The 45,700-nt window shown below is 74.1% G+C and carries 38 protein-coding genes (1 of these 38 cut by a window edge); 12 read left to right on the forward strand and 26 right to left on the reverse strand.

All coding sequences use genetic code 11. The features are described 5' to 3' along the window. A protein-coding gene (paaA, locus tag ACFQRF_RS06625) for a 1,2-phenylacetyl-CoA epoxidase subunit PaaA (RefSeq protein ID WP_379869690.1) crosses the window boundary here: on the reverse strand, positions 1 to 202 show its beginning. It extends 779 nt beyond the left edge of the window; the window shows 202 of its 981 coding nt (coding positions 1-202); its start codon is at positions 200 to 202; its stop codon lies beyond the left edge, outside the window. Positions 203 to 460: 258 nt separating this feature from the next. Here paaA and ACFQRF_RS06630 point away from each other — a divergent pair, with 258 nt between their 5' ends. Beyond that, positions 461 to 760: a DUF4333 domain-containing protein gene (locus tag ACFQRF_RS06630; RefSeq protein ID WP_379869784.1), complete on the forward strand. Its 300-nt coding sequence runs from the start codon at positions 461 to 463 to the stop codon at positions 758 to 760. Positions 761 to 805: 45 nt separating this feature from the next. On the opposite strand, the gene ACFQRF_RS06635 is transcribed toward ACFQRF_RS06630, so the two are convergent. Continuing rightward, positions 806 to 1,909: a LacI family DNA-binding transcriptional regulator gene (locus ACFQRF_RS06635; RefSeq protein ID WP_379869692.1), complete on the reverse strand. Its 1,104-nt coding sequence runs from the start codon at positions 1,907 to 1,909 to the stop codon at positions 806 to 808. Between the two features lie 355 nt (positions 1,910 to 2,264). On the opposite strand from ACFQRF_RS06635, the gene ACFQRF_RS06640 reads away from it, so the two are divergent. Further along, the gene (locus ACFQRF_RS06640) at positions 2,265 to 2,957 is read left to right on the forward strand and encodes an aspartate/glutamate racemase family protein (RefSeq protein ID WP_379869694.1); all 693 of its coding nucleotides are present in this window, start codon (positions 2,265 to 2,267) and stop codon (positions 2,955 to 2,957) included. Positions 2,958 to 3,000: 43 nt separating this feature from the next. On the opposite strand, the gene ACFQRF_RS06645 is transcribed toward ACFQRF_RS06640, so the two are convergent. The 15 genes from ACFQRF_RS06645 to ACFQRF_RS06715 all read right to left on the reverse strand — a co-directional run bounded on the left by ACFQRF_RS06645 (position 3,001) and on the right by ACFQRF_RS06715 (position 20,776). Continuing rightward, positions 3,001 to 3,462, reverse strand: a complete 462-nt coding sequence (locus ACFQRF_RS06645) for a PPOX class F420-dependent oxidoreductase (protein WP_379869695.1) — start codon at positions 3,460 to 3,462, stop codon at positions 3,001 to 3,003. 106 nt (positions 3,463 to 3,568) lie between these two features. Further along, entirely contained in the window at positions 3,569 to 4,564 is a 996-nt protein-coding gene (locus tag ACFQRF_RS06650) for a TIGR03571 family LLM class oxidoreductase (RefSeq protein ID WP_379869697.1), read from the reverse strand. Between the two features lie 48 nt (positions 4,565 to 4,612). After that, positions 4,613 to 5,605, reverse strand: coding sequence for an LLM class flavin-dependent oxidoreductase (locus tag ACFQRF_RS06655; RefSeq protein ID WP_379869699.1), 993 nt, complete (start codon positions 5,603 to 5,605; stop codon positions 4,613 to 4,615). Between the two features lie 100 nt (positions 5,606 to 5,705). Next, complete coding sequence (locus ACFQRF_RS06660) at positions 5,706 to 8,228, reverse strand: glycoside hydrolase family 2 protein (protein WP_379869701.1); 2,523 nt, start codon at positions 8,226 to 8,228, stop codon at positions 5,706 to 5,708. Positions 8,229 to 8,332: 104 nt separating this feature from the next. After that, on the reverse strand, positions 8,333 to 9,274 hold the full coding sequence (locus tag ACFQRF_RS06665; protein ID WP_379869703.1) for an ABC transporter ATP-binding protein: 942 nt from the start codon (positions 9,272 to 9,274) through the stop codon (positions 8,333 to 8,335). A gap of 4 nt (positions 9,275 to 9,278) precedes the next feature. Continuing rightward, positions 9,279 to 10,229, reverse strand: a complete 951-nt coding sequence (locus tag ACFQRF_RS06670; RefSeq protein ID WP_379869705.1) for an ABC transporter ATP-binding protein — start codon at positions 10,227 to 10,229, stop codon at positions 9,279 to 9,281. Between the two features lie 4 nt (positions 10,230 to 10,233). Further along, a complete protein-coding gene (locus ACFQRF_RS06675; protein WP_379869707.1) occupies positions 10,234 to 11,163 on the reverse strand; it encodes an ABC transporter permease in 930 nt (309 codons plus the stop codon). Next, entirely contained in the window at positions 11,160 to 12,155 is a 996-nt protein-coding gene (locus ACFQRF_RS06680; RefSeq protein WP_379869709.1) for an ABC transporter permease, read from the reverse strand. The genes ACFQRF_RS06675 and ACFQRF_RS06680 overlap by 4 nt, the downstream gene beginning before the upstream one ends. 116 nt (positions 12,156 to 12,271) lie before the next feature. Continuing rightward, complete coding sequence (locus ACFQRF_RS06685; protein ID WP_379869710.1) at positions 12,272 to 13,972, reverse strand: ABC transporter substrate-binding protein; 1,701 nt, start codon at positions 13,970 to 13,972, stop codon at positions 12,272 to 12,274. A gap of 487 nt (positions 13,973 to 14,459) precedes the next feature. Then, complete coding sequence (locus ACFQRF_RS06690; RefSeq protein ID WP_379869712.1) at positions 14,460 to 15,479, reverse strand: LacI family DNA-binding transcriptional regulator; 1,020 nt, start codon at positions 15,477 to 15,479, stop codon at positions 14,460 to 14,462. A gap of 121 nt (positions 15,480 to 15,600) precedes the next feature. Next, on the reverse strand, positions 15,601 to 16,002 hold the full coding sequence (locus tag ACFQRF_RS06695) for a universal stress protein (RefSeq protein ID WP_379869714.1): 402 nt from the start codon (positions 16,000 to 16,002) through the stop codon (positions 15,601 to 15,603). A gap of 33 nt (positions 16,003 to 16,035) precedes the next feature. Continuing rightward, the gene (locus ACFQRF_RS06700; protein WP_379869715.1) at positions 16,036 to 17,421 is read right to left on the reverse strand and encodes a CitMHS family transporter; all 1,386 of its coding nucleotides are present in this window, start codon (positions 17,419 to 17,421) and stop codon (positions 16,036 to 16,038) included. A gap of 477 nt (positions 17,422 to 17,898) precedes the next feature. After that, complete coding sequence (locus tag ACFQRF_RS06705) at positions 17,899 to 18,396, reverse strand: hypothetical protein (protein WP_379869717.1); 498 nt, start codon at positions 18,394 to 18,396, stop codon at positions 17,899 to 17,901. Between the two features lie 83 nt (positions 18,397 to 18,479). Then, positions 18,480 to 19,478, reverse strand: coding sequence for a 4-hydroxythreonine-4-phosphate dehydrogenase PdxA (gene pdxA / locus ACFQRF_RS06710; protein ID WP_379869718.1), 999 nt, complete (start codon positions 19,476 to 19,478; stop codon positions 18,480 to 18,482). After that, positions 19,475 to 20,776 (reverse strand): four-carbon acid sugar kinase family protein, encoded by a 1,302-nt coding sequence (locus tag ACFQRF_RS06715; protein ID WP_379869720.1) that lies wholly within the window; start codon positions 20,774 to 20,776, stop codon positions 19,475 to 19,477. The genes pdxA and ACFQRF_RS06715 overlap by 4 nt, the downstream gene beginning before the upstream one ends. A 172-nt stretch (positions 20,777 to 20,948) precedes the next feature. Between ACFQRF_RS06715 and ACFQRF_RS06720 the strand changes: the two genes are divergently transcribed. The 5 genes from ACFQRF_RS06720 (at position 20,949) to ACFQRF_RS06740 (ending at position 27,136) form a co-directional block, all read left to right on the forward strand. Continuing rightward, positions 20,949 to 21,953: an aldo/keto reductase gene (locus ACFQRF_RS06720; RefSeq protein WP_379869722.1), complete on the forward strand. Its 1,005-nt coding sequence runs from the start codon at positions 20,949 to 20,951 to the stop codon at positions 21,951 to 21,953. Positions 21,954 to 22,107: 154 nt separating this feature from the next. Continuing rightward, complete coding sequence (locus tag ACFQRF_RS06725; protein ID WP_379869723.1) at positions 22,108 to 22,887, forward strand: HpcH/HpaI aldolase family protein; 780 nt, start codon at positions 22,108 to 22,110, stop codon at positions 22,885 to 22,887. 264 nt (positions 22,888 to 23,151) lie between these two features. Then, positions 23,152 to 24,558, forward strand: a complete 1,407-nt coding sequence (locus ACFQRF_RS06730; protein WP_379869725.1) for an Nramp family divalent metal transporter — start codon at positions 23,152 to 23,154, stop codon at positions 24,556 to 24,558. A 60-nt stretch (positions 24,559 to 24,618) separates the two neighbouring features. Further along, on the forward strand, positions 24,619 to 25,575 hold the full coding sequence (locus ACFQRF_RS06735) for a phosphoglycerate dehydrogenase (protein WP_379869727.1): 957 nt from the start codon (positions 24,619 to 24,621) through the stop codon (positions 25,573 to 25,575). Positions 25,576 to 25,750: 175 nt separating this feature from the next. Then, positions 25,751 to 27,136 carry an APC family permease gene (locus ACFQRF_RS06740; RefSeq protein WP_379869729.1) on the forward strand — a complete coding sequence of 462 codons (1,386 nt, stop codon included), beginning with the start codon at positions 25,751 to 25,753 and terminating at the stop codon, positions 27,134 to 27,136. Here the strand turns inward: ACFQRF_RS06740 and ACFQRF_RS06745 are convergent. Beyond that, a complete protein-coding gene (locus ACFQRF_RS06745; RefSeq protein ID WP_379869731.1) occupies positions 27,133 to 28,491 on the reverse strand; it encodes a dihydrolipoyl dehydrogenase family protein in 1,359 nt (452 codons plus the stop codon). The genes ACFQRF_RS06740 and ACFQRF_RS06745 overlap by 4 nt on opposite strands. A gap of 187 nt (positions 28,492 to 28,678) precedes the next feature. Here ACFQRF_RS06745 and lhgO point away from each other — a divergent pair, with 187 nt between their 5' ends. Together lhgO and ACFQRF_RS06755 are read left to right on the forward strand one after the other, a co-directional pair. Then, positions 28,679 to 29,872 carry an L-2-hydroxyglutarate oxidase gene (gene lhgO / locus ACFQRF_RS06750; RefSeq protein ID WP_379869732.1) on the forward strand — a complete coding sequence of 398 codons (1,194 nt, stop codon included), beginning with the start codon at positions 28,679 to 28,681 and terminating at the stop codon, positions 29,870 to 29,872. Between the two features lie 131 nt (positions 29,873 to 30,003). Further along, entirely contained in the window at positions 30,004 to 31,278 is a 1,275-nt protein-coding gene (locus ACFQRF_RS06755; protein WP_379869734.1) for an endonuclease/exonuclease/phosphatase family protein, read from the forward strand. A gap of 49 nt (positions 31,279 to 31,327) precedes the next feature. Here ACFQRF_RS06755 and ACFQRF_RS06760 read toward each other — a convergent pair whose 3' ends face one another. Further along, complete coding sequence (locus ACFQRF_RS06760; protein ID WP_379869736.1) at positions 31,328 to 31,537, reverse strand: Acb2/Tad1 domain-containing protein; 210 nt, start codon at positions 31,535 to 31,537, stop codon at positions 31,328 to 31,330. Between the two features lie 101 nt (positions 31,538 to 31,638). Next, on the reverse strand, positions 31,639 to 32,595 hold the full coding sequence (locus ACFQRF_RS06765; protein WP_379869738.1) for a DUF2157 domain-containing protein: 957 nt from the start codon (positions 32,593 to 32,595) through the stop codon (positions 31,639 to 31,641). A 494-nt stretch (positions 32,596 to 33,089) separates the two neighbouring features. On the opposite strand from ACFQRF_RS06765, the gene ACFQRF_RS06770 reads away from it, so the two are divergent. Both ACFQRF_RS06770 and ACFQRF_RS06775 read left to right on the forward strand, forming a co-directional pair. After that, a complete protein-coding gene (locus ACFQRF_RS06770) occupies positions 33,090 to 34,607 on the forward strand; it encodes an ABC transporter substrate-binding protein (RefSeq protein ID WP_379869739.1) in 1,518 nt (505 codons plus the stop codon). A gap of 2 nt (positions 34,608 to 34,609) precedes the next feature. Beyond that, complete coding sequence (locus ACFQRF_RS06775) at positions 34,610 to 36,442, forward strand: ABC transporter permease subunit (RefSeq protein WP_379869741.1); 1,833 nt, start codon at positions 34,610 to 34,612, stop codon at positions 36,440 to 36,442. 52 nt (positions 36,443 to 36,494) lie between these two features. Here the strand turns inward: ACFQRF_RS06775 and ACFQRF_RS06780 are convergent, their stop codons facing one another. Together ACFQRF_RS06780 and ACFQRF_RS06785 are read right to left on the reverse strand one after the other, a co-directional pair. Next, complete coding sequence (locus ACFQRF_RS06780; RefSeq protein ID WP_379869743.1) at positions 36,495 to 36,650, reverse strand: hypothetical protein; 156 nt, start codon at positions 36,648 to 36,650, stop codon at positions 36,495 to 36,497. A gap of 47 nt (positions 36,651 to 36,697) precedes the next feature. Further along, complete coding sequence (locus tag ACFQRF_RS06785; RefSeq protein WP_379869745.1) at positions 36,698 to 37,780, reverse strand: helix-turn-helix domain-containing protein; 1,083 nt, start codon at positions 37,778 to 37,780, stop codon at positions 36,698 to 36,700. Between the two features lie 495 nt (positions 37,781 to 38,275). On the opposite strand from ACFQRF_RS06785, the gene ACFQRF_RS06790 reads away from it, so the two are divergent. Further along, positions 38,276 to 39,967, forward strand: a complete 1,692-nt coding sequence (locus tag ACFQRF_RS06790; protein WP_379869747.1) for an L-lactate permease — start codon at positions 38,276 to 38,278, stop codon at positions 39,965 to 39,967. Here ACFQRF_RS06790 and ACFQRF_RS06795 read toward each other — a convergent pair. From ACFQRF_RS06795 to ACFQRF_RS06810, 4 genes are all read right to left on the reverse strand, one after another. Continuing rightward, a complete protein-coding gene (locus ACFQRF_RS06795) occupies positions 39,945 to 40,616 on the reverse strand; it encodes a TetR family transcriptional regulator (RefSeq protein ID WP_379869748.1) in 672 nt (223 codons plus the stop codon). The genes ACFQRF_RS06790 and ACFQRF_RS06795 overlap by 23 nt on opposite strands. Before the next feature lie 60 nt (positions 40,617 to 40,676). Further along, the gene (locus tag ACFQRF_RS06800; protein WP_379869750.1) at positions 40,677 to 43,163 is read right to left on the reverse strand and encodes a glycoside hydrolase family 3 C-terminal domain-containing protein; all 2,487 of its coding nucleotides are present in this window, start codon (positions 43,161 to 43,163) and stop codon (positions 40,677 to 40,679) included. A 2-nt stretch (positions 43,164 to 43,165) separates the two neighbouring features. Beyond that, positions 43,166 to 44,452: an MFS transporter gene (locus ACFQRF_RS06805; RefSeq protein WP_379869752.1), complete on the reverse strand. Its 1,287-nt coding sequence runs from the start codon at positions 44,450 to 44,452 to the stop codon at positions 43,166 to 43,168. A 172-nt stretch (positions 44,453 to 44,624) separates the two neighbouring features. Continuing rightward, a partial coding sequence (locus ACFQRF_RS06810; protein WP_379869754.1) for an ATP-binding cassette domain-containing protein occupies positions 44,625 to 45,700 on the reverse strand: 1,076 nt, incomplete at its 5' end.

Below are 45,700 nucleotides of genomic sequence, written 5' to 3' on the forward strand. Positions count from 1 at the left end.
CCCGGGTCAGCCAGTCGCCCTCGGGTTGCATCCCGATGATCTCGGAGTGCGCGTGCTGGGCGATCTGCCGGACCAGCGTCGCCCGGTAGCCGTCGGGCATCCAGTCGCGGGGCTCGATGCGCTGCTCCGCGGAGATCCGCCGATCGAAGTGCCGCTGCAGGCCCGGGTCCGCGGCGGCGTTCCCGTCCGCTGTGGTGGTCATCCCGCCCCACCTTCCTTACCGAACATTCGGTCAGTAATTAGTGTGGCGCACATCCCCCGCCGGCACAAGCCGGGCGCCGGTAGACTCCCCCGACCACCCCGGCCGGACCCGCCTTCCGTGCGCCATTCCGCCGGGGTTTCCGGGAACCGGACGCGCGTCCGTGGGCTCTCAGTCTCCGGGCGATCGCTCCAGGCAAGCTTCAGGAACGGAGGACGTCAGGTGCGGGCACGACGACTCACAGGGGCGGTGCCCCGGGCGGTGGCGGCCGGGCTGGGAGCGGCGGCTCTGCTCTCCGCGGCGGGGTGCTCCTTCAGCATCGGTGGATCCAGCGTGGGATCGGACGACGTGGCCAACGAGGTCGCCCGGCAACTGGAGACGGAGGTCGGCCGGATGCCGGACGACGTCACCTGCCCGGAGAACCTGCCGGCCGAGGTGGGCGCCTCGGTCCGCTGTGAACTCACCGCCGACGGCCAGACCTACGGCGTCACGGTGACCGCGACCGAGGTCGAGGGCACGAACGTGCGGTTCGACGTCGAGGTGGACGACGAGCCCGGCTAGCGGCGGGCCGGGCGCCGGTCCACCGCCGGCCGGCGCCCCGCGTCCTCAGCGCCGGGTGCCCAGGGTGGAGGCGCGCACCCGCAGTTCCGGGCGCAGCCGCACCGGCTGGACCCGCTCGCCATCGACCAAGGCGGCCAGTGCGGCGGCCGCGCGGCGCCCCATCTCCCGCATCGGGGACCGGACCGTGGTCAGCGGCACCGGGAGCTCCGCGGCGAACGGGACGTCGTCGAAGCCGATCACCGCGACGTCGTCGCCGACCCGCAGCCCGGCGTCATGGACGGCGCCCATGGCGCCGACGGCCGCGGTGTCACTCACGGCGAACAGCGCGGTGGGACGAGGGTCGCGCGCCAGCAGCGCCTCGGCCGCCTGCCGGCCGCCGCGCGCGTCGAACCCGGACCGCAGCACGTTGCCGTCCGGAACCGGCAGTCCGGAGTCGGCGAAGGCCGCGACGAAGCCGCGGGTGCGCTCGATCCCGGTCGAGGCGTACGGTTCCCCGGCGATCACCCCGACGTCGCGGTGCCCGAGCTCGACCAAGTGCTCGGCGGCCAGGCGCCCGCCCAGCAGGTCGTCGCAGGTCACCGAGACCGCTCCGGGCAGGCGGCGGGACACCAGCACGACCCGCGCGCCGCGCCGCCGGAGTTCGGGCACCAGGAACGAGTCCGTGCGGGCGTCGCCCAGGATCAGGCCGTCCACCCGGTTGGCGAGCAGCGCCTCCGCGCGCAGCCGCTGCGCGTAGTGGTCGTCCCCACTGGTGGCGACGACGGTCTGGTAGCCCGCCGCGGCGGCGCCCTGCTCGATGCCCTCGCAGACGGCGGCCGCCACGGGATCGGTCAGCCGGGGCACCAGCACGCCGAACAGTGTCGAACGCCCGGTGCGCAGGCTCGCGGCGGCCGGGTGCGGCAGGTATCCGAGCCGCCGTGCGGCCTCGCGGACCCGCGCGGCCGTCTCCGCGCCCACGCCGTCGCTGCCGCGCAGCGCGCGGGACGCCGTGGTGATGTGCACCCCCGCCGCCCGGGCGATGTCGGCCAGTCGGGCCGCACGGAGCGGTCGCGGCGGGTCCGGCTCCGTCGACGCGGCACCGTCGGCCTCCGGGTGCGGGCGTCCCGTCGCGGAGCCGTGGCCGAGACCGTCCGGAGCTTCGTCGCGCACCGCCGCCCCCTTCTCCGTCCCACCGCGTTCCCGTCGCCGGGGCCATGGCCACCATTCTGTCCCACCGGCACCGGGGTCCGACTTTTCGGATCGGCGGCATCTCTGGTGAAGTCCGGGGTTCCGGACGCGACCCGCGCCCCCGCGCCCCGCCCGCTGCGCGCCATCGTGCGCGCAAACGTTGGCGAAGGCCGCGTGCGTCGACCGTTTCCCTTGGGAACGGCCGGCACCATCGCCACCCGGTCCGCCCCGGGCCGGGACCGCCGCGCACGCGGCCCCGTGCGGCCGTTGCCGCGGCGGCGCCTCTCAGCGCGGTGGCCGCTGCCTCCGGCGAGCGGACGTGTGCGAGGGTGGGCGGATGAGAACCATCGGGCTGATCGGCGGCATGAGTTGGGAGTCGACGGCCGAGTACTACCGGCTGCTGAACGAACTGACGCGAGAGCGGCTGGGCGGGCTGCACTCCGCGAAATGTGTTCTGTACTCGGTCGACTTCGCCGAGATCGAGCGACTGCAGGTCGAGGGGCGCTGGGCGGAGGCCGGCGAGGTACTGGCCGCCGCGGCGCGGGCGGTGGAGGCGGCGGGCGCGGATCTGGTGCTGATCTGCACCAACACCATGCACAAGGTCGCCGACGAGGTGGCGTCGGCGGTCTCCGTGCCGTTGCTGCATCTGGCCGACGCCACCGCCCAGGCCGTCACGGCGGCGGGGCTGCGAAGGATCGGCCTGCTGGGAACCGCGTTCACCATGGAACAGGACTTTTACCGCGGGCGGCTGGCCCGGCAGGGTCTGGAGGTGCTGGTTCCCGGCGCCGGCCAGCGGGCGCTGGTGCACCGGGTGATCTACGAGGAGCTGTGCCTGGGTATCGTTCGCGAGGAGTCGCGTGTGGCATATCAGAAGGTGATCGGCGATCTGATGGCTCGCGGCGCACAAGGGGTGATCCTCGGTTGCACCGAGATCGAGCTGCTCATCCGCCCACAGGACAGCGCGGTCCCGGTGTTCCCCACGACCCGGCTGCACGCCGAGGCGGCGATCGCGGCGGCGCTCGACGGCTGAGCCGGTATAGCGGAGCGCCACCGGCCGGCCATGCCGCGCCGGGTCAGCCCAGCCGGGCCGGGAACCCTCCCGTGGCCACCGGTCCCCACCGCTCCGGGGTGACCCGCAGCAGCGCCTTGCCCTGGCGGCGCATCGCGTCGCGGTACTCGTCCCAGTCGGGGTGCTCGCCGGAGATGACGCGGAAGTACTCGACCAGCGGCTCCACGGCCTCCTCGCCCTCGATGACCTCGGCGGTGCCGTCCACCTGCACCCAGGGACCGTCGAAGTCGTCCGACAGCACGACCACGCTGACGCGAGTGTCCCGGCGGGCGTTGCGGGCCTTGGCGCGCTCGGGGTAGGTCGAGACGACGATCCGTCCGGCGGTGTCCACCCCGCAGGTCACCGGCGACGCCTGTGGGGCGCCGTCAGCACGGCGGGTCAGGACGATCGCGCGGTGCCGGGGACGCACGAAGTCCAGCAGTTCGTCGCGGCTGACCCTGGTGTTGGTGGCGATCCTCGGGCTCACGTGGCGCTCCAGACGTGTCGTACGGCGTGACGGTCGGCGGCGGATGCCGCACCGAGGTGATCGTAGGGGAACCGGCCGGTGCGCGCCCGGTGCCGGGCGCGGCGGGTCAGCCCGGCTCACCGGGCGGAAAGGCGGGGAGCACGTACCGGGCCAGCTCGTCGAGCATGTCCGCCATCGGCCGATGGCTGAGCCGCAGATTGAGCATGAGCTGGTTCACCCCGATCTCTTCTAGTTCCTCCAGCAGGTCGAGCAGCGGCTCCCGGCCCATGGAGTGGCCGCCGTGCGGCAGCCGGCGCGGTGGTGCGACCGGGTCCTCGCTGAGGTCGAGCGCCATGCCCTGGGCGAACGGCTTGAACCCGTCCGCCCCCGGCCCCTCGGTCAGCCGCCGCCAGCGTTTGACGTTGAGCGCCTGCTGTTCGACCGGGACGGTGAAGAACAGCCAGCCGTCGGCGTGCTCGGCGATCCACTCCACCGACTGCCCGCCCCGGCCGGTCATCAGCATGGGCAGCCGGTCGTGGACGGGTTTGGGCAGCAGGTCCATCCGGCCGGCCACGGCGCCGAACGGCGAGTCGATCGGCGCGCTCGGGCTGCGGCCGGCCCGGCGGATGTACTCCCAGGACGCCCGGTTGCGCGCCCCGAGGTCCTCCCGGTCCCCGGCCGTGATGCCGAAGGCGCCGAGTTCGTCGGGGCGGTCGCCGCTGGCCAGCCCGAGCAGCATGCGCCCACCGGAGAGCCGGTCCACCGACGCGGCGGCCTTGGCGATGTGGGCGGGGTGCCGCACCGGCAGCACGATCGCGGCGGTGCCGAGGCTGACGCGGCTGGTCACCGTGCTGAGCGCGCCCAGGTACACCCACGGGTCGAGCACCTGGCCGGCGTCTCCCTGGTGCGGCACGAGGAACGGCACATCGCGCAGCCACAGCGAGGCGATCCCGGCACGCTCGGCGGCGCCGGCCAGCTCCAGGTGCCCTTCCAGGGTGGGCACCTTGCCACGGAACGACTCCAGCGGGGTGATCAGCCCGAGCGTCAGCCGTCCCCGTGGGAAGGCGCGCGCCATCCCGGGGTGCGCGGCGAAGGGCCGGCGGTCGCGGCCGTAGGCGTCCATGGCTTCACCTCCTCGGCGGGCGCTCGTCCGGGACGGGGCCTCGCTTCCTCAGCTCCAGAGGTCGGCGAGCAGCTCGTAGGAGCGCAGCCGCGCCTTGAAGTCGTAGGTCTCGGTGACCACCATCAGCTCCGAGACCCCGGTGCGCGCCACGAAGTCGGCGAGTCCCCGGCGCACCGTCTCCGGCGCGCCGACCACCGACGCGCTCAGCTTGGAGTCGGCGAGGCGCCGCTCGGCCTCGGGCATGTCGTCCCTCGGCGGCTGCAGCTGCTGCGGGCCGCCCGTGGCCAGGGCGAGGAAGCGCTGCTGGGTGGAGGTGAACAGCCGCCGGGCCTCGGCGTCGTCTTCGGCGATCAGGACGTTGACCCCGGCCATCGCGTACGGCCGCTCCAGCTCGGCCGATGGCTGGAAGTTCTCCCGGTAGTAGGTGAGCGCGTCGTGCAGCAGGTCGGGGGCGAAGTGGGAGGCGAACGCGTACGGCAGCCCGAGCTGGGCGGCCAGTGCCGCGCCGAACATGCTGGAGCCGAGGATCCACACCGGCACCTGGGTGCCCTGGCCGGGGACGGCCCGCACCCGCTGGGTGGGGGTCTCCGGTGCGAGGTAGCGGCGCAGCTCCTCGACCTGGGCGGGGAAGTCGTCGTGCTCGGTGCGCTTGCGCCGCAGCGCCTGGGTGGTCCACGGGTCGGTGCCGGGCGCGCGGCCGAGGCCGAGGTCGATCCGGCCGGGGTACAGGGTGGCGAGCGTGCCGAACTGCTCAGCGATGACGAGCGGCGCGTGGTTGGGCAGCATCACCCCGCCCGAGCCGACCCGGATGCGCCGCGTGGCGCCGGCGACGTGGCCGATGAGCACCGACGTCGCCGAGCTGGCCACCCCCGCCATGTTGTGGTGCTCGGCCAGCCAGAACCGGCGGTACCCCCACTCGTCGGCGTGCCGGGCCAGCTCGGTGGTGTTGCGCAGCGCGTCGGCCGCGGTCGCGCCACTGACGATGGTCGCCAGGTCGAGGATGGACAGGGGAACGTCAGCCGCTGCGGCCACGTCGGGCACCTCCGGTCTCGGGAGCCGGCCCGTCCCCGCGCCTGGGCGCGCGGGACGGGCCGGCCGGTCGTCTACCGGGCGTCAACACCGGGCGGCGGCGAGATGTGCCTCATCCCGGCATGGCGTCCGCCACACGGCGGGCCGCGCGCACCGCCTCGTTCACGCAGCGCAGCACCGGTGGCCGGTCCGCGCCGTCCGGCCCGGGGTCGCCGCCCCGGACGGTGAAGGTGTGCGACTCACCGGGCAGCAGGGTGAGCAGCATGTCGTCGGCCTCGGCGTCCGGGTGCAGCCGGTCGGCGAAGAGGGCGAGGTCCCGCAGCGGGGTGCGGGCCGTGACGGTGACGCGCAGTTCACCGGGGCCGCCGGCCACCTCGGTGTCGAACTCGGGCTCGGGGTAGGCGGCGTCGGCGTCCTCGGCGAAGAACCACACGGCCCGGTCGCCGGGCCCGCCGGTGTCGGCGGTGACGAACTCGCGGTCGGCCCGCCCGGGGACGGCCACCCGCGCGGACACCGGGATCCGGACGACGGCGCGCGGCGGGACGGCGGCGCTGACCTGCTGCCGGGCCAGGGTCCGGCCGGCGAGGTCGTGCCGCGCCAGGGCGGCCTCCGCGCGCCAGCCGGTGCCGGAGTCGTTGCACAGCACCAGCTCCAGGCCGCCCTCGGCGCCCGGCTCCAGGACGAGCAGCCGGTCGGCGTAGACCCGCCGCAGCGCGTACCAGAGCGGCTTTCGCCGCCCGTCGCCGTCCACCGCCGACCAGGAGATGACCGGCCAGCAGTCATTGAGCTGCCAGACGACCGCGCCGCTGCACAGCGGCCACAGGGCGCGGAAGTGGCCGACGCCGAGCGTGATGGCGCGTGCCTGGTTGACCTGGGTGAGGTAGTGCCAGTCATCGCCGTCGGCCGGTGGCGGGAAGTGCCGGCGCAGGCCGTCGGCGAGCTTGCGGAGGCCGTCCTTGGCCCGCTGGCGGTGCACGAGCGCCGGGGAGTCCGGGTCCAGGGGCGCCTCGCCGATGGCGCGGCGCAGCGTGGCGTGCGCGGGGGCGCCCTGGTAGCCGAACTCGGCGACGAACCGGGGCCGGTGGTCGAGGTAGTGCGAGTAGTCGCGCTCGTTCCACACGTCCCAGATGTGCGTGGCCCCGTGCGCGGGGTCGTTGGGGTGCAGGCCGGGGCGCCCGGAGTAGGGGCTGCCCGGCCAGTAGGGGCGCGTGGGGTCGAGTTCGGCGACGATGCGCGGCAGCAGGTCGTGGTAGTAGCCGGCGCCCCAGCTGCGCTCGCCCAGGGATTCCCGCCAGCCCCAGTCGACGTGCCCCCACAGGTTCTCGTTGTTGCCGTTCCACAGCACCAGGCTGGGGTGCGGCATCAGCCGCCGCACCGCCTCGCGCGCCTCGGCCTCGACCTCCCCGGCGATCGGCGGCTCCTCGGGGTAGGCGGCGCAGGCGAACAGGAAGTCCTGCCAGACGAGCACGCCGCGCTCGTCGCACACGTCGTAGAAGTCGTCGCTCTCGTACACCCCGCCGCCCCAGACGCGCAGCAGGTTGATTCCGGCGCCGGTGGCCTGGCCGACGCGCTCGCGGTACCGGTCGCGGCCGACGCGGCTGGGGAAGCAGTCGTCGGGGATCCAGTTGGCGCCGCGCACCAGCACGGGCGCGCCGTTGACCCGGATGGTGAAGGGCGTGCCGTCGGCGTCGGGGGCGGTGTCGAGCACGACCGAGCGGAAGCCGATCTCGCGCCGCCAGGTGTCCAGTTCCGTCTCGCCCGCGCACAGCGTCACCGTGAGCGGATGGCGGACGGGGTCGCCGTGGCCGCGCGGCCACCACAGTCCGGGTTCGCGCACGGTGAGCTCCAGCCGCGCGGTGGTCGCCCCGGGCGGCAGCGTCGCCCGGGTCCGCTCCCCCGCCACCTCGGCGGCGAGCGCGAGGACACGGTCGCCACCGGCGGCGGTCCGCTCCACATCGACGTGCACGACGACCCGGCCGGTGGCCTGGCCGCCGGGTCCCGCCTCGACGGTGACCTCGGGCCGGACGCCGGCCAGGCGGGCGGTGCGCCAGGCGTGCAGCCGGATCGGCCGCCAGATGCCGGAGGTGACGAGGACCGGCCCCCAGTCCCAGCCGAAGTTGCACGCCATCTTCCGGATGAACGGGTACGGGTCGGGGTAGGCGGCCGGCCGGTCGCCGAGTTCGGCGCGGACCGCCTCGGCGTACCGGTAGGGAGAGGTGAAGTCGATGGTGAGCTCCCGGCCGCCGGGCGTCCCGCCGGCCACGGCCGCCACCGCGGTCAGGTCGAACCGGTAGGCACGGTGCATGTTGCGGACGGCGCCGACCGGCCGCCCGGCGAGGGCGAGGTCGGCGACGGTGTCCAGCCCCTCGCAGACGAGGTCGACGCGTTCGGCGCCGGCGAGCCCGTCGGTGGGGAGCACGGTCCGGTACCGCCAGTCGGCGCGCCCGATCCAGGACAGCCGGTGCTCGTTGTCGCCGAGGTAGGGGTCGGGGATGAGGCCGGCGGCGAGAAGGTCGGTGTGCACGCAGCCCGGTGTGTGCGCCGGGATCTCCGCCGCGCCGACGGACGCGGGGACGTCCGCGCCCGCTGCGGCGTGCAGGGTCCAGTCGTCGCGCAGCTCGATGCGCCTTGCCATGTGTCCTCCACACCTCATGTCGCGGTCGGGGCGGTCGGTCGTCACCGGGACGGGGAGCCGGCGGCCGGGCGGCGGAGCGCGCGGACGGAGCGGGGCGGCGCCCACTAGGCCGGGGGCCCGTCGGCGCCCTGGCACGGTGCGTCGCCCTCGGCGAAGCACCCGACGTGGTGGTCCTCGGCGAGCGCGAGCAGCGCCGGGCCCCCGTGGGGGTGGCGCGCGTGGTAGGGGCAGGGGCGGGTGTCGGCCGCGTCGAGCGGCAGGTCGGCCCACCGCTGGTCCAGCCGGGGTACCGAGGCGAGCAGCCGCCGGGTGTAGGGGTGCGCCGGGTCGGCGTACACGGTGGCGGTGGCGCCCATCTCCACGACGCGGCCGCGGCGCAGAATGACGGTGGTGTCGCTGACGTAGTTGCCGAGCGCCAGGTCGTGCGTGACGAAGAGGACGCCGAGCCCGCGCGCCCGCAGGTCGGCGAGCAGGTTGAGCACGTCGATCCGGGTGGAGGCGTCCAGCATGCTGATGATCTCGTCGGCGACGAGCAGCCGGATGTCCAGCAGCAGCGCCCGTGCGACGAGCAGCCGCTGCAGCTGGCCGCCGCTGAGCTGGTGCGGGTAGCGGCCGCGCACCTGGCCGGGGTCGAGCCGGACCACTTCCAGCGCCTCGTCCACGCGCTCCCGCCACGCGGCGGCGCCGACGTCGGGGAAGAAGCCGCGCCGGACCACGTCCAGGACCCGGTCGGCCGGGAAGATGGGGTTGTAGGAGCTGAACGGGTCCTGGAAGACGCCCTGCACCCGGCGATGGTACTCCTTGAGCTGCCGGGATCGGGTGAGGCCGGCGATGTCGGCGCCGTCGAAGGTGATCCGGCCGCTGGTGACCGAGGACAGCCGCAGCACCATGCGGCCGATGGTGCTCTTGCCGCTGCCGGACTCCCCGATCAGGGAGACCACCTCGCCGGGGCGCACGGCGAAGCTGACGTCGCGCACGGCGGTGACCCCGGAGCGGCCGAACGCGCCCGTGGGGAAGACCTTGGAGACCGAGTCCAGTACCAGCATCAGCTCATTCGGCCTTCCAGCAGGCGACGTGGTGGCCGGGGGCGACCTCGGCGAAGGGCGGCTGCCGGGAGCACTGCTCGTCGGCGAGCGGGCAGCGGGCGCGGAACCGGCAGCCGGCCGGCGGGTCGAGCAGCTCGGGCGGGCTGCCGGGGATGCCGGACAGCCGTTTCCCCTCGTACCTGACGCCGGGTTCGGGGAGCGCGGCGAGGAGTTTGCGCGTGTAAGGGTGGCGGGGCGCGGCGACGATGGCCGCGGCCGGGGCCTTCTCGGCGAGCCGGCCGCCGTACATCACCATGACGCTGTCGGCGATCTGGTACACGAGCGAGAGGTCGTGGGTCACCACGATCATGCTGCGCACGAACCCACGGTCGCGGAACTCCACCAGCGCCTCGGCGACCGCCCGCTGGGTGGAGACGTCGAGGGCGGAGGTGACCTCGTCGGCGACCAGTAGCGCCGGGTCGAGCAGGGTGGACAGCACCATCACCACGCGCTGTTTCATGCCGCCGGACAGCTCGATGGGGTAGCGGTCGAGCACGTCCGGCGAGAGACCGACCAGGCGGAGCCGGCGGTCCAGCTCGGGGCGGAGTTCCCGGTGGCCGATACCGCGTGCGCGCAGCAGCTCGCGGATCATGGTGCCGATCCGGCGGGTGGGGTTGAGCGCGCTCATGGCGTACTGCGGGATGACCGACACTTCGCGGAACCGGAACCGCTCCATGCGGGGGGAGTCGCCGATCGGCAGCTCGCGGCCGTCGAGCTCGACGCGTCCGCCGACGTGCCGCATGCGGCCGTCCAGCCGGACCAGGCTCTTGCCGAGCGTGGTCTTGCCGCTGCCGGACTCGCCCGCGAGCCCGGCGATCTCGCCGTCGGCCAGGGCGAACGTGACCCCGTCGAGGGCGCGAACGTCGCCGCGGGTGGTCCGGTAGTGCACCCGGAGGTCGCGGACCTGGAGTGTCACCGCGTCACATCTCCCTCAGCCTGGGGTTGAAGACCTCGTCGAGACCGACGTTCATGATGTACATCGCGCCGACGATCGCGGTGATGCCGAGGCCGGGCGGCACGAACCACCACCACATGCCCAGTTGCAGGGCGCCCCAGTTGACCGCGTTGTGCATCATCAGCCCGAGGGAGACCCCGTCGGTGGGGCCGAAGCCCACGAAGTCCAGGCCGGCGGCGGCGAGCACGGCGCCGCCGAACAGCAGGATGAACGTCATGAACAGGTAGGAGCTCATGTTCGGGGCGATCTCGCGGAGGATGATGCCGGTGGTGCGCGTCCCGCTGAGCCGGGCGAGGTCCACGAAGTCACGGGAGCTGAGCGAGAGCGTCTGCGCCCGGATGGCGCGCGCCGCCCACGGCCATGACGTCAGGCCGATGAAGAACGCCTGCACGGCCACGCCGCGGCTGTCGAGGTAGGCGGCCACGATGAGCAGTACGGCGAGCGAGGGGAGCACCAGCACCACGTTGGTGATCATGTTGAGGATCTCGTCGACCACGCCGCCGCGGTAGCCGGCCACGAAGCCGACCGCCATGCCGGCGACCGCGGCGATCCCGCCGCCGAGCGCCCCCACGAGGAAGGTGGCGCGCAGCCCGTACACGAACTGGGAGAACACGTCCTGGCCGAAGTTGGTGGTGCCGAACCAGTACTCGGCGGACGGCGGCCGGTTGGGCGGGCCGACCTCGGCGTTGGGGGGATGGCCGGTGAGCAGTGGGGCCGCGGCGCCGGCCAGCAGGAGCAGCGCGACGACGGCCAGCCCGCCGACCAGCTTGCGGTTGCGCAGCGCGAAATACCAGGCGGTGCGGCCCCGGGCGGCCGGGACCGCTACGGGAGCGGGCGCCTCGGGGCCGGGTGCCGCCCCGGGCGCGGCGGCGCGTTCGTCGGAGGGTTGGCTCATGCGGCGCCTCCCTGCATCTGGACCCGCACGCGCGGGTCGACGAGGACGTAGACGAGGTCGACGACGAAGTTGGCGATCAGCACGCCGATCACGATGAAGAGGAAGGCCCCCTGCAGGAGGAAGAAGTCCTGGTTGCGGATGGCCTGCAGGATGAGGTAGCCGATACCGGGATAGGCGAACACGATCTCGGTCAGCAGCGACCCGGCGACGATCGTGCCGAGCTGGACCGCCAGCCCGGTGAGCTGGGGCAGCATCGCGTTGCGGAAGGCGTAGCGCCGGACCAGCCGGCGCGGCGCGCCGAGCGACTCCAGGTAGTTGGCGTAGTCCGACTCCAGCTCGTAGATGATCAGGTTGCGCATCCCGATCGCCCAGCCGCCCAGCGCCACGAGGAAGAGCGACAGGAACGGCAGGAACCAGTGGGCGAGCAGGCTGGCGGCGAACGTCCACGTCCAGGACGGCTGCAGGCCGAACCCGTAGGCGCCGGCGACCGGGAAGAGATCGGCGACGATGCCCAGGCTCCAGGCGAGCAGCAGCGCCAGCCACATGTACGGCATGGCGGTGAGCAGGTAGCCCACCGGCAGCACGGTGTTGTCCAGCCACCGGCCGCGCGCGGCCAGCGCGCCCAGCTTGTTGCCGGCGTACCAGCTGAGCAGGATCGCGGGCACCAGCAGCGCGAGGCTGTAGGGCACGGCGCCGGCGAGGATCCCGGTCACCGGCTGGGGGAACAGCCACATGCTGATCCCCAGGTCGCCGCGGAGCAGCCCGCCCCAGAAGTTGAGGTACTGCTGCCAGACCGGCAGATCGAGGCCGAACACGCTGCGGTAGTACTCCTCCATGGCGGCGGACGCCTCGGGGCTCTGCAGCGAGGCGCGGGCGAGCCGGCTCTGGACGGGGTCGCCGGGCATGAAGCGCGGGATCATCCAGTTGACCGTCACCGCCGCGAACAGGGTGAGCAGGTAGATGAGCAGTTTCCGGCCGAAGTAGCGCCACACTGCGGGGTCCTCCCGGGGCCGCGGGTCGGGGTGGCCGTGCGGGCGGGCGTTCGGGGGGCCCGCCGGGCCGTGCCGCCGGCCGGTGGCGGGTGTCCACCGGCCGGCGGCACGGCGCCTCACCCGGAGGCCGGCCGCAGTTCGGTGAGCATGAGCACGCCGCCGAGCTGGGGGTACCCGCGCCACAGGGAGGCCGGGTAGTGGCTGCCGCCGTCCGCCGGCCAGTTCGTCCAGGTGGACCCGCTGGTCTGGGACCACAGGCCGTTGTACCAGAGCGGGATGATCGGCAGCTCGCCCAACTGGATCTCCTGGAGCCGGGAGGTGATCTCCCGCATCCGGTCGATGTCCTCGACGGGGGTGCGGTCGAGCTCGTTCACCAGCTCCCACGCCTCCTCGTTCTCGTACCGCCCGAAGTTCACGGTGCTCTGGGCGTCCAGGACGGGGAGCCGGAAGATGTACTCGTAGTAGGTCCACGGGGTGTTGCTGACCTGGCGTTCGTTGTTGATCAGCAGGTCGAAGTCGCCGCTGGCGCGCTGGTCCACGAGCGCGTTCTGGTCGGGGAACTCCGCGACCAGGTTGATACCGGCCTCCTGCGCGCCCTCGCTGATGACGCGGGCGGCCTCCATCCAGTCGGTCCAGCCGCTGGGCACGATGAGGGCGAGGTCGACGGGGTCGCCGTCGGGGGTCTCGACGAAGCCGTCCCCGTCGGAGTCGGTGTAGCCGGCCCCGGCGAGGAGTTCGCGGGCGTGGGCGGGGTCGTACTCGAAACCGAGTTCGGCGACGACGTCGGTGTCGATGTACTCGTCCCACACGGGGAGCAGGCCGGTGGGATCGGCGGGCTCGACGAGTTCGCCGTAGACGCCGGTGACGATGCGCTCCATGTCGATGCTTGAGGCGATCGCCCGGCGGAACTCCGGGTCGTCCAGGGGCTCCCGGGTGGTGTTGGGCACCAGCCAGGCGGTGTTGGCGGGGAGCATGTACGGGGGCTCGGAGTAGTAGGTCTGGATCTGCCCGCCGCTCTCCACGAGTTGGGCGATGCCGGGCAGGAAGTTGTTGGAGAGATCGATGTTGCCCTGCTGGACCTGGCTGAGGGTGGCCTCGTTGCTGGTGTTGACGATGTCGACGATGTACTCCGGGGCGACCTCGACGTCGAGCGCCTCGGTCGCCCACCAGTCGTCGTTCCTGGCCCAGACCATGCGGTCCTGGTCGTGGGTCTCGTACACGTAGGGGCCGGTGCCGACCGGGTTCTCGTTGGCGCCGGCGCCCACCTCCTCCTCGCTGCGCTCGGCCCACAGGTGCTCGGGGACGATCGCGTTGAAGTACAGCCAGTTGGCCCACTGCTGGTACTTGGGATCGGAGAAGGTGAACCGGACCGTGTGCTCGTCGACGGCCTCGGCCTCCTCCAGCCAGTCCCACAGCGGGTGGTAGGGGACGGACTCCAGCCGGCCGAGCTCCACGGTGAACACGACGTCCTCGGAGGTGAACGGTTCGCCGTCGGACCAGGTGACGCCCTGGCGCAGGTTCAGTTCGTAGACGTCGTCGGAGACCCACTCGCCGCCCTCGGCGAGCCAGGGGATGTACTCGCGCTCCTGGGCGTCGTACAGGAACAGGGTCTCGTAGGCGAGCCCGACGGTCCCGGTGACGTATTCCCAGGTCATGATGGGGTTCCAGTTGGCGGGCGGCCCCCACTGGGCGCCGGTGGTGTAGAGGGTCTGCTCGCGCGGGTAGCCGGCGGCGTCGCCGGAGTCCGCGCCGCTGCAGGCGGTGGCGGCCGTCGCGACCGCCAGCAGCCCGGCGGCGAGCCGTAGCCGGGTTCGCATCGGGGGTCTCCTTCCCGTCACGTCACGGGAAACGGCCCGTGGCAGTGGGTGGGCGGGTGTGTCGGCCGGGCGTCGCGTGGGACGCCCAGCGGCCGGGGAGCGCTCCCATAGCTCGGTCCGGCCGCTGAGCGCGCAGGGGGCAGCGGCGCTGCGGAGGGGAGAGTCCGAGCGGCTGCGGAGTGGTGCCCGCCGGGCGGCTGTGGAGCGGGGCCGGCCCGAGCGGCTGCGGAGCGGGAAGAACCGTCCGAGCCGCTGCGGAGCGGGCCAGCCCGAGCGGCTGCGGAGTGGGGAAAGAACGACGGAGGACGACGGGGTACCGGAGGCGGGAACGCCCACCGGTCGCGTAGTGGGGCGGCGGCGGTTCACTGAACCGGATAAGTGACCTCAGTGAAACACGTCACACAGAGCAGCGTCAACGGTCACATTCACTGCCGTTACCGCTCCGTGACCCGGACGCCGCAGGCCGGCCGAAGGTCCGGTGGGACCGCTATCCCCGGCGCAGCGGCCCCGTGCTGCCCCGAGGGCGCAACGTCGCCGCGGGGGTGCACCAGTCCGGCACGGTCTCCCCGTCCACGGCGGCCAGCAGCATGCGCGCCGCGCGGGACCCGTGTTCGACCACGTCGCGGCTCACGGCGGTGAGCGCGGGACGCACCAGGCGGCACAGCGCGGAATCGTCCCAGCCCACCACCGACAGTTCCTCGGGCACCGCGACGCCCATCTCCTGGGCGACACCGAGTCCGGCCACCGCCATCAGGTCGTTGTCGTATATCACCGCGGTGGGGCGCGGCACCGCGGCGAGCAGCCGGCGGGTCAGCCGGGCGCCGTCCTCCCCGGTGTAGTCGGCGTGCACGGTCTCGCCCCCGTCCAGCCCGAGCTCGCGGGCGGTCGCCTCGAAGGCCGCCGAGCGGGCGGCGGTGTGCGCGAGGTCGGCCGGGCCCGCGACGCGGGCGACCCGGCGATGGCCGAGGGCCGCGAGGTACCGCACCGCCTCGCCCACGGCCGCGGCGTCGTCGGACCACGCGCACGGCAGGTGACCGGCCCCGGCCCGGCCGCCGACCACCACGGCCGGCAGCCGCAGCCCGGCGAGCAGTTCGACCCGGGGATCGGCGACGCGCAGGTCGAGCAGGAGCACCCCGTCCACCCGGCGTTCGGCGGCCCACCGCCGGTACATCGCCATCTCGTCGGCCAGATCCGGCGCCACCTGCAGCGCCAGCGCCGTCGGCCCGCCGGCGAGTTCGCGCTGGATCCCGGAGACCAGCCGCATGAAGTACGGCTCCACGCCGAGCACGTCGGCCGGCCGCCCCACGATCAGCCCGATGGCCCCGGCCCGCCCGTCGGACAGCGCGCGGGCGGCGCTGCTCGGCGCCCACCCCAGTTCCTCGGCGATGGCGAGGATGCGCTCCCGCGTCGCCGCCGAGACACCGGGACGGCCGTTCAGCGCGTAGGAGACGGCCCCCTTGGAGACCCCGGCGGTCCGGGCGATGTCCGCGATCGTCGGACGCCGCACGTCTCCCACCCCCTGCCCCTCCACCGGTCACCGGCGCTGAACCGGTTCACCCGCTCCGAGCTTAGCAACGCGATCAGCGTCGCACGGGCGGCCGGAGGCCGCCCAACGTGCGCTGACGGCGTCACTTCACCGCGAGCACCGGGCAGGGCGCCTCCAGGATGACGCGCTGGGCGATGCTGCCGATGAAGAACTTCAGCACCGGGGAGCGGCGGCGGATCGTCAGCACGAGCAGTTCGGCCCGGGTGGTCTCGGCGAGACCCAGCAACTGGTCGGCCGGGTCGGGCTCCGCGCGGACGATCTCGTACTCGACGCCGGCCTCGCTCAGGCGCCGGCTCACGGCGTCCAGCGTGCTCGGGCTGGCGTAGGCGGGCGACGCCGGGGTGTCGGCGCGGTAGCTCACCACGACCACCCGTGCCGGGCGGCGCCGGGCCTCGGCGATGGTCTGCTCCAGGGCGGAGCGGCCCTCCGCTCCGTCGAGGTGGGCCAGGACGATGACGCCCGGCGTGGTCGGCGGCTGTTCCATGGTCGAGCGCTTCCTCTCGTTCGGTGTGTGGACTCAGCCCAGCGGGATCACCGTGGTGAGCACGCCCACCGCGAGCATGACGAGGGAGACGATCGCGGCACGCCAGAGCACCTTCTTGTGGTGGTCGCCCAGGTCGACCTTTGCCAGCGAGACCAGCAGCAGGATGGCCGGGACGAGCGGGCTCTGCATGTGCACGGGCTGGCCGACGATGGCGGCGCGCGCCATCTCGACCGGGGCGATGCCGTAGCTGGCGGCCGTCTCGGTGAGCACCGGAAGGATCCCGAAGTAGAAGGCGTCGTTGCTCATGAAGAAGGTGCCGGGGAGGCTGATCAGCCCGGTGATGACGGCGAGGTAGGGGCCCATCGAGTCGGGGATCACGCCGACCAGCCACTGCGACATCGCGTCCACCATGCCGGTGCCGTTGAGGACGCCGGTCAGCACCCCGGCGGCCATCACCATCGCCACGACCGAGACGACGCTGGAGCCGTGCGCGCCGAGTTCCTTGAGCTGGTCGGAGACGTGCCGGAAGTTGACGACCAGCGCGATCGCGCAGCCGATCATGAACAGTGTGGGGATCGGCATCGGTTCGAGGACGAGCAGCACCATGATGGCCACGGTCAGCGCCAGGTTGAACCAGATGAGCCGCGGGCGCAGGGTCGGGCGGTCGGGGTCGAGCGCGGTGTCGGCCATGCCGGTGCCCTCGTCCGGCCCGCCGGACGCCGGCGCGCCGCCGGTGGCCGCGGCCGTACCGGCGCCTCCGCCTGCGGCGGCCAAGGTCGCGGGGACGGCCAGTGCCGCACCCGCGGCGCGCAGCCGCCGGCGCTCGCCGACGCCGAGCAGCCAGGCGAAGACGAGCACGATCGCCAGTCCGGCGAACATCGACGGCAGCATCGGGACGAAGATGTCGGTCGGCTGCAGGCCGAGGGCGCTGGCGGCCCGTGCCGTGGGGCCGCCCCAGGGCACGATGTTCAGCACGCCGTTGGCGAGACCGGCCACGCAGGTGAGCACGACCGGGCACAGCCCCATGCGCAGGTACACGGGCAGCAGCGCCGAGGTGGTGACGATGAACGTCGTCGAGCCGTCGCCGTCCAGGGAGACCGCTCCGGCCAGGACCGCGGTGCCGACCACCACCTTGGCCGGGTCGTCGCCGAACACCCTCAGCACGAACCGGATGAGGGGATCGAACAGCCCGACGTCGATCATGATGCCGAAGTAGATGATGGCGAACATCAGCAGCGCGGCGGTGGGCGCGAGGTCGGTGATCGCCTCCATCACCATGTCCCCGAGGCCGAGCCCGGCGCCGGCGATGAGCCCGAAGATCGTGGGGACGATGATGAGGGCCGCGACGGGTGTCAGCTTCTTCGTCATGATCAGGAACATGAAGGTTCCGATCATGAGGAACCCCAGGGCGACGAGCATCGTGGAACCGGCCTCCTACCGCGCACAGCCGCCGCCCAGTGGGCGCGCGGGTACGCGCCGTGTACACAGAGGGAAATGCGACGTGATCTACGCTGTGACGCGCATCGCACGATACATCCGCGTTACCGCAGGTCCGCAATGCATTGCCAAGGTGCATTTAACTTCAATAGCGACCATTACGACCGAAACCGGGCGAGCATTCGCCATGCGGCGGCCATGACACAGAGTGACGGCGTTCTCCCGCGCACTCGCCACGGAGGCTCCGCCCCTCCGTTCACTCGCCACGGAGGCGCTGTCCCTCCGTTCACTCGCCACGGAGGCGCTGTCCCTCCGTTCACTCGCCACGGAGGCTCCGCCCGACCCACCGTCCGGTCGCTCACCGCGAGAAGGAGAACGCCGCTTCGCGGCGCGGGGCGCTCACGCGCCGCCGGGGGCCGCGGCCCACCGCGCGCCCGGCGGTCGGCCGGTGCGCGCACTTCACCTGACGCACTCCACGTCGTCGAGGAACGTCTTGGTCCCCTCCCGTTCCCAGGTGTCCAGGGGCGGCGGCGGGGTGAGCCAGTGGATGTCGAGGTGGTTGAAGTAGAGGTTCCCGCGCAGCTCGGGCCAGTACTCCTCCGGCAGCTCGACGGGGCAGGAGAACCGTAGGAACGCCAGGGCGCCGATCCGGCCGGGAACGTCGAAGCCGGTGACGCCGTCCATGCTCATCCGGCCGACGGCCCACGCCTCCGTTCGCCCCCAGCGGAGCCACGTCAGTCCGGTGAGCACGACGTAGGACCCGGGTTTGAAGGCCGTCGGCACCTGGAGGGTCTGCGTACGATCGCCCCCGTGGACGGCGAGGTGAACGTCGCTGCGCTGCGCCGTCAGAGCGGCACCCGTCACGTGGTTACGGCCGAGGATCGCCACCGGAACCAGCAGGAGGAGGACGACGGCGATCACCAGCCGACGCCGATGTTCGCGTTCCGTCTCCCGCACCGCCACCTCCCCGGGCCACGTTCGGGCCAGCCTACCGGCTGGGGCATCCCGCATGCCCCGGAAAGGGACGGAACGGACCGCTCCTATTCGGTGGGGCTGGGCGCCAGCGCGGCGGCCTGACGCAGTGCCTCGATCAGGCTGCGGTGGTCGGCCTTGCCCGTGCCGGCGATGTCGAACGCGGTGCCGTGATCCACGGAGGTGCGGATGACCGGCAGACCGACCGTGATGTTGACGCCGGCCTCCAGGCCGAGGATCTTCACCGGGCCGTGGCCCTGGTCGTGGTACATGGCGACCACGAGGTCGAAGTCGCCCCGCCCGGCGCGGAAGAACACCGTGTCCGCCGGCAGCGGCCCCTGCGCGTCGATGCCCTCGGCGCGGCACTCGGCGATGGCGGGTTCGATCTTCTCCGCTTCCTCGCCGCGGCCGAACAGGCCGTTCTCACCGGCGTGCGGGTTGATGCCGCACACGGCGATCCGGGGTTCGGCGATCCCGGCGTCGAGCAGGGTGCGGTGGCCGCGGCGGACCGTGCGGGCCACCAGGCCGGGGTCGATGAGCTCGATGGCGTCGATCAGGCCGATGTGCGTGGTGACGTGGATGACGCGCACCTTGGCGGTGGACAGCATCATCGACACCTCGGGCGTGCCCGTGAGGGCGGCCAGCAGTTCGGTGTGGCCGGGGTAGCGGCGGCCGGCCGCGTGCAGCGCCTCCTTGTTCAGCGGCGCGGTGCAGATGGCCTGCACCTCGCCGGCCACCGCAAGCTCGCAGGCGCGCCGCACGTACTGGTAGGCGGCCTCGCCCGCGACCGGGGAGAGCCGCCCGAACAGCAGGTCCGCGGGCAGCAGATCGAGGTCGATCACGTTGATCCGCCCGGGGCGGAACTCGGCCTCGGCCGGGGCGGCGACCGGCACGACCTCGACGCCGACACCGCAGATCCGGGCGGCCTCGGCGATCCGGGCGGCGTCGCCGACGACGATGGGGCGGCACCAGGACAGCACGTCGGGGCCGGCGAGTGCCTTGGCGGTGATCTCCGCGCCGATGCCGGCGCCGTCGCCCATGGTGACGGCGATGATGGGAGTGCTCAAAGGAGTGTCCTTCCGTCCCGGCAGAGCCGCACGGCGCGCGTGAGGGAGTCCGCGTCGCCGAAGCCGCCTGCCTTGGTGATGATGTGGCGCGGCGCCGCGCCGTCGGGCGCGCGCCGGCCGGCGCGCGCCGCACTGAGGACCGTCCCGGGTTCGAGTTCGGCGAGGACCTCCAGGCCGGTGACGCCCGCGGCCGGCAGTGCCGCGCGGGCGGTCTCGCCACCGGTGACGAGCACCAGGCCGGCGCCGGCCAGCGCGGTGCGGACGGCGTCGGCGAGCCGGCGGCACAGCCGCCGGGCCAGGTGCGGGCCGACCTGGCGGCCGGAATCGAGGCGGACGACGGTGTCGCCGTCGGCCGCCACGCCGGCCACCTTCGCGGCGACGGCCCGAAGGGCGGCGGCGTCCGCGGCCAGCAGGTCGTGCGGGTCGAGCGTGATGGTGGCGAACCCGGCGGCGGCCAGGGAGTCGGCCTGACCGCGGGCCACCGGGCTGGCGCTGCCCACGACGGCCAGCGCGCGGCCCGGTGGGAGAGCACCCCCGTGGCGGAACGGATCAGCACCGCCTCCGTGGCGGAACGGATCAGCACCGCCCGCGCCATCGCCGGGCGGGGCCGCGGCGCTGAGCCGCCGGGCGAGCGCGGCGGCGAGTCCGGCCGCGCCGGCCCACAGCGTCACGCCCTGTCCGGCGGCGGCGAGCCGGTCGAGATCGTCCTGGGTCTCGGCGTCGCAGATCAGGACGCGCGGGCGGCCGGGGTCGCGGAGCAGTGTCGCCCGCAACCGGCCGGGGTCGGCGCGCACGGCGGCGAGCGTGACACGTTCGGTGGGCAGCGGGGCGAGCAGCGCGGGGATGTTCTCCGGCGGCGGGGCGGGTTCGTTGGCCCAGGCGTCGGTGGTGTGCAGGGGACGGCCGTGGACGTGCTGGACGCCGTCGCGGGTGGTGCGGCCGGCGCGCGGGAAGGCGGGTGCGAGCACGAGGGGGCCGGGCCGTTCGGCCAGCAGTGCGGCGAGTTCGGCGCGCACCTGGCCGCGCAGGGTGGAGTCGACCTTCTTGACCACGGTGGTGGCCGGTCCGGTGCCGCGCAGCGCGGCACGCACGGCGGCGTCCGCCGCTTCGGCGTCACCGTGCCGGGTGTCGGTGTCGAGCACGGTGACGGCGGCCCCCGCCCCCGGGCCGCCGGGCGGCGGCCCGCCGTCGAGGTGGACGGTCACCGCCATGCCGTGCGTCCGGAAGGGGACCGACGCGTCGAGAGCGCCGGTGAGGTCGTCCGCCACCAGCAGCAGGTCGGTGTGCTCAGCCGGCATCGGACTCCTGATTCCCCGGGTGGTTCCGCGAACGGATCGAACGAAAAGCACGCTATCCACCTTGCGCGTTTCACGCAAGAGTGGCAGTGTGATGCGCGTTACGAGCACATTTCCGGGTCGCCTCGGGACCTGCGAGCACCCAGCGCACCGCGATGACAAGGAGTCCGATCTCATGACCGCCACCGATCCCGGCATCGGCCACGTGGACGTTCCGGGCACCGATCTGCGCGTTTCGCGCCTGGTGCTCGGCACCATGACGTTCGGGGCCCAGGTGGGCCATGACGACGCGGCGCGGATGCTCGACATCGCCGCCGACTCCGGCGTGACCATGCTGGACACCGCCAACGGCTACGCCGGGGGCGCGTCGGAGAGCATGATCGGCGACCTGCTCGCGGCGCGGCCCGGCCACCGCTTCCTGGTCGCCACCAAGGTCGGGATGCCCAACCCCGACGCCGGAGGTCTGCCACCGCTCTCTCCCGAGGCGATCCGCCGCTGCCTGGACGCCAGTCTGCGCCGACTGCGCCGCGACCACGTCGACGTCTACTACCTGCACCAGCCCGACCGCGCCACCCCGATGGCCGAGACGCTCGCCGAACTCGGCCGGCGGGCCGACGCGGGCAAGATCAGGTACGTGGGCGTCTCCAACTACGCGGCCTGGCAGATCGCCGAACTCCGGCACATCGCCGCCGGCGCCGGCCTGCCCGCCCCGGTGGTGTCCCAGCCGCTCTACAACCTGCTGAGCCGGCGCATCGAGGACGAGTACCAGGAGTTCACCCGCGGCGCCGGGATCACCGACATCGTGTACAACCCGCTGGGCGGCGGCATGCTCACCGGCAAGCACGTCTTCGAGGAGACCCCGGCGCAGGGCAGGTTCGGCACCGAGTCCGGGCTCGGCGAGATGTACCGGCAGCGCTACTGGAACCGCGAGCTCTTCGCGGCCGTGACGGAACTGGGCGAGATCGCCGCCGACGCCGGGCTGTCCCTGCCGGGCCTCGCCTTCCGGTGGCTGCTCGGCAACCCCGACGTGGGCGCGGTCCTGCTCGGCTCCTCCCGGGTCGAGCACCTGGCGTCCAACATCGAGGCCGCCGGGGGCGGGCCCCTCTCCGACGAGGTGCGCGCCGCCTGCGACGGTGTCTGGGGACGGCTGCGCGGCGTCGCGCCCGCGTACAACCGTTGATTCCGCGCGACGCCGGTCCCACGGGCGGGTGGCCCCGCTCCCCCGGACCGGCCGGACGACGCGGCGGCGCGACACCTCCCGGCCCGGGCGGCCGTGGAGCGGGAAATCTCAGCCCGAGCGGCTGCGGAGCCGGAAGAGAAAGGGACGAGTGAGCATGGGCGCCACGACAGCGGAGGACTTCACCGCCCGCCTGCGGCGGCGGGAACGGCTGGTCGGCTACTGGGTGGTCTGCGACAACCCGGTGGGCACCGAACGCATCGCGGGTCTCGGCTACGACTACGTGGGGATCGACGTGCAGCACGGGCTGCTCGACTACGCGGGGACGCTCTCCGCGCTCACCGCGGTCGACGCGCGCGGCCGGGCGGCCGGTGTCGTCCGGGTGCCGGCCAAGGACCCCGCCTGGGTCGGCCGGGCGCTGGACGCCGGCGCACGGGCGGTGATCGTCCCGCTCGTGGACTCCGCCGAGGAGGCGGCGGCGATGGTGCGCGCCACCCGGTACCCGCCGCACGGCATCCGCAGCTACGGCCCCATGCGCTCGGCGCTGCGGGTCGGGCCGGTGCCCGCGGAGGCCGACGACGCCGTGGCCTGCATCGTCATGATCGAGACCGCCGCCGCTCTCGACGCGGTGGAGGAGATCTGCGCGACCCCCGGCCTGGACGCCGTCTACGTCGGCCCCTCCGACCTCGCCCTCGCCCTGGGCGCGCGGTGGCCGGGCGATCCCGACGTCTCCGACGCCCTGCAGGACGCCATGAAGCGGGTCGCCGACGCCGCCGCGGCGGCCGGCATCGCGGCGGGCGCGCACAGCCCCGATGGAGCGACCGCCGTGCGGCGGTTCGAGACCGGCTTCACGTTCGCCACCATCGCCTCCGATCTCACGCACCTGGAACAGAGCGCCGCCGCGCATCTCGCGCAGGTCCGCCCCGCCGACTCCTGATCCACCGGGGCCGGGCCGCCGTCCCGGCCCGTTCCCCGGCCGCCGGGCCCGGTCCACCCCTTCCGGGCCCGGCGCGCCCGGTCCACCTCGCCGTTCCGCCGCGCGCCACCCGCGCCGGTGCTTCGCGGGCGACCGCCCGCTCTCCCACCGCCGCCGCCCGGCCGCGCCGCGTATCCCGCGCCCCCGCCGGCCGCGCGCCGCACGGGCCGCCGACGGACGCCGGCCCACACCCGCCGTCCCTCCTCCCCTCGTCCAGGAGCCCCTATGACCGCACAGACCCCCGTGTCCACCGCCGATGACCCGTACCGGGTGACCCGGGCCGACATCCAGGATCCGCCCGTCGGGCTGGTGCGCAGCCTGCGCTACCTCGGCCCGGGCATGCTGATGAGCGCGGCCGTGGTCGGATCCGGCGAGCTGATCGCCACCACCGCCCTCGGCGCCGAGGTGGGCTTCGCGCTGTTGTGGCTGGTCGTCTTCAGCACGCTGGTCAAGGTCGTCGTGCAGATGGAGCTGGCCCGCTGGACGATCCTCACCGGCACGCCCGCGCTGTCCGGCTACAACACCGTGCCGCCCCGGATCGGGCGGATCGGCTGGATCAACGTGCTCTGGATGATCATGGCGTGCGCCAAGATCCTGCAGCTCGGCGGGATCGTCGGCGGCGTCGCGGCGGCCTGCAGCCTGCTGTGGCCGATCGTCGGGGAACCGCTGAGCTTCACCTCCACCGCGGTGTGGACCGTCCTCCTGGTCGCCGTCACCATCGCCTGCATGTACACCAACCGCTACAGCCGGATCGAGCGCGTCGGCTTCGTCATGGTCGTCACGTTCACGGTCAGCATCGTGGTGATCGCCCTCGGGCTGCCGCTCACCCCGTTCGCCTACGACGCCGGGGACGTCGCCTCGGGCCTGTCGCTGGCGATCCCGGTGGGCGCGGTCGGCGCGGCCGTCGCGATGTTCGGCCTCACCGGTGTCGGCGCCGACGAGATGACCACCTACACCTACTGGTGCCTGGAGAAGGGGTACGCCCGCTGGGCCGGGCCGGCCGACGGCACCCCGGAGTGGCGGGACCGCGCGCGGGGCTGGATCAAGGTCATGCAGAAGGACGCCATGATGTCGTGGATCGTCTACACCTGCAGCACGATGTCGTTCTACGTGATGGGCGCGGCGATCCTGCACCCGCAGGGCCTGGTCCCCGAGGGCAACGACATGATCGTCACGCTGTCGCGGGTGTACACCGACGTGCTCGGCGAGTGGGCCAGCGTGCTGTTCCTCATCGGCGCGATCGCCGTGCTCGGCTCGACCATGTGGGCCTCCACCGCCAGCAACCCCCGGCTGTACACCAACATGCTCAGCCTGCTCGGCGTGCTCGACTGGCAGGACCCGCGCGCCCGGCAGCGCTCCATCCGGGTGCTGACCGTCCTGCTGCCCACCGTCTGGGGGCTGTCCTTCCTCTTCCTGCAGTCCCCGGTCCTGATGGTGCAGATCGGCGGGATCATGGGCGGGTGCTTCCTCGTCGCCGTGGTGGCGGCCGTCTGGTACCTGCGCCGCCGCGACATCGAGCCGGAGCTGCGCGGCGGGCCGTGGCTGGCCACGGCGCTGACGGTGAGCAGCGTCGCGATCTGCGCGCTCGGCGTGTACACCATCGCCCAGACCCTCGGTTTCGGGGTCGGCTGACCCCGGTCCCCGCCCGACCTTCCCGCCCCAGCGCCAGCAGACCAGCAGTCAGGAGCCACCGTGCCGGCCACCGTTCTCGTCACCACCCCCAGTTTCGGGCGCTTCTCCCCCGATCCCCGCGCCGTCCTGGAGACCGCCGGCTGCGTGGTCCGCGTGCCCGGGCCCCCCCACCCGCTGAGCGAGCGGCAGTTGCGCGAGAGCGCCGCTGATGCCGAGGCGCTGATCGTCGGCCTCGACCCGGTCACCGACGAGGTGCTGGCCGCCGCGCCCCGGCTGAAGGTGGTGGCCAAGCACGGGGTCGGGGTGGACAACATCGACGTGGCCGCGGCGGCCCGCCGCGGGATCCGCGTGGTCAACGCCCCGGCCACCAACACCGACGCGGTCGCCGACCTGGCGTTCGCGCTCATCCTGGCCTGCGCCCGGCAGGTGGTCGCGGGGCACGCCTCGGTCACCGGAGGCGGCTGGGGGCCGCTCTTCGGGCCGGAGCTCGCCGGCAAGACGCTCGGCGTCCTCGGCTACGGCCGCATCGGGCAGCAGGTGGCGCGGCGGGCGGCCGGGTTCCGGATGCGGGTCCTCGCCCACGACCCGTTCTGGCCGGACTCCGACATCGCCCGGGCCGGCGCGGTGCCGGCCGGCCTGGACGAGTGCGTCGCCGCGGCCGACGTCCTCACCCTGCACATGCCGGCCACGCCGGGCGCCCCGCCGGTGCTGTCCCGGGAGCGGCTGGCCACCATGAAGCCGCACGCGATCCTCGTCAACACCGCCCGCGGCGGGCTCGTCGACGAGGTGGCACTCGCCGAGATGCTGCACGCCGGCCGGCTCGGCGGGGCGGGCATGGACGTCTACGCCACCGAGCCGCCCGGGGACGGCCCCCTGGTGGGCGCGCCGCGGACCGTGCTGACCCCGCACATCGGCGCCTGCACGCACGAGGCGAACCGGGCGATGGGCACGACGGTCGCCGCCGACGTGGTCCGCGTCCTTCAGGGGCGGGAGCCCGAACACCCGGTGACCGTCTGACACCGGGCGCCCCCGGCGGCGCGCCCGGTGCGCTCCGCCGGGAGACCAGCGGAAACCGTAACGCGACCGTCACCCGTTGCGACCTCGTTCGGCGGCATTCTGGAAACGACCGCGAAACGCCCCGGGCGTAGCGGAACCCCGGGCCGTGGTCACGACCGGGACTGGGGGTGCGGTGATGACGGGAACCGCGCACGAGGACGCCGCCGCTCCGGCGGAGCGCCCCGGGCTCAAGCGGGCGATCGGCCCTGGCCTGCTGCTGCTCTTCGTCATCGGCGACATGCTGGGCACCGGCATCTACGCGCTGACCGGGCAGGTCGCCGCCGAGGTGGGCGGAGCGGTGTGGCTGCCGTTCCTCGTGGCCTTCGCCGTCGCGTTCCTGACCGCGTGCGCCTATCTGGAACTCGTGACCAAGTACCCGCGCGCGGCGGGAGCCGCCCTCTACGCGCACAAGGCGTTCGGGCTGCACTACCTGACGTTCATCGTCGCCTTCGCGGTCATGTGCTCGGGGCTGACCTCCTCGGCGAGCGCCGCCCGGGCGTTCGCCGGCAACCTCGACCGGGCGGCCGGCCTCGGCTGGGCGGACGCCGACGGCAACGGCGTGCTCATCACCGCCGTCGCGGTGGGGCTGCTGCTGCTCGTGGCGGCCGTGAACATCCGGGGCGTGGCCGAGGGCGTACGGCTGAACGTGGTGCTGACCTGCGTCGAGCTGTCCGGTCTCGTCATCATCGTCGTGGCCGGGATCGTGGCGCTCACCCGGGGCATGGGCGACTACGGCCAGCTCACCTCGTTCGCCCCGCCCGGGGGCGGCGCCGCGTTCACCGGGGTCACCGCCGCCGCGGCGCTCGCGTTCTTCGCGCTCGTCGGTTTCGAGGACTCGGTCAACATGGCCGAGGAGGTCCGCGAGCCGCACCGCACCTTCCCCCGTGTGCTGCTGCTGGGGATCGGCATCACCGCCGCGCTCTACGTCGTCGTCTCCACCATCGCCACCCTGGTGGTGCCGCTGGACCGGCTGTCGCAGGGCACCACACCGCTGCTCCAGGTGCTGACCGCGGTGGCACCGGCCTTCCCGGTGAGCGTGTTCGCGCTGATCACCATGGCCGCGGTCAGCAACACGGCGCTGCTCAACATGCTGATGGCCAGCCGGCTGCTGTACGGCCTGGCCGGCGAGCGGGTGCTGCCGGGAGTTCTCGGCGCGGTCCTGCGGCGGCGGCGCACCCCGTGGGTGGCGGTGCTGGTGAGCACGGCGATCGCGCTGGTGCTGGTGGCGACCGTGGACCTGGCCGTCCTGGGCGGCACGACGTCGTTCCTGCTGCTGTGCGTGTTCACGGTGGTGAACATCGCGGTGCTGGTGCTGCGCCGGGACCGGGTGGACCGCCCGCACTTCCGGGTGCCGGCGGCCGTTCCGGTCATCGGCGCGGTGGCGTGCGCGTTCCTGGCCAGCCCGATCTCGGGCCGCGACCCCGCCGTCTACCCGATCGCCGGGCTACTGCTCGCCGTCGGGACCCTGCTGTGGCTGCCCATGTGGCTGCTGCGCCGCCGGGCGGCCACGGACCCCGGCTAGAACTCCAGCCGCTCCGCCGCCAGCGCGTAACCCTCGCTGTACGTGGGGAACTGGGCGATCCCGTCATCGAGGCTGTCCACCGGCAGGCCGGCGCGGATGGCGAGCGCCGCCGTGTGGATCCACTCCCCCGACAGCGGCGCGACCGCCCACGCCCCCACGAGGGTGCGGCGGTCGCGGTCGGCGAGCAGGCCGAGCGTGCCGCGCGGCTCGGTCTCGTACGTCCACGGGCGGGCCAGGCTCGTGGGCAGGTCGACCTCGGCCGCCACCGTCTCGATCCCGGCCGCGGCGGCCTGGGCGGCGGTCAGCCCGACGGCCGCGATCTCCGGTTCGGCGAAGACCACGCGCGGCACGCCGGTGTAGTCGGCGCGGCGCTCGCGGCCGAGGATACCGTCGGCCACCAGCCGCCCCTGGTACTTGGCGACGTGCGTGAACAGCGCCACCCCGGTGACGTCACCGGCCGCCCACAGCCCGTCCGCGACCCGGCAGCGCTCGTCCACGGCCAGCCCCCGCTCGCCGGCCTCGACACCGACGTCGGCGAGCCCGAGGCCGTCGGTGCGGGGGCGCCGGCCCGCGCCGAGGATCACGACGTCGGTCTCCTCGCGGGTACCGTCGTCGAACTCCACGACCGTGCCGCCGCCCGCGCGGGCGGCTCGGCGGACCTGGGTGCCGGTGCGGACGTCGACGCCGTCGCGGCGCAGCCGCTCGGCCACCAGTTCGCCGACCCGGGGCTCCTCCCGGGTCAGCAGCCGGTCACCCCGCTGCGCGAGGACCACCCGCGTGCCCATTCCGGCCAGGAAGTACGCCAGTTCCACCCCCACGGCGCCGCCGCCGACCAGCACGGCGCGCTCCGGGATCTCGGTGAGCGTGGTGGCCTCCCGGTTGGTCCACACCTCGACCTCGTCCAGGCCCTCGATCGGCGGACGGACGGCGGCCGAGCCCGTGGCGATGACGACGTGCTCGGCGGTGAGCCGCTGACCGGCCACCTCGACGCGCCACGGGTCACGCCCGACCAGCCGGGCGGCGCCCCGGAGCACGGTCGCGCCGTTCTCCCGGTACTCGTCCACCTGCCGGGTGTCGTCGAGATGGCGGATCATCTGGTCGCGGTAGCCGCGCAGGCCCGCCCAGTCGAGGCCGGGCGAGCCCAGCCCGGCGGCTCCCCGTGCGCCGGAGCGCGCCTCGACCGGACGCAGCAGCGTCTTCGACGGGATGCACGCCCAGTAGCCGCACTCGCCGCCGATGAGCTCGCGCTCCACCACCGCGACCCGCCGGCCGGCGGCGAGCAGCCGGGAGGCGGCCACCTCGCCGCCGGGCCCCATGCCGATCACGACGACGTCGAACCTCGCGCTGTTCACCATGTTCACCTTGCGTCCCTTCTCCTCACACGCCGGGTGCCCCGGGCTCCCTACCCACGCGCCCGCCCGGCCACCCCGGACGGCGGAGCCGGACCTGCCCCGCGGCACCGGGGCACGGCACCGGCCGTTGCGCGATCGGGGCGTCCGATGCTTGCATGCCTCTGGGCGGCCGGGAACGTGAGGTGGGCGGGTGGAGGACTTCTGCGTGGTCGGGGGCGGGATCGTCGGGCTGGCGACGGCGATGCGGCTCCTGGAGCTCCGTCCGGGGGCGAGCCTGGTCCTGCTGGAGAAGGAGGACCGGCTCGGCGTGCACCAGACCGGGCACAACAGCGGCGTGATCCACTCGGGCATCTACTACCCGCCGGGCAGCCTGAAGGCCGAGTACTGCCGCCGTGGCGCGCGGATGACCAAGGAGTTCTGCGCCGAGCACGCGATCCCCTTCGACGAGTGCGGCAAGCTCCTGGTCGCCACCTCGCCGGTCGAGCTCGACCGGCTGGACGCGCTGCGTGAGCGCGCCGCGCGGAACGGACTGGCGGTGCGGCGGCTGGACGGTGGCGAGCTGCGCGAGCGCGAGCCCATGGTGCGCGGCCTGGGCGCGCTGCTCGTTCCGTCCACCGGCATCGTGGACTACCGGCGGGTGGCGCGGGCGATGGGCGAGGTGGTCCGGGCGCGCGGTGGCCGCGTGGAGCTGGGCGCCGAGGTGACCGCCATCGCGGAGTCGCCGTCCGGGGTGCGGGTGACGGCCGGTGGGCGCTCGTGGTCCTGCCGGCGGCTGGTGGTCTGCGGCGGGCTGCAGTCGGACCGGCTGGCCCGCATGGCGGGGCTGCGGATCGGCCTGCGGATCGTGCCGTTCCGCGGCGAGTACTACCGGCTGCCGGCACACCGCCGCGGGATCGTCCGGCACCTGGTGTACCCGGTGCCGGACCCGCGGCTGCCGTTCCTCGGGGTGCACCTCAGCCCCACGATCGACGGCGGAGTCACAGTGGGCCCCAACGCGGTGCTCGGGCTCGCCCGCGAGGGCTACCCCAAGTTCTCGGTGCGGCCACGCGACGTGCTCGACTACGCGGCGTTCCCCGGCCTGTGGCGGCTGGCGCGCACCCACCTGGGCACCGCAGCACGCGAGGTGCGCGACTCGCTGTGGAAGCGCGGCTACCTGCGGGCCTGCCGCGCGTACTGCCCGGACCTGACCCTCGCGGACCTGCTGCCGATGGAGGCCGGGATCCGCGCACAGGCGGTGCTGCGGGACGGCGGCCTCGCGCACGACTTCCTGATCGAGCGGACCGACCGTATGGTGCACCTGCTCAACGCGCCGTCACCGGCCGCGACCTCGGCCCTGCCGATCGGCGCGGCCGTCGCCGAGCACTGTGTGCGCACCGCGGCCTGACACGCGGCCGCCGTTCCCCGGGGGCCGCCCCGGTTCACCCCCGGGTCATCCCATGGACCGGAGTACTTCGCCCGGCCAGGCTAGAACTCCCCCATCCCCCGTCCCACCCCCCGATCCGGAAGGACCCCCGCATGCGGTTGCCCAGACCGTCCCGTCGCTCCGCCCGCCGGCTCTCCGCCGCGCTCGCGGCCGGAGCGCTCGTGCTCACCGCGTCCCCGGCCGTGGCCGACACCGGCCGCGGCTCCCACGATTCCGGCCCGCGCGGCACCGTCCGGTTCGCCACGTTCAACGCGTCGCTGAACCGCGCCGCCGAGGGCCGGCTCGTCGAGGACCTGTCCACCGGCGACAACGCCCAGGCCCGCACGGTGGCCGAGATCATCCAGCGCAGCCGCCCCGACGTGCTGCTGGTGAACGAGTTCGACTACGACGCCGACGGAACCGGCGCCGCGCTCTTCCAGCGCAACTACCTCTCGGTCGGCCAGGGCGGGGCCGAGCCGATCGAGTACCCGTACCGCTACACGGCGCCGAGCAACACCGGCGTCGCGTCCGGCTTCGACCTGAACAACGACGGCCGGGCCGTCACGGAGCCGGGCCGGCCGGGGTACGGCGACGACGCGCTCGGATTCGGCGAGTTCCCGGGCCAGTACGGGATGGTGGTGTACTCGCGGTTCCCGATCGAGGAGTCCGCCATCCGGACGTTCCAGAACTTCCGCTGGGCCGACATGCCCGGCGCCCGGCTGCCGGCCGACCCCGAGACCGGCGAGCCGTTCTACGGCGAGGACGAGCTGGCCGTGCTGCCGCTGTCGTCCAAGAGCCACTGGGACCTGCCGATCCGGATCGGCCGTGACACGGTGCACTTCCTGGTCAGCCACCCGACCCCGCCGAGCTTCGACGGGCCGGAGCGGCGCAACGTCCGGCGCAACCACGACGAGATCCGGCTGTGGGCCGACTACGTGCGGCCGGGGGCCGGCGGCTACATCTACGACGACGAGGGCCACCGGGGTGGCCTGCCGGCGGGCGAGCGGTTCGTCATCGCCGGCGACCTCAACGCCGACCCCAACGACGGCAACGGCGAGCCCGGCGCCATCCGCCAGCTCCTGGAGCACCCGCGGGTGAACGACGCGCGGCCCCCGGCCAGCGAGGGCGCGGTCGAGGCGTCCGCGGACCAGGGCGGGGCCAACGCCGCGCACGTGACCGACCCGGCGCTGGACACGGCCGACTTCGCCGACGAGCCCGGGCCGGGCAACCTGCGCGTCGACTACGTGCTGCCGTCCCGGAGCCTGCGGACGGCCGGCGGCGGCGTGTTCTGGCCGCCCTCCGCCGACCCGCTGTCCCGGCTGACCGGGGAGTACCCCTTCCCTGGCTCCGACCACCGGCTGGTGTGGCTGGACGTCCGGTCCCGCTGACCGTGCGCTCGGCGGTGCCCCGGGTCTCCCACCCCGGGGCACCGCCCGTTCAGCCCCGCCGCTCGATGGCGGCGTCCGCCCAGAACATGGCCTCCTCGATCCGGGTGATCGCCTGATCCTTCTCCCGGCCATCGGGCAGCAGGTCGGCGAGCTGCTCCGCCAGCCGATGGCACGCGGTGCGGACCTCGTCGTGCTGCCCGGCGCGGTCCAGGTCGGCCCGGCGGGGCGTGAAACGCCGGCCGATCTCGTCGCGATGCATGCGGGCCTCCCGTCGTCGGTGTCCGGGGTTCGCCCCTGGTCCTACCCGCATGAGCCGCCCGGCAGGACGGCTCGCCCCCGGTCCCGGGAAGGTGCGGGTCTTTAGTCCCCGGAGCGGTGGGCACGGTGCAGGCGGATGCCGACCGCGCTGACGACGAGCAGCACGACACCGGCCAGCAGCAGGGTCCCCGACGCGCCGATCGCGCCCTCCGTCCAGTCCCACACCAGTTCCGTGACGGCGATCGCGCAGCCCAGTACCCCGGCCACCAGGAGGACGGTCGCCCGTTCCCGCTGGTAGAGGAGGAGGAACAGCACGGCCACGGCCAGCGTCAGCGCGATCCAGGCGGTGTGGCCGCCGGCGCCGAACGTCATCTGCGCCCCGTACAGCGCGATGGCGGCGCCCAGCCCGTGGGCGAGGGCGCGGTGGGTGAGAACGCCCGTGAGCGCCACCGCGATCCACAGCAGGCCGAGGCCGAGCACGAGCAGGTTGCCGGTGGTGGCGGTCCAGTCCGTGAGATCCAGCAGTGCCGCGATCGTCCACACGCTCATTCCCGCACAGGCGACGAGCAGGACGGCGGCGGGCAGCACCGCGTAACCGGCGGCGGCCACCAGCAGGCCGACGGCTCCGGCGAGGGGTGAAAGGTCGGTATCGAGGGCGACCTGCACGGCGAGGGCGGCGGTCACCGACGCGAGGCCGGCCAGGACTCCGGCGAGGCGGCGGCGCACGGGCGGGACCCGGTGCCGGCGCCCGGTCATGGCCCGTGGGCCGCCCGCGGTCAGGACGCCGCCGCCGGCCAGCGCGAGCGTGAGCACGGTGAGCACCACCGCCCACGCCACGCGCTCCAGGTCGGCCCAGACGGCGGCCACCAGACTGACGGCGCCGGTGAGGGCGAGCGCGCCGCCGACGTACCCGGCGATCTCCGCCCAGCGGACGTGCGGCCGCTCGGCGTCGGCCGCCGCGAGCTCGGCGCGCACCGCCGCCGCCTGCCGCTCCGAGATGACGGCGCGCTCCACCAGCCGCCGCAGCGCCCGTTCGCGGGCCTCGGCCGGTCGGCTCACGCCGTCCGCCTCGGGGCACCGGCCGCCACGGGCCGCGGGGCACCGGACCGGCCGGCGTGCGCGGTCCGCGCCACGGGGCCACGCGACGGACCGAGCCGCCGGCAGAGCCGGCAGGCCGGGTGCGAGGTTCGGGGATGGGGGTGCATGGACGCTCACTCCTTCTCGGCGGTCGGGGGGACGAGACCCAGCCTGGCAGCACCGGGCGGGCATCGGGGAGGGGACGGGTACTCAGCTCACGGGCGCCGACGTACTCAGACGGGCGGCCGGACGTGGGAGGCGAGCGCGACCGCCTTCGGCCGGGCGGCCGTTCCGCGCCGGGGGGGACGCGCGGGACCCACCGGAGTGACCTCGAACGATAACCATTATCATTCTTGTCCGTACTGTCGCCATCCACACAGAATGTCCATTTCATGCGGTCAGTGCGGTCCACGCGCCGTTCCCTGCGGCCTCCTGTGTCATGCCGCGCTCGCCGGAACGCAGCCGAGAGAGGTCCCATGCATCCCCCTGTCCCCCGTCGCGCGCTCGGCGCGACCGTGCTGTCCGCCGCCCTCGTACTCACCGGCGGCTGCTTCTCCGGGTCCGCCGGCGGCGCAGCCGACTCCGAACGCCTGAGCGTCGCCATGCTGAACCCGCCGCGATCCGCGCTCAACCCCTTCAGCGACGACGCGTTCAAGCTGTCCCGGCTCGGCATCGCCGAGACCCTCGTCCAGCTGGACGAAGCCGGCGACCCACTGCCGATGCTCGCCACCGAGTGGCGCCAGACGGCCGACGACACCTGGGAGTTCGACATCCGGCGGGAGGTGACGTTCCACGACGGGACCACCCTGGACGCCCGGGTGGTCGCCGACGCCCTCACGGCGGCGACCGAGGCGCGGCCCAAGCCGCGCATCCTGGACGGCGTCGAGTGGGACGTCCGCGCCGAAGGTGACGACCAGGTCGTCATCACCACCAACTTCACCGACCCCCTCACGCCGCACCGGCTGTCCAGCCCGCAGCTGAGCATCCTCTCCCCCGACGCCTACCAGGGCGACGGGAACACCGTGGACCCGACCGGGCACGGCAGCGGTCCGTTCGAGCTCGTCACGTTGAACGGCAGCGACAGCGCCGCCCTCGACCGCTTCGAGGGGTACTGGAACGGGACCGCCGCGGCCCCCGGCATCGACGTGTCGTTCGTACCCGACGGCGCGGCCCGCACCGCGGCCCTGCGCACCGGAGAGGCCGACATCGTCGAGGCCATCCCGCCGTCGCAGGCCGCGCTGCTGGACGAGGGCACCTTCCGCGAGGTCCCGATGCCGCGCACCAACACCCTCTACCTGAACACTCGCGAGGACGGTGCCTCCGGCGTCTTCGCCGACCCCGCCATGCGCGCGGCGGTGCGGGCGGCGGTGGACGCCGAACCACTGGTCGAGAGCGTCTACGAGAGCCGCGCCGACCTCGCGGACGGCCTGCTCGGCCCCGCCCTGCCCTGGTCGGACCAGCGGCCCGAGCGTGGCGAGGGCCCCGAGCCGGCCGACCCCGACGGCGCCCGCATCACCCTGGCCACCTTCACCGACCGCGCCGAGCTGCCCGAGGTCGCGGCCACGCTGGAGCAGCAGTTGGAGGCGGCCGGATTCGAGGTGGAGCAGGAGATCCGGGAGTACGCCCAGATCGAGAGCGACGCGCTCAACGGTGAGTTCGACCTGTTCATCCTGTCCCGCGCGACGGTGCTGGACTCCGGCGACCCGGTCGCCTACATGGTCAGCGACTTCTCCTGCGACGGCGGGTTCAACATCTCCGGGCTGTGCGACACCGAGGTGGACGACCTGCTCTCGGCGGCCGAGCAGGAGGGCGACCCCGACGCCCGCCGCACCGCGACCCTCGAAGCCGAACGCGCCATCCTGGAGACCGACGCCGCGATCCCCCTGCTGCACGAACGGGTCATCCAGGGCGACGCCCCCGGTACCGAGGGAGCGCTCTTCGACCCGCGTGAGCGGCTCCTGGTCGGGCTGGAGACCCACCGGAGCACGGACTGACCATGCGGCACCCTCGCTGGCCGCGCGGTGGCGGCCTGTTCCTCGCGACACTGCTGTCCCGGATCGCCGCCGTCGCCGCGCTGATCGTGCTCGTCGGCACGCTGCCGTGGCTGACCGGACGCGACCCCGCCCTGACCATCCTGCGCGCCGGCTCCGCCGAGCGGGACCCCGACCCCGAGGCGCTGGCGGCCATCCGCGAGCGCCTCGGGCTCGACGACGGCCCGGTCGCGCTGCTCGGCTCCTGGTTGTCCGGTCTGCTCCATGGCGACGCCGGCACCTCCTGGGTGTCGGGGCGACCGGTACTGCCGGGCGTCGTGGAGGGCATCGGCGTCTCCCTGACGCTGATGGCCGGCGCGGTCGCGGTGGCGGTCCTGCTGGCGGCGCTGCTGTCCGGCCGTACCCTCCTGGCGGGATCGCGCGGAGTGGTACGGCACAGCAGCGGGATCCCCGCGGCGTTCTGCACCGCGCTGCCCGACTTCCTGATCGGCTCGGTGCTGCTCGTCGTGGTGGCGGTATGGCTGGGCTGGCTCCCCCCGTACGGGTGGACCGACGCCCGCAACCTGGTGCTGCCGGCGCTCGCGATGGGGATCCCCGCCGGCGGACTGCTCGGCCGCCTCCAGGACGACGCGCTGCCCAGCGCGTTCGGCGAGCAGTGGGCGACCACGTGGCACGCGCTCGGCTTCCGGCGGCGGACGCTCGCCGCGGGCGGGCTGCGGCGCGCGCTCCCGGCGCTGTTCCCGCAGTGGTCCCTGGTGGTCGTCGCGCTCACCGGCGGCGCGGTCACCGTGGAGACGCTGTTCGCCATCCCCGGGATCGGCCGGACCGCGCTGGGGGCGGCGGTCGCCCAGGACCTGCCGGTGCTGCAGGTCAGCGTGCTGGCGCTGGTGCTCATCGGCGTGCTGGGCGGCGCGCTGGCCGGGCTGGGCCAGCGCCTGGTGATGGGGCCGGCGCTGCGCGGCGGCGCGCTGACCCCCGTCGCCCGGCCGCGGCCCGAGCCGGGCCTGTTCGGACGGCTCGCCCCCGCGGGCATCGCCGTGCTGCTGGCCGTGGTGATCGTCGCCGGGCTGCTGCGCGACCCGTACACGGTGCAACCGGCGCTGCGGCTGGCCGAGCCGTCGTGGAGCCTGCCGCTGGGCGCGGACGCGCTGGGCCGCGACGTCCTGGCCCGGCTCGGGCACGGCGCGCTGCGCACCGCGCTGCTCGCGCTCGCCGTGACCGGGGCGGTGCTGGTCATCGGGCTGGTCATCGGTTTCGTCCCCGGGCTCGACCGAGGCCTGGTGGAGGTCGTCAACGCCATGCCGCCGGTCCTCTCGGGGCTGCTGACCGCCGCGCTGGCCGGTCCGAGCGTGCACGGCGCCGCCATCGCGGTGGGGGCGGTCGCGTGGGCGCCGCTGGCCGCGCACACAGCGGCGCTGGCACGCGAAGAGCTGTCCACCGGTTACGTGGAGGCGTCCCGGTGCCTCGGCGCGTCACCGTGGTGGATCTACCGCACCCAGGTGCTGCCGGCGGTCCTCCCCGCGGTCGCCCGGCACGCGATGGTCCGGCTGCCCGGCATCGCGCTGGCGCTGGCCTCGCTCGGCTTCCTCGGCCTGGGCGCCCAGCCTCCGGTCCCCGAGTGGGGGCTGGTGCTCGCCGAGGGCATGGGGTACGTGGAACGCGCCCCATGGGCCGCGCTCGCGCCGGCCGGTGCGCTGGCGGCGCTCGGCTGCCTCACCGTGGCGCTGGCCAACCTGCCGACGCCCGCGCCGGGCCGGCGTCGCACGCCCCGCCCGCACGCACGTCCGGCGGGTCAGGCAGAGGGTTCGGACGTGCGGCCGGCCGGGTCGGTGCAGTAGGCGACCACCATGTCGCCGAGGACGCGGCGGTCGTGCTCGCGCCGCGCCGGGTTCAGCGGTCGCGGCCGAAGATGGTGGTGAACCTGTGCCGGTCGGCGACGGCGCAGACGCAGTAGGAGCTGATGGCCATGTGCGGGTCGACGGCGTCGACGTCGGCCCGGAAGGTCCCCTGCTCCCGGCCGCGCTGCGGCTGGCGCCTCGCCGCCATGGTGCTCGTCGTCGGCCGCTACGCCTTCTTCGCACTGGCGACGCCGGTCAGTCAGGGATGGGGCCGCGGGTGAGCCGGAGCCGTCCCGCGGCACCCCGCGTCCGTGCCGGATCGCGGCGGGCGCGCTCGCGGAAGTCGCGGGGCGGCGTCCCGTAGGCGGCACGGAAGGCGCGGCTGAAGGCGGCGGCGTGCGCGAATCCCCACCTGGCGGCGATCCGCTGGATGGGGACGTCGGCCAGGGCCGGGTCGGCGAGGTCGCGCCGCGCGTGCTCCAGACGCTGGTCGCGGATCCACGCGGCGACGCTGGTGTCCTGTTCCTGGAAGAGCCGGTGCAGGTAACTGGTGGAGACGTGGTGCGCCGCCGCGATGGTGCGCGGGTTGAGGTGCGGATCGTGCAGCCGGCTCCGGATGAAGGCGCGGATGCGCAGGATCAGGGCGTGACGGTGCTGGTCCGGCGGTGCCGGAAGTTCGGTGTCGAGGGCGTTGGCGAACAGCGCCGAGATCAGGTCGAGCAGCACCGTGCCCAGCCGCGGGCCGTCGGTCGCGCGCAGCGAGGGGGCATCGGCGGCCAGGCCGGTGGCGAACGAGGTCAGCAGCGCGCCGACCCCGGTGCCGGCGGGCAGCGGCCGTCCCAGCACTTGGTCGACGCGGTGCGGCGGCAGCGTCAGCGCCGTTCCGGGCACGGTGAGGATGACGCTTTCGAACAGGCCGCCGTCGTGTGGTGCCCGCAGCACCGCCCTGCGCAGCCGGGGCAGGTCGTAGCCGCACAGTTCACCGGCGCCCACGATGCTGCGCCGACCCGCCCATTCGATGTGCGCGGTCCCCTGCCGCGGAATGATCAGCTGGTAGAACCCGGGATCGGCCTGATCCGCGAGCGCGCGGCTCCGGTACAGCCATGTCGACGCCATGGCCTTGACCACCACGGACACGGGCCCGAGCACGAGCATGCGCTCGTGGGCGTGGTGGTTCCCGGGACGGTCGCCGCTGATGTCGAGCGCGCCCGGTGCGCGCCTGTATCGCTCGCGCCACACCTCGAACCGCTCGACTCCGGGCACGCTGGCGGTGGCACACCCCGTCTCCAGCACCTTGTCCTCCCCATGTGCTTCGCGGGCCGCGCGGTGGGAGTCCACCGCCGGCGATCGCCTGCTCCGGGCGCGTCCGTCCCCCGACGCGCGCGCCCGGCTCCAGCGTCTCCGCAATCGCACGGATCGTCGGGGGGCGAAAAGCGACTTTCGGTGCTCGCCGAAGCTGACCGGTCAGCGCGGCCGGCCGGGGTGCGGCCGTGCCGGGAGCGCTCGGGGGTGCCGGTCCGGGTGCGTCTCAGGTCGCACCCGGACCGGCATCCGGCCATCCGCCACCGGTGCCGGGAGAGGCCGGCGCGACGCGTTCGCGCTGACGGCCGCGCTGGGGCGCCCGCTCGTCCGGGCGGATGGAGTCGCGGTCGTTCTGGGCGGGGTCCCGTGCGGAGTGCCGGGAGGGGCGGAGGACCCCTTGCGTGACGCTGTGACCACGCTTACAGTCGTCCCGTAACTGAAAGCGCTTTCCGCCTCTCGTGGGCGCGGCCTGCCGTCGTCTCCCCCAACCGACTTCCCGAGCCGAACCACGCACAGAGTGGAGAGAGCCCCATGGGCTGGGTGCAGAACTACGAACCGATCGGCGGCCTGTGGGGGTCCGCGCTGCTCGCCGCGCTGCCCATCGCGGTGCTGCTCGTCGCCCTCGGCGTCGCCCGGCGCTCCGCGCACCTGTCGGCCGGGCTCGGGCTGGGCGCCGCGCTGGTGGTGGCGCTCGCCGTCTACCGGATGCCGGTGGACCTGCTGGCGTCCTCGACCGTGCTCGGCCTCGTCTTCGGCATCTGGCCGATCGCCTGGATCGCGTTCAACGCCGTGTACTTCCACAACGTCACGGTGGCGACCGGCCGGTTCGAGAGCATCCGCGCGGCGCTGGCCGGCTTCAGCCCGGACCGCCGGATCCAGGCGCTGCTGATCGCGTTCGGCTTCGGGGCGCTGCTGGAGGGGGTGGCCGGCGGCGGTTCGCCCATCGCCATCACCGCGGCCATGATGGCGGCGCTCGGCTTCCAGCCGGTGAAGGCGGTGGTCCTGGCGCTGCTGGCCAACACCGCGCCGGTGGCGTTCGGGGGGCTCGGCAACCCGCTCATCGTGCTGGGCACCGTGGCGGGGCCGCTCATGGACATGGAACCGGCGACCGCCACCGAACTGTTCTCGGCGATGACGGGGCGCCAGGTGCCACTGCTGTCGCTCATCGTGCCCGGGTTCATGATGGTGGTCCTGGCCGGGTGGCGGCGGGCGTGGGAGGTGTGGCCGGCGGTGCTCGTCACCGGCGGCGGCTTCGCCGCCATGCAGTTCGTGGTGGCGAACTTCATCAGCCCCAGCCTGGTCGACGTCATGGCCGCGCTCACCGCCATGGGCGCCCTTTGGGCGCTCATGCGGGTGTGGCGGCCGCCGTCGGTGTGGCGCTTCGAGGGAGAGGAAAGCGCGCCGGACGGCGGTTCCCCCGCCGCCGGGACCTCACCTGCGCACACCGGCATCCGCGCCTGGACCCCGTACCTGATCCTCGTCGCGGTCATCCTCGTGTCGCGCATCGGCAGCCTGTTCCCCGCCCTCCCGGCGTGGGCGAACGTGACCGCGTGGCTGCAGAGCGCCACCCTGGAGATCCCGTGGCCGGGGCTGCACGAACGCGTCGTCCGGGTGGCGCCGATCACCTCGCCGGACGCGCCCTACCCGGCCGTCCTCACCATCGACCTGCTCTACTCCGCGGGATCGGTGGCCCTCATGGCCGCCGTCATCGCCGGCCTGGTGATGCGGGCGACGCCGGCCGTGCTCGCGCGGGTCTACTGGCAGACCTTCGTCCAGATGCGCTGGGCGCTGGCCACCATCATGATGATCCTGGCCATCGCGCACGTGATGAACTACTCCGGCGCCACCTCGACGCTCGGACTGGCACTGGCGCAGACCGGCTTCCTGTTCCCGTTCTTCGCGGCCTTCGTCGGCTGGCTGGGCGTCTTCCTCACCGGTTCGGACGCCTCCTCCAACAGCCTGTTCGGCCCCATGCAGGTGGTCTCCGCCCAGCAACTCGGCGTGGATCCGGTCCTGGCGGGCGCCGCGAACACCTCGGGCGGCGTGATGGGCAAGATGATCTCGCCGCAGAACCTGTCGGTCGGGGCGACGGCCATCGGCCAGACCGGCCGGGAGTCGGCGCTGCTGCGTCAGACCTTCGGGTGGTCGGTGGCGCTGACCGCGGTGGTCGGGCTCATCACGCTCGCCCAGGCGCACCTGTTCACGTGGATGATCCCGGGCTGACCACGGCCCGCTCGGCGGTGCCCCACCGGGCGCGCAGCATCGCCACGTGGCCGCTGAACTCGGTGACCATCGACACGCGCTCCGGTTCGAGCAGCCACTGCTGCTGGAGGCCGTCCATGACCGCGATGGTGCTGCGGGCCAGCGTCTCGGGCGGGGTGCCGGGGTGCATCTCGCCGCGCTCCCGCCCGGCCCGGACCGCGTCGACCAGCCAGGCGTGCACGCCGGCGTAGTGGTCGAGCGCCCAGTCGTGGGCCGGGTGGTCCGGCGCGGTCGCCTCCGCGGTCAGCCGGACGAACAACCCCACCAGGTGCGGCCGGGTGGAGTTGCGGGCCGTGAGCGCGGCCAGCGCGTCGAACGCCGCCCAGCCGAGCGGCCGGCCGCCGTCGGCGGAGGTCAGGAACTCGCCGTCCCGGGCGTCGCGCTCCTCCAGAACGGCGGCCAGCAGCGCCGCCTTGCTGGGGAAGTGGTGCAGCAGGCCGGACTGCGAGAGCCCGGCCCGCTCGGCGACCTGCGCGATCGACGTGCCCTGGAAGCCCGAGGCGGCGAACAGCTCGATGGCGGCCCGCACCGCTCTGGCCCGGGACTCCGCACCATTGGCCTCTCCCCGCGACCTGCTGCGGGCGGTGCGGTATCGGGGCGGGAAGGACATGGTGCGGACTCCTCGGGCGGGGCTGCTGTCGCGGTGCGGACCGAACGCGCGGGCGGCGGATCACTCCGGCGGACGGCTTGTGGGCAGCGTAACGCGCACGTCGCCGAGGCCGCGGGCGATGAGCACGGTTCCGCCGGGCGGCAGTGCTCGCCACCGGCCGGCGTCGGCGTCCCACACCCGTTGCGCGCGCGGGTCGCACCGCACCTCCACCCGGGACCGCTCCCCCGGCGCCAGATGCGCCGCGGCCCAGCCGATCAGCCGCACGGGTTCGGCCGGATCCGCCGGGCGCAGGTACGCCTGGACGGTCTCGCGGCCGGGCCGGTCCCCGGTGTTGGCCAGCTCGACGCGGACCGCGGCGACCGTGCCGTCAGTGCCATCGGTGTCGTGGCCGGAGACGACCTCGCCCGCGCCGTACTCCCAGGTCGTGTAGCCGAGCCCGTGGCCGAACCAGAACAGCGGGCGCCGCCCGGACGCGTCCCAGCCCCGGTAGCCGACGGCGGTGCCCTCGGTGTAGGGCAGCTCGCCGTCCCGGGGAGCGGTCGACCACGCGGGCCCGTCGCCGTCCCGCGCCGGGAAGGTGGTGACCAGCCGGCCGGCCGGTTCCACCTCGCCGAGCAGCGCGGCGGCGACCGCCGCACCGGCCTCCTGGCCGGGCAGCCCCGCCCACAGCACCGCGTCCACGTGGTCCAGCCAGGGCATGAGCACCGGCGTGGCCGCGTTGACGACGACCACGGTGCGGCGCGCGGCGGCGGCGACCGCGGCGACGAGGGCGTCCTGCTCACCGGGCATCGCGAGGGTGGTCTTGTCGACGCCCTCGGTCTCCTGCTCCTCGGTGAGGCCGACGACGACCACGGCGACGTCGGCGTCACCGGCCGCGGCCGCGGCGGCGGCGATGGCCTCGGCCGGCGGGGGCGGCGCGGGACGGGCCACCAGGCCCAGCAGGCGCAGCCGGGACTCGCCGCGCAGTTCGGCGGTGATCCGCGCGCCCGGTTCCAGATCCGCGGTGGTGGTCCAGACGGGCGGGGCCAGGATGTCCTCGCCGGGCCCCTCCCCGCTGGGCAGCTGGACGGTCTCGTGCACGCCGGGGCCGGTGAGGGTCCACTCCCCCGCGCCGCGCACGCCGATCTGCATGCGCGTCGGTTCGCCGAGGACCACCTCGGCCGTGAGCTCGATGCTGGCCGCGTCGTCGGCCGCCCCGCCCTCGCCGGTGACGGTCTCGGTCCAGCCGACGTGCCGGGACTCCAGTACGGTGCCGGCGGCGTCGCGGGCGACCATCCGGATGCCGGGCAGCCCGGTCTCCGGGTCGCGCAGGGCCCGCAGCGGCGCGGCCAGCGGCCGGTTCCTGACCTCCACCCCGTCGACCACGGTCACCCGGTCGGCGCCCAGCGCCTCGGTCAGCCCTTCGGCCACGCTCACCACGTGCGGGGGCCGGACCTGGGCGGATCCGCCGCCCTGGGCGATGGTCTCGGTGGCGTGCCGTCCGATGACGACCACGCGGCCGGTGTCGGCGGCCAGCGGGAGTGCGCCCGAGCGGTTGGTCAGCACCGTCATGCCGCCGGCGGCCAGCCGACGGAGCTGGTCGCGCCGCTCGGGGCCGTCGGGGGCGGGGCTGACCGGCGGCCAGGAGCGGTGCTCGCCGAACGCCCCGACCCGGTCGGCGAGCCGCAGCAGCCGGCGCACGTGGTCGTCCACGGTGCTCTCGGCGACCTCGCCGGCGCGGACGGCGGCCACCAGGTGGTCCTCCCAGGGTCCGCCGGGGCCGGGCATGACGAGGTCGAGCCCGCCGTTGGCGCTGGCGGCGGTGGAGGTGGTGGCGAACCAGTCCGACACGACCAGCCCGTCGAAGCCCCACTCCTCCTTGAGGAGGCCGTTCAGCAGTTCGGTGTGCTCGGTGGCGGTGACGCCGTTGATGCGGTTGTAGGAGGCCATGACGGCCCACGCTCCGGCGTCGTCCACCACCATCTCGAACGGCAGCAGGTACACCTCGCGCAGCGTCCGCTCGTCCAGCACCGAGTTCACGGTGGTGCGCTCGGTCTCGGACTCGTTGGCGAGGTAGTGCTTGGGAGTGGCCGCGATCCCCTGTTCCTGCAGGCCGGCGACGTATCCGGCGGCCAGCGCGCCGGTGAGCAGCGGGTCCTCGCTGAACGCCTCGAAGAGCCGGCCGCCGAGCGGGGTGCGGTGCAGGTTGATGGTCGGTCCGAGTACGACGTGCACCTGCTGGGCGGCGGCCTCCTCGGCGAGCAGCGCGCCGACCCGGCCCGCCACGCCGGTGTCCCAGTGCTGGGCGAGCAGGGTGGCGTTGGGCAGCAGGGCGGTGATCCGCCCGCCGGTGAAGGTGTCGCCGCGCACGCCGGTGGGGCCGTCGGACAGCCGCAGCCCCGCGAGCCCGATGGCGGGTTCGGGCCACAGGCTGAACAGCGCCGCTCCGGTCAGCAGCCGGACCTTGCGTTGCAGGTCCAGGGCGGCGATCGCCGCTTCGATGCGTTCTTCGATGCGTTCTTCGCGGCCGGACCCGGCGAGGTCGCCGGTGGTGCGGGTTTCGGTCATCGTCAGCGCACTTTCTTGATCGGAAGGACGACGAGCGCGCCGAGCACGCAGATCGCGGCGGCGACACCCAGGAGCAGGCCGTAGTTGTGACCGCCGGCGGTGCCGACCAGCGCCGCGCCGAAGGCCGGCGCGAGCGCCTGCGGCCCGGCGTTGGCGATGTTGAAGACGCCGAGGTCCTTGGCGGAGTCGTCGGGGTTGGGCAGGACGTCGACCACGAGCGCGAGGTCCACGCCAACGTAGATCCCGTACCCGAGTCCGAGGATGATTTCGGCCAGGTAGAAACCGGTGACGGAGTCGGCCTGCGTGAGCGCGACCATCCCCACGCCGAAAACGAGGGTCGAGCTGGCGACGAAGACCTTGCGGCGGCCGAGCTTGTCGGAGAGCCAGCCGGCGACCTGCGCGGAGACGATCAGCACGACCGTGTAGATGAGGACGCCGGTCGCCATGACCGCCGTGGCGGTCGCCACGTCCAGGGAGAGTTCGTGCTGCAGGTAGAAGAGCCGGTAGGTGGTGAACATGAACGAGGCCAGCGTCACCAGGAAGCGGGACGCCCAGGCGTAGGCGAAGTCGGGGTGCCGCCGCGGGTCGACCCAGAAGGTCCGCAGGACCGTGCCGAGACCGCCCTCGCTCGGTGGCCGCCGGGGCAGCGGGCGGTCCGGGAGCACGAGGACGTACAGCAGCACGAGCGCGAGGCCGGCCACGCCCGGGACGAGGAACAGCGGAAGCATCTGGGTGCCCAGGAACTGGGCGGCGTAGGCGGCACCGAGGATCGCGAGGTTCTGGGCGACGCCGAGCAGGCCGCTGATCCTGCCGCGCTGGAACATCGGCACCTGGTCGGCGAGGGTGGCGACGAACGCGGCGAGCGCGGCGTTGGCGAGCAACTGCCCGAGGAACCAGGCGACGGCGATGACGGCGACGCTCTGCGCCGTCGCGATGACGGCCAGGCAGACCGTCAGCCCCACCGCGCCGATGACCAGCCACGGCCTCCGGCGGCCGAATCGCCCGGTGGTGCGGTCGCTGATCCGGCCGAACACCGGGTTGGCGACGAAGGCGGCCACCGCGCCGAGGCTGGAGACGACGCCGAGCGCGGCGACGGCGTCGTCCTCGCCGACAAGGCTCTGCACCTTGAGGGCGAGACTCGCGAAGACGGGGGTGAGCAGGGCCAGGAAGAGTCCGAGCTGGGCGAGCGCCATGGTCGCGACCACCCGCGACGGCGCCTTCTCGGTCGGGGGCGGGATGAGGCTGTCAGGCTCCGGTAGCGGGTCGGCGTCGGGCGTGGTGGTCCCCATGTGCGCCTCCTCGGCGAGGGTCAACGCTAGTGAGGTGGATCACACCACAAGGACCGACCGATTACCCGGTCGGTATATGAAGTCGCAACATTTCTGAAACGCCCCTGAAACTGATCCTTCGCGACATATGTCCGTAGCGTCGGTGTTCGCGGCGTCGCGCCGGGGCGGCAGCTCAGCGCGCCGGGGCGGCGGAGGCTCCGGGCCCGCCCGGCAGGGCCGCCCGCGCGAAACCGTACGGCGGCACGCCCGGACGTTCGGCCTTCAGCACCCCGCTCGCGAGCCGCCACACCACGTCGGCCGTCGCCAGCCGCTCGGGACGGTGGGTCACCACGATGACGGTGCCGGGGAAGTCGGCGATCACTCGGTCGATGACACCGGCCGCCGACGCGTCCAGGTGGGCGTCGGCCTCGTCGAGGAGCAGCAGCCGGGGGCGGGTGAGCAGGGCGCGGGCCAGGGCGATGCGCTGGCGCTGGCCGGAGGAGAGCCCGCCGCCGTGCTCCCGGACCTCCGTGCGCAGGCCATTGGGCAGGTCGGCGAGCAGGTCGGCGAGGCCGCTGGCGCGGATCGTCGTGTGCAGGCGGCGGCCGTCGACGCGGGGATCGGCGTACCGCACGTTCTCGCCGACGGTGCCGCGCAGCAGCGGAAGGTCGGGGCCGGCCAGGCCGATCGCGGAACGCACCGACGACGGGCGGGCCGCGGCGATGTCGGCGCCGTCGAGGCGGACGGTCCCGCCGTCGGGCGGGGTCAGGCCGGCGATCACCGACAGCAGGGTCGACTTACCGCTGCCGTTCGGGCCGACCAGGGCGACCACGCTCCCGGCCGGGACGTGCGCCGACACCGGGGTGAGCACTCCGGCCAGCCACACGCCCGTGAGCTCGATCTCGCCAGGGCCGTCGGGCAGCGGCGGTGCGGAGGCGGGTGGTCGCGGGTGGCGGGGACGGGTGAGTTCGGCGGCGATCCGTTCGGCCGACACCGTGTAGGCCGACCGGTACTCCGGCACCCGGGTGAGGTCGCGGGCGGAGGGGGTGGCGATTCCCGCGATGGCGATGGCGGCGGCAGCGGCGGCCGGCCCGGCCCCGCTGAGGGCGGTGGCGAGCAGCACCGCGGCCGTGGTCAGCAGTGCGGTGGCCTCCGCGACCGCCCGTACCGTGCCCACCGCCCGGGTACGCCGAACAATGGCGTCGGCCAGCCGGCGGCCACGCCGGGCGAGGACGCGGCGCTCGGCCCGCTCGCGGCCGAAGGCGCGCA

Origin of the sequence: Marinactinospora rubrisoli, from assembly GCF_042664915.1 — a bacterium.
Lineage (GTDB): Bacteria > Actinomycetota > Actinomycetes > Streptosporangiales > Streptosporangiaceae > Marinitenerispora > Marinitenerispora rubrisoli.

Bases quoted from the DNA above. Each gene is read 5' to 3' on its own strand.
- ACFQRF_RS06800 (WP_379869750.1), bottom strand. From the start codon at position 43,163: ATGACCGAAACCCGCACCACCGGCGACCTCGCCGGGTCCGGCCGCGAA.
- ACFQRF_RS06790 (WP_379869747.1), top strand. From the start codon at position 38,276: ATGGGCTGGGTGCAGAACTACGAACCGATCGGCGGCCTGTGGGGGTCC.
- ACFQRF_RS06700 (WP_379869715.1), bottom strand. From the start codon at position 17,421: ATGCTCGTCGCCCTGGGGTTCCTCATGATCGGAACCTTCATGTTCCTG.
- ACFQRF_RS06805 (WP_379869752.1), bottom strand. From the start codon at position 44,452: ATGGGGACCACCACGCCCGACGCCGACCCGCTACCGGAGCCTGACAGC.
- ACFQRF_RS06730 (WP_379869725.1), top strand. From the start codon at position 23,152: ATGACCGCACAGACCCCCGTGTCCACCGCCGATGACCCGTACCGGGTG.
- ACFQRF_RS06740 (WP_379869729.1), top strand. From the start codon at position 25,751: ATGACGGGAACCGCGCACGAGGACGCCGCCGCTCCGGCGGAGCGCCCC.
- ACFQRF_RS06745 (WP_379869731.1), bottom strand. From the start codon at position 28,491: ATGGTGAACAGCGCGAGGTTCGACGTCGTCGTGATCGGCATGGGGCCC.
- ACFQRF_RS06660 (WP_379869701.1), bottom strand. From the start codon at position 8,228: ATGGCAAGGCGCATCGAGCTGCGCGACGACTGGACCCTGCACGCCGCA.
- ACFQRF_RS06760 (WP_379869736.1), bottom strand. From the start codon at position 31,537: ATGCATCGCGACGAGATCGGCCGGCGTTTCACGCCCCGCCGGGCCGAC.
- ACFQRF_RS06775 (WP_379869741.1), top strand. From the start codon at position 34,610: ATGCGGCACCCTCGCTGGCCGCGCGGTGGCGGCCTGTTCCTCGCGACA.
- ACFQRF_RS06725 (WP_379869723.1), top strand. From the start codon at position 22,108: ATGGGCGCCACGACAGCGGAGGACTTCACCGCCCGCCTGCGGCGGCGG.
- ACFQRF_RS06695 (WP_379869714.1), bottom strand. From the start codon at position 16,002: ATGGAACAGCCGCCGACCACGCCGGGCGTCATCGTCCTGGCCCACCTC.
- ACFQRF_RS06675 (WP_379869707.1), bottom strand. From the start codon at position 11,163: ATGAGCCAACCCTCCGACGAACGCGCCGCCGCGCCCGGGGCGGCACCC.
- ACFQRF_RS06795 (WP_379869748.1), bottom strand. From the start codon at position 40,616: ATGTCCTTCCCGCCCCGATACCGCACCGCCCGCAGCAGGTCGCGGGGA.
- ACFQRF_RS06640 (WP_379869694.1), top strand. From the start codon at position 2,265: ATGAGAACCATCGGGCTGATCGGCGGCATGAGTTGGGAGTCGACGGCC.
- ACFQRF_RS06770 (WP_379869739.1), top strand. From the start codon at position 33,090: ATGCATCCCCCTGTCCCCCGTCGCGCGCTCGGCGCGACCGTGCTGTCC.
- ACFQRF_RS06720 (WP_379869722.1), top strand. From the start codon at position 20,949: ATGACCGCCACCGATCCCGGCATCGGCCACGTGGACGTTCCGGGCACC.
- ACFQRF_RS06650 (WP_379869697.1), bottom strand. From the start codon at position 4,564: ATGGACGCCTACGGCCGCGACCGCCGGCCCTTCGCCGCGCACCCCGGG.
- ACFQRF_RS06780 (WP_379869743.1), bottom strand. From the start codon at position 36,650: ATGGCGGCGAGGCGCCAGCCGCAGCGCGGCCGGGAGCAGGGGACCTTC.
- ACFQRF_RS06755 (WP_379869734.1), top strand. From the start codon at position 30,004: ATGCGGTTGCCCAGACCGTCCCGTCGCTCCGCCCGCCGGCTCTCCGCC.
- ACFQRF_RS06715 (WP_379869720.1), bottom strand. From the start codon at position 20,776: ATGCCGGCTGAGCACACCGACCTGCTGCTGGTGGCGGACGACCTCACC.
- ACFQRF_RS06685 (WP_379869710.1), bottom strand. From the start codon at position 13,972: ATGCGAACCCGGCTACGGCTCGCCGCCGGGCTGCTGGCGGTCGCGACG.
- ACFQRF_RS06665 (WP_379869703.1), bottom strand. From the start codon at position 9,274: ATGCTGGTACTGGACTCGGTCTCCAAGGTCTTCCCCACGGGCGCGTTC.